This is a genomic window from Microcoleus sp. PH2017_12_PCY_D_A, assembly GCF_020738565.1.
Taxonomy (GTDB): Bacteria; Cyanobacteriota; Cyanobacteriia; order Cyanobacteriales; family Microcoleaceae; genus Microcoleus.
Genome location: NZ_JAEQCI010000036.1, coordinates 1 through 46,946, shown reverse-complemented (window position 1 = coordinate 46,946; position 46,946 = coordinate 1). Strand labels below are relative to the sequence as shown.

Sequence of the window (46,946 nt, the reverse complement as noted above, 5' to 3'; positions counted from 1 at the left end):
CGGTTTCTGGGGCCTGGCCTCCCACCAAAGAAACCGGGTTTTTGCCCGAATCTGTGGGTTGTAGCCAAGTATTTCGGAAAAAACCCGGTTTCTGGGGCCCCGCGGTCGGTTTTTTTTGTGGATGGGCGATCTGGTTTTTGGGTGGATGGGCGATCGAATTTGATTTGTTAGTCCGTTAGTTAGTCCGCGCACTCGGGGTTAGTTGGTTCGTCGCCGAGTCCGCCAGGGGTTTAAACCCCTGTCTCATAGCGAAAGTCCTCTCAAAGAGGACTGAAGAGTTAGGTGATGTACGTTCCTTTGAGGCGAATCTTCAGTCGGTTTCAACCGACTTGCGCTATGAGACGGGGGTTTGAACCCCCGGCGGACTGTGCCACAAAGCAGACAAATTTTCAGTCGGTTTCAGGGCGATCGAATTTGAGAGAAATGTGCGATCGGGTTTTTTGTGGATGGGGGCGATCGGGTTTTTTGTGGATGGGCGATGGATGGAGCCCCGCTACGCTACGGGTTTTTTGTGGATGGGCGATCGACTTTTGGGAAACGGGCGATCGGGTTTTTTGTGGATGGGCGATGGATGGAGCCCCGCTACGCTACGGGTTTTTGGGTGGATGGGCGATCGGGCTATAATACAGAAAACTTGACAACAAAAGTAAGTGTCATGAAAGAGTTAATCCAACAAGACTTAGAAAAGCTCGATCGAGAACAACTCAAACAAGTATTTGAATTTATTGCCTTTCTGAAATTCCGTGCCAGATTAGTTGCCATTCCTGCGATCGATGAAACCAACTTAGCTGCACTCTACAGCGAATTTGCCGAAGAAGACCGACAACTTGCAGAACTGGGAATCAGCGAATATGCAGAACTTCTCAAACATGAGGATTTGGCATGACAACCAGGCGAGGTGAAATCTGGATTGCCGACTTAGATCCGACACAAGGTTCCGAACAGGCTGGTGTACGTCCCACAATCGTTTTTCAGAACGATACTATTTCGAGGTACACGACTACTGTTATCAGTATTCCTCTCACAACTAATCTGCGCCGTGCCTCTCTTCCTTCCTGTGTGTTGATTCCCGGCGGTGAGGGAGAATTACCTCAAGATTCTGTTGCATTGCGCCATCAAATGCGAGTTTTGGATAAAACAAGATTGCGAAATAAAATTGGTGAACTAAATCCAGAGATACTGGTACAATTAGAAAATATCGTATTATTTACCTTGGGTTACTTACCTTAAAAAAGAGCGATGGATGGAGCCCCGCTACGCTACGACTTGGAGGCAAACGGGCGATGGATGGAGCCCCGCTACGCTACGACTCTTCAACCTGCTCCCGTCAGGTTTCGTCTGTGTAGACGCGGTTTCAACCGCCGTCTCAACCACCGACAAACACCACATCAATCAACCCTAGATTCATCCAATCCCAGCGGCACAAAATATTGACTGTAAACCACACTATCCGGTGCCCAAAGCGGCCGCCAATAAACATTCTGGATCACCGCCTTCTCCCCATCACCATCAGCCGGCCACTGAAAACTGACGATCGCCATATTGCCATAACCCACAATCTCATCACCCTCTTGCAGCCACCGATTCCGCCACAACAGCGCTATCAAATTCCACAAACGACGCAACAGTAACAACAGTTTATTTTTAGGTAATATACTTGACGACTCACCACTTTCATGCTGCAAAAACACCCGAGATTTTTGCCGCTTCATCCAATCAACTCGATAACCCCAATCAGGCAAAGATTGCCTATCCCTCACAACAGCAGCCACAGCCTTCTTCCTGCCACGTCTCGGAATCTTCACCAACGACCGCGGCTCATTCCATCCCAAACATTCGTGCGATCGCTCGGGAAACAGCGACTTAATCTTAGTATGAATTACATGAGTTGTCCACTCCTCATTAATAAAAGCACTAGCCGTTAACTGTGCCAAAACAGACAATCTTTGACTAGCAATTTTCAACTCTCCATTCACCTGAGATACAGACGACAAATGCTCAATCTCAGGGCGAGAATCGCCAAAATGACAATCAGACCAATAACTCAGCCGCACAGCAGCAGCATAGTGAATATCCCCCGTCAAAACAATCACCCGATCGCGCTGCTTAAAAAACTCCGACAACAGCTTCACAAAAGCCAACTCATGAAAATTCCAAGCATCCCCCGCATCAGTATTAAAAACCTTCCCCTGTTCCACATCCCGCCTTTGCACCGCATCAATAATCCACAAACCCACCAAATTAGTCGGCACCACAACCAGCGTCGCCTCGATCGCAAATTCCCCAGATTTATTCAGCAACTCAGTCTCCCGCAAAGGCTGCTGAATTTGCTCCTCAAAACCCTTGTGAGTCAAAAGCATTGGCGGATCGATCGCGCTTTCTGTCGGATAGCCCCGCCAAGTCCGCGTATCCAGCACAATCACCTCATGCTTAAAACTTCTCACCGTAAAATGCCAACTCAAAACCTCACTCACACCCCCGCCATCCCGATCCAAAATCAAAACATCATCATCCAACTTAAATTTCGGCAAACCTGTGTCAATATCAACCGCCGGAATCCCCAAATACGAAGCCGCCTCCTCCCAAACAGCAACATCAGTCCCCGCAGAATTCGACCACTTTTCAGTAGCCCTTAATAACTTATCTCCTACTCTTCCATCCTCGAACTGTGCGGGCGTATTTCCCCAAGCCTGAAACACAGCATAAGCCAGCAAAGCATTTTGCACCACGCGGCGGCCCAGCGGCTTACCCAGCACCCGGTAACACCACTCTCGATTCAAAAAGCAATCATCGCTAACATCATGGTCATCGCAAATCATATAAGTCGGAATATTTGCCAGCGCCCGCCTCACCCTCCACAAATTGCGACAAAAACCGTCAAGTTCAACAACTTCTCTATCCCAAACTTTTGCCTCCTTAGAATCTGGACAAATATCCTTACCCTTGGGAAAACTATCGCACCAAAGCACAGGAGACCAAACTAACAAATACATCGCGCAATATTCGCCCAAACCAAACAAGTGACTTTTAGCCTTATCCGGTTTATTCACCAACATCGCCGTAAAGCCGCCAAAATCTCTAGCAATATCGCTGCGAGTCCCCGGCTGCAACTCAATTGGTTTTTTGTATTCAGACTCAGCATCAGACGCTTTCTGAATTGGCGTCTCTCTAAAAATTTCCCTTTCAGCGCGAATTACATTTTTATTTGGCGACTTCTTAGGTATACTGGTACACAAATTCTTTTTTATTTGGGCATCATCCATCAGGGGCAGATTCTCTTCCCAGCCCAACAGTGTATCGCCAGCATCAGTCAAGGCCCACAGCATCGCATCGGCAACGTCGTCGCCGTAAATTTGGTCGCCCGTTAAAAACAGTTGGTGGGGGCGGAAATTTGCCATTCCTGCAAACTGTTCGATCGAATTATCCAAGATTGGCAGCGCATCTCTGCCGTCTCCGTGGGGCTTGCGACAAGAGCCGTGCGCTATACGCAAATAGTTTAAATCCTGCGGTGGCAGGGCAAAAGTAGGCAACCCGTGAGCGAAATAACCGATCGTCTGCGGCCCCAAAACTGACAAATCAGCAGCAGTCGGCCACAGACAAGAAAGGAGATTTTCTTTCTCATTTTCTGGGACTCCCACCGACGGCGACTCGCCACCCCCCGCAAACTCAATGTCATAAGCATAAATTTGCCCGGATGTCAAGAGATTGCTGTCGATCGGTTTAGCAGTCACCGCAACTACGTGCAGGTATTTGCCGAGCTGCACGGTAAAGTTCGCACCTTCCAGCAAGGGCATACCGACAATTTCTCCGGTGCCGCCCTGGGTCGAAAAAACCTTGAGTTCGACTTGGCGGGGTGCTTTCAGAGCCAGCCAAACTGTCACGGCCCCACTTTGGGTGCGGCGCAAAATCGGGCCCGCAAGGATGAGCGGCAAGTGATGAATTCGATGATTTAAGGGCGTCCACGACATAGGAATTAAGAATTAAAAATAAAATAAGGGGTTTTTTAGCAGTGAGATTTCAGGCGATCGAGCATCTGTGAGTCGATTTTAGATTTTAGATTTTAGATTTACTTGCAGCATTCAATCTGGGAGTTTGAACAAGAGTCTAAAATTTGGGACTCTCCACAAGGCGAGTCTCAGGGGCTTGTATCCGTTTCTCGGGGGACACCCCTTAACTAATGCTAAGTCTGCCAACCCATGTCTGCAAAATTGTAACAATTCATTAAGTAAAATTAATAATCAACCATGCTACAAGAAGAACAATTACAGCATTTCCTAGATTCAGCCCCGCAGCTAGCAATTAAACCGTCAGAACCCCCTGTAGAAGCCAACAGCCTGCCGATTTACTCGTCACCTTTAGATCGATCGATCGACCGCCATCCCCTCACAGTGGCTCCAGAAACGCCGATCGCCGAAGTATTGGCTCTCATGAACCCGATGCGCGTCTCCTGTCAGCTTTGTAGCGAAAAACAAAAGAGTCTTAAGAACACGGCCAAGCGCAGTTGTGTCATAGTCGTGGAGGACGATCGCCCGATCGGCATTTTCACAGAACGGGATATCGTCAAGCTAACTACCATCGAAGCTTGTGCGATCGGACTGACAATTGCTGACGTAATGACTCGATCGCCCATTACCCTCAAACAATCCGAGTCTCAAGATATCTTCACAGCAATGTTCACCTTGCGCCAGCACTCGATCCGGCACTTACCCGTAATCGATGAGGAATCGCGACTTCTCGGAATCATCACCCGCGAAGCCATTCACGAAGCCCTACAACCAGTGAACTTGCTAGCAAATTTGCGCTGTGCGGGAGATGTCATGACAAAAGAAGTCATTTGTGCCCCAAAGACTGCCTCAGCCCTCGAATTAGCCCAGCTCATGGTCAAAAATCGATCCCGTTGCGTCGTCATTGTCGAAGACCAAATTCAGCATCCACAGCGGATCGTACCAATAGAAAAGTATCAAATCCCGATCGGCATTGTCACCGAGCGCGACATCGTGCAGTTTCACGCCCTCGAATTAAACCTCTCGGAAATCTCAGCGGCTGATGCCATGAGTTGGCCTTTATTTTGCATATCTCCCGGCGATTCCCTCTTTTGCGCCCACCAGGAAATGCAGCGGCACTCCGTGCGCCGTTTGGTAGTAACTGGCAGTCAGGGAGAGCTTTTGGGCGTTATCTCCATGACAAGTTTGCCGCAAGTTTTTAACCAATCTGAAATGTACGGGACGATCGAGCTTTTGCAGCAAGCCGTAGACGACAGAGCCGCCCAATTGCACAAAACCAACGAACTTTTACAGCAAGAAATTTTAGAGCGGCAGCGGGCCCAAGAAGCCCTGCACCAAGCTCACGACGACTTAAAAAAACAAGTAGAAGAACGCACCGCCCAACTTTTAGAATCAAATGAATTATTGAGACGGGATATTATCAAGCGCCAGCGAGTAGAAGAAGTGCTGCGGAAAAAGCAAACCTGCTTAAAAAATCAAGCGGAGCAATTGGAGGAAACAGTGCGGAAGTTGCAGCAAACTCAAACTCAATTAGTCCACACCGAAAAAATGTCTTCTTTGGGACAAATGATTGCCGGCATTGCACACGAAATTAACAATCCGGTTAATTTTATCTACGGCAATCTTTCCCACACCAGTCATTACATTAAAGAATTGACTCAACTGTTGGAACTTTACCAGCAGCACTATCCCGAACCAGTCTCGGAAATTCGGGAAGCAGCAGCAGATATGGAAATCGATTTTTTGGTGGAAGACTTATCTAAGATCGTGTCTTCGATGCAAGTTGGCACCGATCGCATCCGCCAAATAGTCCTGTCAATGCGAAATTTTTCGCGATCGGATCAATCCAATATCAAACTCGTTGACATTCACGAAGGACTCGAAAGCACTTTGTTGATTTTGCAGCATCGGCTCAAAGCTCAAGGCGGACATCCAGGTATTCAAATTATTAAGGAATACGGCGATTTGCCACGCATCGAGTGCTGTCCCGGTCAGCTCAATCAAGTGTTTATGAATATTCTCGGCAATGGTATTGATGCTTTGGATGAAGCAATCCAGAAGGGCCAATGGGGAAAGGGAAATGGGAAAAATTCACTGCCGTCAATTGCTAGTTTTCCGACTCTTCCCGCTATTACAATTCGCACTGAAGTTGTTGCTGGCGGTTTTGTGGCGATCCGCATTTCCGACAACGGCGGGGGAATACCGGATGACATTCGCCGCCAATTATTTGACCCGTTTTTTACAACGAAACCAGTCGGGAAGGGGACGGGCTTGGGACTGTCGATTTCTTACCATTTAGTTGTGGAAAAGCACGGGGGACGACTAAACTGCGTTTCGGAAGTTGGGCTGGGTACTGAATTTGCGATCGAAATTCCGATCGTCAGAAGTCATTAGTCATCAGTCATCAGTCATCAGTCATTAGTCATCAGTCATTAGTCATTAGTCATCAGTCATCAGTCATCAGTCATTAGTCATCAGTCATCAGTCATCAGTCATTAGTCATCAGTCATTAGTCATCAGTCATCAGTCATCAGTCATTAGTCATTAGTCATTAAGCTGTTTTATATTTAAATTGTGCGTCAAAAATCAATAAAAATATTGTGGAATGGTATGCGCTCAATAAATCGGGGGAAATCACTCACTGACGAGCCTCAAACATCGTAAAATCGTTCCTAACACGGTAGTCTACCCCGATTTATTGAACGGATACGTGGGACGTTGCTCTGAGCATCGTTCCGAACATTCAATTTAAATGCAAAACAGTTTATTCATTAATCATTAAAAAATAATAAATATTCTCCAAATCTGCCCCGCGATCCCCATCGGACACTCGGAGATTCTCGCTCTCGCCGATCGCGGTTCAATTCCAAAAAATTCACAATTTTTTACATAACACCAGAAACCCGGGCAAAATCAATATCTCCCAATCTAAAATCCCAAATCCAAAACCTAAAATCGTCTAAGTTTGCCACCCCCAGGCCGAATTAATCGAACTCACTCTCCGGTTTTGCCGATCCAACAGCGCCTTAGTGCCCGTTCCAGTTACCCGCACAAGCCATCCACTGCCTGCATCCTAGCCTCAGAGCCAAAAGCCGAGATTGTTTGAGAAGTTAAATTTTGTTTTGTTTTTGTACCTCTTTATATTAAGAAAGTATTCTAAAATTTAGTAAAAATGTAAAATAATTCTAAAAATAGATTTGTAAATCCCAAAAACAGCTAAGATGCCCAAAGATGCAAAATAAACCAATTTACTAGCATTTTTATTTAGATGCCCCCTTTCTTTTCCTCGCAAGTTAGCTAATAATGCTTTCAACGAGGTAACGCACCGCCGACTCCCAAATTGACAAAAATGGCATTGCAGTAAGGGCATTGGAGTAAAGGCTATTGCATTTGGGCGATCGCAACATCAAAGCGTGAAACCCCAGCCCGATGTTTTGATAGAAACCTATAGGAGAACAAAGAGTGAAACTCGCAGTTTACGGAAAAGGTGGAATTGGCAAATCGACAACAAGCTGCAACATCTCCGTTGCCCTAGCCAAACGCGGCAAAAAAGTTTTGCAAATCGGTTGCGATCCAAAGCACGACAGCACATTTACCCTGACAGGCTTTTTAATCCCCACAATTATTGACACCCTTCAAGAAAAGGACTATCACTACGAAGACGTTTGGCCCGAAGATGTCATCTACAAAGGCTACGGCGGCGTTGACTGCGTAGAAGCAGGCGGCCCGCCCGCAGGAGCTGGTTGCGGTGGCTACGTAGTCGGAGAGACCGTTAAACTGCTCAAAGAACTAAATGCCTTCGAGGAATACGATGTCATCCTGTTCGACGTACTCGGCGACGTAGTGTGCGGCGGTTTTGCAGCCCCATTGAACTACGCCGACTACTGCATGATTGTCACCGACAACGGATTCGACGCATTATTCGCAGCCAACCGCATCGCCGCCTCAGTCCGCGAAAAAGCCCGCACTCACCCGTTGCGCCTCGCCGGTTTAATTGGCAACCGCACCTCCAAGCGCGATTTGATCGACAAGTACATCGACACCGTACCGATGCCAGTGCTGGAAGTGCTGCCGCTAATTGAAGACATCCGCGTTTCTCGCGTCAAAGGCAAAACATTGTTTGAGATGGCCGAGTCTGACCCATCCCTGAACTACGTCTGCGATTACTACCTCAACATCGCCGACCAGATTTTGGCAATGCCAGAAGGAGTAGTGCCCAACGACACGCCCGATCGCGAATTATTCTCCTTGTTGTCAGATTTTTATCTAAATCCTGTGCAACCAGTGGTCAAGAAGGAGGAAGATGAGCTAGACCTGATGATGGTTTAATAGGTCTAGCGATCAGGATGAGGATAAAGAGGTTATGGCTTTTTTTGATACTTTTTCAGTTGCTCTCAAACAGAAGTGGTTGGACTACTACCAGGCAAATCGGACTTGGCTGCTCCTGCACATGACGGCTGACAACACGGTCGCCACACCCGACGGCGGGAAAAGGCCTGTTTCTTACCTCATCCTGGGAATTGCGGCTGCCCTGGAGCCGGAACTCCAGCAATTAATGCTGCCCTTCTCAAAACTCAAGCCGGATGCAGACAGCCTGATCGAAGTCTTGGGTCTAAATTTTGACCCGGACATAGCACTGGGTATGCCTTCAAGTACCGTGCCACAAATGGCCGGTCAACCTCCAACTGCAACTGCTGCACCCGCAGCCGCTCCAACTGCAACTGCTGCACCCGCAGCCGCTCCAACTGCAACTGCTGCACCCGCAGCCGCTCCAACTGCAACTGCTGCACCCGCAGCCGCACCCGAAACGGCAACTGCTGCACCCGCAGCCGCACCCGAAACGGCAACTGCTGCAACTGCTGCACCCGAAACGGCCAAATCTAATAAATTAGGCGGTGCGGCCTTAACAGCAGCCGGAGTAGTCGCCGGAGTCGCCGGAGTCGCAGGTCTGGCTGCTGCTGCTAACGCACTGAGACCGGATGAGGAAGAAGCAGTCTCCGACTTCGACATGGACGAGGACGAGGCAGAAGCAGTCTCCGACTTCGACATGGACGAGGACGAGGCAGAATCTATCTCCGACTTCGGCATGGACGAGGATGAGGAAGAATCTGTCTCCGACTTCGACATGGACGAGGATGAGGAAGAAGAAGCCTCGGCTTTGGACGGTCTCGCTCTCGGGGACGATGAGGAAGACTCCATATCAGACTTTGATATGAGCGAGGATGAGGAAGACGGCATATCTGGCTTCGATATGGGCGAGGATGAGGAAGACGCCATATCAGACTTCGATATGGGCGACGACGAGGAAGATGAAGCGTCAGCTTTGGGCGGTCTCGACCTTGATGATGAGGAAGATGAAGCCTCGGCTTTGGGCGGTCTCGACCTTGATGACGAGGAAGATGAAGCCTCGGCTTTGGGCGGTCTCGACCTTGATGACGAGGAAGATGAAGCCTCGGCTTTGGGCGGTCTCGACCTCGATGACGAGGAAGATGAAGCCTCGGCTTTGGGCGGTCTCGACCTCGACGATGAGGAAGAAGAAGCCTCAGAATTTGGGACTTTGACCTCTGGGGATCTCGAAGCGGGAATATCCGATCCGTTTGGGGAAGAAGATGCAGAGTTTGTCGCTGAAGCAATACCCGATCCGTTTGGGGAAACGACCTCAGATGACCTAGATATGGATCTGGGCGACTTGGACGAAGACGGTCTTGACGATTTCTCTGTATCTGATGACGATGACCTCGACGATCTCGGACTTGACGATTTGGGGGAAGCAACTACCGGAGATCCTGATGAAGATGATTTAGATGCTCTAGGTCTCGGCGATTTGGATTCTGATGATGAGGATGAAGAGATTTCGGGCTTTTTGTCGGATTTTAAGTAAGGTTGTTGCGATCGCCAGCGTCTATCCCAGTCTGGAATTTTCCCGCCTATTTGTGAGTTGTGAGTTGCGAGTTGTTAAATTTTAATTAACTCAAACTCACAACCACCAAAATGGTTTTTAGCTTAGCGAGTTAAAAAACACTAAATCCCTGTTGTGAGGGATTATAAGCCCTCGCGTAGAATTTTAGAGCTTGAATTTTAGATGCTGCTGCTGCGAAAATATTCAGTTTGCTGCATCTATTTTTCAAAGGAATTACGCCAAAACCAGGTATTTCTATTATTGTTCTGCGATCGCGCGATCGCCAAATACAGCTATTTCCTCGCTAGCCTAGCCTGGGAAAGTTCAAGACGAAAAACAATTTAAATGGAGAACATTTGAAATATGACTGCAATTACGACTACCGAACCAGAAGCTTTAAACTTTGAATGCGAAACTGGTAATTATCACACATTTTGTCCGATTAGCTGCGTAGCTTGGCTTTATCAAAAAATTGAAGATAGCTTTTTCCTAGTCATCGGTACCAAAACTTGCGGCTACTTCTTGCAAAACGCCATGGGCGTGATGATTTTTGCCGAACCGCGCTATGCAATGGCTGAGTTGGAAGAAGGCGATATTTCCGCTCAATTAAACGATTTTGATGAGTTGAAGCGGCTGTGCTTGCAGATTAAGCGCGATCGCAATCCCAGCGTAATCGTCTGGATCGGCACCTGCACCACCGAAATCATCAAAATGGACTTGGAAGGCCTAGCACCCAAGCTCGAAGCCGAAATCGGCATCCCCATCGTCACAGCCCGCGCTAACGGCCTAGACTACGCTTTCACCCAAGGCGAAGATACCGTTTTAGCAGCAATGGCCGCCAAATGTCCTGACAAAGCTCCTGTTGTAGAAGCTCAGAAACAGGAAAGAAACGCCATCTCTCAACTGCTGAACTTCGGCAAGAAAAAAGAAGAAGTAGCAGCAGAAGAATCCGAATATGTCAAGCACACACCCCTGGTACTTTTCGGTTCCTTGCCCGACCCAGTTGTCACACAGCTAACCTTAGAATTGAAGAAGCAAGGAATCAAAGTTTCCGGCTGGCTGCCTTCCAAACGCTACACAGAATTGCCTGTCTTGGAAGAAGGCTATTATGTATCTGGCATGAATCCGTTCTTGTCACGCACGGCTTCTACGTTGATGCGCCGCCGTAAGTGTAAGCTAATTGGTGCTCCATTCCCGATCGGGCCAGACGGCACTCGCGCTTGGATTGAGAAGATTTGCTCAGTTTTGGGCATCGAACCCAAAGGTTTAGACGAAAGAGAAGCCCAAATCTGGGCTGGTTTAGAAGATTACCTGCAAATAATTCGCGGCAAATCAGTCTTCTTTATGGGAGACAACTTGTTAGAAATTTCTTTAGCGCGTTTCTTGATCCGCTGTGGCATGACTTGCCCGGAAATCGGCATTCCTTACATGGACAAGCGCTATCAAGCAGCCGAGTTAGCGCTGTTAGAAAAAACTTGTCACGAGATGGGAGTTCCTACACCTCGGATTGTCGAAAAACCAGACAATTACAATCAGTTGCAGCGGATTTACGAGCAGAATATTGACTTGGTAATTACTGGTATGGCTCACGCTAATCCATTGGAAGCGCGCGGGATTAATACTAAATGGTCAGTTGAGTTTACTTTCGCTCAGATTCACGGCTTTGGAAACGCGCGGGATATTTTGGAATTGGTGACTCGTCCCCTGCGCCGGAATAATTCCTTGAAGGATTTAGGCTGGGGTGATTTGGTAAAGAAAGAAGCTAAGGTTTAATTACTTTTAGCCTTGAATTAAAAACCCGGTTTCTTGGAGAAACCGGGTTTTTATTAAAAAATTACTGAAATTTTCAGATTAAATGAGTGGTATTAACCGCGAACTAACTATAGACAATAGACACATTGCCAAGCATCTCCCAGATACACTACAAATGCAAAGGTTATTGCAGCGAGGGGGAGCTGCTCATGTATTTAACAATGAAGCTACAATGATTAGGGTGGCACAAGCCATAATAGAAAATGGGGAATTCACAGGCATTATTCGCAATCACGAACGATATGGACTCTACTTTGCCAGCCCAATCGGTTATAGAATTGAGAGTGATGGCAGCAAAATTCCTTTACATTACGGTGAAATTAAAGTGATAGGAGATAAATATCATGTCATCCCCCGTACCCAACCTAGCAAATAACTGGCAGTTTACAGAAATATGGGTTGATCCTACCTCTGTTCCTCCTTATGTTTTGATGTTGCTCGGTGATGATAAAAATAATTTTTGCATTTTCGACCCGACTGAAGACTATAAGATTGTTTTTGCTTGTTCTAGCTATGAGGAAGCAAGACTTTGGCTGCTTGAAGATGAATATGAGCGGGTTGAAGGGCGACTAAATATTGAGCAAGTGGCTTAAGTTATTGATGATGAAAGTCAATTTTAAATCTCTAGATTATTACTTGGGTCTGAAATATCCTATCAGTTTTTACCCAGAATCTGAAGGTTATACAGCGATAATAAAAGACCTTCCGGGCTGTATGTCTCAGGGTGAAACTTTGTCGGAAGCGATGGAGAACATTGAGGAAGCTAGGGAATTGTGGATAGAGACTGCTTATGAGTGTGGCGATGAGATTCCTTTACCTGCTAAAAGTTAAAGTAGGGTGCGTCGCTTCGACAATTCTCGGCAATAGTAGCTATCCGATTGCTCGGATTGAGACTTAAATCATGAGTAACCGCCGATAAAAACTCTTCTATTCCATCAAGCAATGGCTGTTTGTTGATACTTTTCTCCGCCAAATATCTTAACAATATCAAATTTCTGGTGGCATCCAATGTATTTGGGTCGATGTAACTCAAATCAGGAATCACTGAGTGGCCACCCATAATACCAGGTATATGCTCTATCCAGCTCTCTGTTTTTTCGTTGTTACCTTCTCTAAAAGCACAGGCACAAGCAGCCGCAGCAACATCAGCTATTTGTATGCCAGGAAATTTATGAGATTCCACAAATTGAACTTCTTGGGATAGATTAAATGTAATGGGTTCTTCTACTCCTTGAAAAAAGTCAATATAAATCTTATCCTCTCTCCCAATCCAACCATCGAACACTTCTTTGTCTCCTTTGAGTGGTTTACTAACATCACAAAAAACTTTAAGTTGGTTAAACTCTTTTCCCCAGTCACACAGAATAGAAAACAAAGCCGAGCTCGAAAGCTCTAAAATCCACTTACCTGTATGAGTTCCTCGTAAAGAGTTTAATTCTTGATTAATAGTATCTCTATGATGAATACAGAAAGTCTTTATGTCGTCGAATGGTAAAATATCAGGTGTTTTTAAAGAATCAAAAAGATAGTTAAGTTCTGTGTCCTCCAAATCTCTCATAAGCTTCTGAAAATCGCTAAATATTTTTTCAGCATCCGCGCTCTGAGATACAAAGTATACATATAAAAGGTTGCTGATAAATCTGTGAAATTTTATCTGATAAAATAGAGAATTTTTTTGTGCTAAAGCTGGCTCAAATATATATTCATAAAATTTGCAAGATAAGTTAAATTTTTTATGATAAACAGCTACTTTTATGCGATTATTAAAATCTTTTAATACCTCAGCTATTACCTTTTTACCATTTGGAGATTTAAGAAGGTTTCGACCTTTTAATTCACCACCTTGTATCTTATATTTTTTGATTATATTATCTACATATTCGGTAGCTTCTTCATGGTCAATTGCTACACTTGCATAAGCGAAGAAACTTGACTCTTGGTCAAGAAGATTGTTACCACTAAAACCAGATTCATCGCAGTAAATTTCTTGAACAGTTGGTTTCATAGGAATTCTCTGTTTAATTTTGAGGATTATATTGCACGTCAATTTTGTAGTATAACATGAAATTACAGAACCAGACACTTCAAAAAAGAGACTTAACAACCTGTTTTGACAAAATAAAATTAACAATAAGACAGGACTTGGTATTTGATTCCGCTTAGAAAAACTGCTTGCTATAATAAGAGAGTGGGGCGATCGCCCTTTCCCCCAACCTTTGCAGAATCCCAGCCCACACCGACGTAACACAATTCAGGAAGCGCCGTCTATAATCAAAACTAGCCTCTCATCAATTGAGCAACCGCCATGAATCAGGACAAGGAAAAAATTACCTATTCACAGAAAACACAGCGCCTCAAAGTCATCACCCAGTTTATCAAAACCGTCACACCGATGATTTGGACAGTTGTAATTCTAGTAGTCATCATTCCCCTACTAGGCAACTTTCTCATATCCCAGTCGCTAACAAATACCGCAACCACAACCGTTGTAGTCTCCCCGCCCCACGACTTCAGCAAAGTCAACCAAGACATTAAAAACGCCATTCAAAAAGCCAATACAACAGCCGAGACTTTCGCATCAAAAGAATTGGACAAATGGGAAACCGAAGTAATAGCACGAGTAGACAACAGCTTCCTCGATTGGTACTTCGATTACTTCAACCAAAAAAAGATGGAGTTTACAGTACCTTTCAACTTCGTCAAATCCGCCGTACTCAACCGATTTGACATGACAGCAGCATCTCGCGCTGTTTCCGAAAAATTAACAGAAGACTTCCAAAGAGAATTTGCTAACCGCGTGCTGGTTCCCAAAAATGCTCAATTGAAATTTCAATTAATCACTCAAGATACTGCTAACTTGTACATAGCCGAAGTCAGCAAAAATGTCAAAGTAGTTCAAAACAACTATAACATCCCACAAGTACAGTGGGACAAATATCTGAACGACATTGCCACCACAATTAGCGACAAAGGAAACGTCTCAAATTTATCATTAAAAGTATTAGTTGGCGGCAGCGGTTACTTAATTGCTAAACCATTAATATTGGGAGTAGCAACCAAAGTCGGCAGCAAAGTTACAGCAAAAGTTGCCAGCAAAGCCGCCGCCAAAATAGCAACAAAAACAGGCGGTACAGTTGCAAGTCAGCTAGGAGTAGGTTTAATCGACCCGATTGTCGGTGTCGGGATTATCATGTGGGATTTGTGGGATTACAATCATACAGTCACAATAGAAAGACCAATTTTGCGCGAACACCTTGTAAGTTACTTGAAAGATGTCAAAAAATCCCTGTTAACCAATCCTGAAACTGGAATTATGGCAGCGATTTATCAATTAGAAAGTGGCATTTTAAAGTCACTTTCCTAGAAGTTACGCATGGGAGACCAAAAACCAGGTTTATGAACCCCGTGCGTAAGTCACGATCCATTCTCTCCCTCTGCGTCCTCTGTGTTCTCTGCGGTTAAATCATTCCGCTACAATAGCTGAAGATAAACTCGCCCTTTAATTAACTCACGTCCTCAAAAATAGTTTCAACCTCGTAAACACCACCACAATTAACGCCAAAATTGCCGTATATCCAAAACCCCTCAAAAAACCCATAAACGGATCGGTGGAAGTCATCTCAATAATCACCGGTTCCCATTCATTTAACACCAGAATTGGCCAGATAATATTGGCAAATCCCGCATAGCCAATCATCGGATTCACCCCGTTATCAATAAACAACTGCAAAAACCATCTCTTCTGAAAAACATCGATAATTATCGTCAATCCTATTAACAAAAAAATTGCCATTCCAGTAGTTACAAAAAAGTAACTCATCGTCGCCGAATCTTTCTTAATTCCACCCTCATAAGGCTCAAACAGCAAACCCAGAACCAGCCAATAAAACCCCCATTTGTAAAGGCGGTTCAAGACATTTTCTGTGACATTCCGAGGGTTTTTTAACAAAAGAAAACCGCACAAACACAGTACCACCGTCACTAAAGTCGCCTGCCACACCAATCTAGCTTGCAGTCCAACTAACAAAACTAAATTGATAGCAAACATCAAAATCATAATGCTAAAATAGCGCCAACTCTTCCAGCTAGCATAACTCGCCTCTTCCGGCGAACGATACTCTATCCACCTTGCAAGTAAATCTCCAACAATTGTACCGGGAATCACTACAAACAAATACTTTAAATAATCAAATTGAAACAGCCAAGGTGCAGGAGAGTACAGCCAAACAGACTTAATCCAACCAGCATCATGAGAAGACAGGCGCGCCGCCAATAGCAAGCCCAAAAATCCGACTCGCAACCACACATTTGAACGAGTAAACAGCCAAATTATCGATCCGAAAACCGCCACATTTGCCAGTACCATCAAGATAATATCATTGCGTTCAAAAGAAATCCCCCTACCATCGGGATATTTGATATGAGAGATGAAGGTAATCCCGGCACTCCAACCAGCAATTGTCATCCCTCGCCACAGCCGAGTTGACCATTTTTGGGGCCAGCGAACGTACATTAAAAATAATAGAAAAAAACCGCCCAAAGCCAACCACCACTTTTGAAGACTGGGTTCGTTAGGATTAATTGTGCCGGGGCGAATATGCTGGAGAAATATGGCAAATGATGCTAATAAAAAGCCTCTTTGCAAAATAGAGAATATTACTTTTTTTAAATCCCCTCCTTTGGCGATGCGACGCGACAAAGCTAGGGGTATGGCGGCGCCCATTGCAAACAAAAAGAAGGGGAAAACTAAGTCAACCCAGGTTAATCCTGGCAGTTGGTTATTGAAAATATGGTCTGGTGGTGGTAATTGGGCGTGATACATCCACGCTGGTAAGGTTTTGCGGGCTATTGTACCTGATAAAACCATTGCTAATACTGCTATTCCGCGCAGGGCATCCAGGGCGTCGGCGCGTTGGGAAAGGGCAGCAATTGCTAAGGGTTTTTGGTTTTTGATGCTATTTTGTGACTCTGATGTTGTGTGTTCCAATGCACTTACCAATTCTTCATTGAATAACTATAAAAGCTGTATATAGCCTTTCTCAAAGAGATGAGGTATAACTGACAGCTTCTATAACTTTTAAATTAAGAGGGCTTCAGCCCAACTACGTACCTCATCTTTCTGAGAAAGGCTATAGCTTATTTTTTGCCAATTAGTTTGTGTAGCCAGCTTCCTGATGCTAGGCTGCTGAGTCTTTCTGCGGAGTGTTTTTTGTTGACTGTTAATCTCGAAATCCGGTATTTATTGGGTGGAAAAAACCGCAATTTTAATTTGAGACTGTCGTACAAGTATCCTGATGAGAAGTATTTGACGAGGTATTTGTCAACTTCTTTGTTGACGGCGCCAAAGGGGTAGGCTATGTGAGAAGCCACGATTTGATTTGGATCTATGTCTTTGGTGCATTTTCTGAGTATAATTTGGTCTTGAGATAGTTCTCTGTCTAATGCTGTCATAGAAATTTTGGTGAGATTTTCGTGGTTCAGTCCGTGGGATTGAATATCATAAAAACCTTTTTGCATTCCGTCTCTTAAGTCTTGACAAGTTACCTTTTTTATGAGTGAGTCTTGACGACCTAAGAAGCCGGAGTTGACAAATACAACTACTTTGGTTTTTTTGCCGTATTTATTTTCGAGTCTTTCTAAAATCGGCAGTAAGTGCGTATAAATGCTTTTGTTTCCATCGTCAAAGGAAATCATAACTTTTTTGCGATCGCGATATTCACTCGGTAGGGGCTTTTTGGGATTGGCGATGAAATACTCGTAAAGTTCTTGGGTTGACAAAAACCAATAGTTCTGCCTAACTAAGTCATCTAAAAAAGGTTCCAAGTTTTGCTGGCTGTAGTCGCCGGGAAAGTCTCGCCGCTGCGGCGGTATTTCCTGGGGATTCTGAAGGTCAACTATATCGTGAAAGCCGAAAATCGGAATTTCTACTGTGATAATTTCTAGGATTGTTTGATAGGTGATGAAAGTTAGGAGGAATGCTAGTAAAAATCTAATAATACGTTTTTTTCGGGGCGTCATACCGGGTTTAAAATACTCCGGCCATTTGTTGACTAAATAATTTAGCATTGACAATTACGACTTGATGAGGTATGTGGTTCAGGTAGCAGTATGACGGTTTTTCGAGTTCAGGTGTTGGGAGTGTCTGGATTGTCGATCGCCCGTATCTTCCGCAAAGATGAGCTAGGTCAAGTCTAACATGATACAATTTATGGCGATCGCACTTTTCCCGCAGCCCCCCTTCAAACTTGACAATGTTTATTTGTTGCCACAATATTTTCCCGGTGATTTTCTTGGCTTGTGATTTCCCGCCCGAGGTGGTAGCATATTTCTGCGAAAGCGCGATCGAACAACCATGATGAAAATCGCAGTAATTCTGCCTGTTTACAACGAAACAAATTGCATAGAGCAAACCTTTGACAGAATTTTAGAATTTTCTCAAAAAAATCACGCTTACAATTTTATCATTGTTAATGACGGCTCGACCGACAATACACTGCAAATTACAGAAAATAAACTCCAAACTTTCCCCACACATCACATCAAACTAATTTCTTACAGCAACCGTCAAGGCAAAGGGTATGCCGTCAAAAAAGGATGCGAAGATGCAGACGCTGACTGCATTTGCTTCATGGATGGCGACTTAGCATACTCCCTCGAACATCTCGAACCCTTAGTAGAAAAATTAGAAAAATTTGATGTCGTAATTGGTTGCCGAAATCTCGATCGAGAAAACTTCCGAAATCTTACCTTACTCAGAAAAATAGCAGGCAAAATATTTAACTTTATTTCCAGAGTCATCCTCAATTTAAAATATAAAGATATGCAAGCAGGACTCAAAGGCTTCAAGAAAATACCAGCCCAAGAAATATTTAAAAGACAAACACTTACTGGGTTTTCGTTTGATGCAGAACTGCTTTTCTTAGCCAAAAAGAAAGGATATACAATTGGTGAGATACCCGCCAGAGTTTCACAAGAACACCTCTACAAACTTTCTCAAGTCAATATACTGAAAGATTCCCTAAAAATGCTGAGCTGCTTATTTAAGATTAGATGCAACGACCGCGCAGGCTACTATGAATAAATCAATATTGTTGAGTTTTGATATAGAAGAATTTGACATCCCCGAAGAATACGGTCAACACCTGGAAGAGGAAATTAAATTTGAAATATCTAGCCGAGGATTGTCAAATATTATAGCACTTCTCGACAGATTAGAGATTAAAGCCACATTTTTTGTGACAGCCAACTTTGCACTTCACCACCGAGACACAATTAAAGAACTCTCAAAAAAACACGAAATCGCCTCCCACGGCTTTTACCACTCTCGATTTTGCGTCGAAGATTTGCAAAAATCTAAGCTAACCCTAGAACAAATAACCAATACTCAAGTCACCGGATTCAGAATGGCAAGACTTCAGCCAGTGGACGATATAGAAATAGAGAAAGCAGGGTACGAATACAACTCGTCAATGAATCCAACCTACATCCCAGGCAGATACAATAATCTATCTAAACCCAGAACAGCATATTATACGAATAAACTGCTCAACCTTCCCATTTCAGTGACTCCTCTGATCAGATTTCCCTTATTTTGGTTGAGCTTTAAAAACTTTCCTCTGTCAATGATACAATTGGCCACCAAGCTAACGCTAGAAACAGACTCGTATCTCAACATCTATTTTCACCCGTGGGAATTCACAGATATTTCCCAGTTTAAATTACCCGGTTACGTCAAAAAAGACTCAGGTAACAAAATGGTTGACAAACTCGAAAAATACCTGACAATTCTGCAAACTCAAGGTAAATTTATTTCTATTGCCGAATTCAAACACAACTTCAGTCAACGTGAGAAAAAATATCGGGTTCAGTAAAAACCATGAAATTCAAACCTATTGATTCCTGGAACAGTCAAACAGGATTGCGTCAAGCTACAATCCTAGCAACTATATTTTTTATAATAGTTTTAACTTTTAGCATCATCCGCTACGAAAGCTTTTTATCTACCTACGATCACGGTCTATTTAACCAAGTATTTTGGAACAGCGTACACGGCAATCTTTTTCAAAGTTCAATGTCCTCCGCTGCATCTAGCGCCTCGTTGATAGACCGACAACTGTCATACCCATCTTACATCCATTTAGGGCAACACTTTGTCATCGATTTTCTGATTTGGCTGCCGATTTATGCTTTGTTTCCATCTCCTGTCACCCTGATTGTTCTACAAGTAGCTTTAATTGCTGCCGCCGGAATAGTGCTGTATTTCTTAGCAAGACACTATCTATCTGTTCCGATGTCAGTAATGATAGTTGCTAGCTATTACGGAGCAAATGGTGTCATCGGCCCGACGCTGGGAAATTTTTACGAGCACTGCCAGATTCCTCTATTTATGTTTAGTTTGCTCCTAGCTTTAGAAAAGCAGCGCTGGCCGCTGTTTTGGCTGTTCGCAGTTTTAACATTAGGAACTCGTGAAGATGCTGGAATTAGCTTGTTTGGCATCGGAGCGTATTTAATTGTTAGCCGTCGCTATCCCCGGGCGGGTATAGCTTTGTGCGCGCTCAGTTTTAGCTATGTGGTGTTTATAACTAATACAATTATGCCGAGGTTTTCGGTTGACAATTCCCGCTTGTACATAGCAAGTTACTTTAGTAAATTTGTCAAAACAGAGAATCCGTCAACACTAGAACTGTTGTGGGCAATTATCACTCAACCTCAGATAATTATTGAAGTATTTTTTAAGGATGCAAGCAGGCGGATTTTATATGTTTTAGGTCATTGGTTGCCGCTAGGATTTGTGCCTGCGATTACTCCTAGTGCCTGGTTAATGACTATTTTTCCTTTACTGGTTCTGTTGCTGCAAGTTGTTAATAAGTCGGCTACTTCTATCAACACCCGCTACACATTTGCGATAATTCCGGGGTTGTTTTACGGTACAATCCTGTGGTGGTCGCAAAATCAAGATAAATTTAAACCAAGGTTCCATCGCTTCTGGATTGGGTGCATTGCTTTGTCGATCGTACTTACCTACACTTCTAATCCGAGTAAAGCTTTGTATTCTATTTCTCCTTATTCTTTCCAACCTTGGGTTTATCAATCTTTGTCGGCTCAACTGGGCCATGCAGCTAATGTCAAAAAAGTCTTGAGTTTGATTCCCCAAGATGCTAGTGTTTCTACTAGCGGTTATATAGTTTCTCACCTTTCGGGCCGCCGGAACCTGATTCGTTTAGAGGTGATGCAGATGAAAGATGAAGGGGGAGAAGTTGTTGATATTGATTATGCGCTGTTAGATTTGTGGCAGTTGAAGCAAAATAATTTGAAAGCTGAGGTTGACCGAGGTAGGGTTCGGGGGGCAGTGCGTTTTACAGACGAAGCTCTGCGGAACGGTTCTTACGGAATTGCTGAAGTATTGGACGGGGTGGTTTTGGTGCAAAAAGGGATTACTTCTAAGCCGGATGTTTTGGCGGCTTGGTCGAAATTGCGGCAGGAAATTCAACCGTTGATGAAATAGTCGGAAGAAATCGATCGCCCACAACGACTAAAATCTAGTAAAATTGCCAAAAGGTCGATCGACCCCCGCCACGAGGCTATATTTGGATTCAAGGTTTGCTATAACGCTTCGCGTGAGAACCCCGGTCTTTTCCGCAGGGTATGAAACGCAGCAGCCGTTTGAAGGCTGCCAATAAGATATAATTAATCTGTGGGAAGTAGGCGTATCAACTACGTGTAGAACCAATCCTAGAACGGTGAGATACCGGGCAGTAAGACACCCTCAGCATTTATGCCTGAGAAAGACTATGGCACAGCCAAGCAATGCAGGATGGGGAGCGTACCGAACTGGCGAAAGTGTTGATGCATTGCGAAACCACGATCGACTCGAACGTAGACCCAATGGCAGCACTGCAAAGTAGCTGTTCTGAGGTGAGTAGGGGCGCTTTGACTCGCCCCCAGAAACAGAGACACTGGTCAGCTAACCGGAAAATATTGAAGCGTGTGAAGTGTGGCTTCAGCCCACGTAGCAGTATCCGTTTAGAATCCCCTCGCGTTTAGGCAGGGGAGAAGTCAAACTCCAGAAATAGACACATATTAACCTTTGGAAAATCAATAGGCCGGAGCTATGACATCCTATGCAACCTCTACAGCAAGAGCCGAGATGAGTGAGATCCGGCGCTTGAAAAATATACTGCCCCCAGAACTCCAAAGTTGGGTAACAGTAGAAAAAACAATAGAAGTTAATCCCACCCTAATCCGTAGCGAAGAGATAGGCAAAGACCAGGTAGAAATACAGATAGACCTGATCCGCTGGGAACAGCTAGCAATGGATCAGCGCAACCTCCTATTTTGGCATGAAGTCGCCCGCATCCAAAACGACACCATCCCCAGAGACGGTTGGGAAATGGCGGCTCTGGCGATCGGTTTAGGCGGCGCCGTCGGCGAACTTTGGGTGCAAGACGGCTTGCTGCTGGTACTGGCCCTATCTTTGTGCGGCGTCTCCGGCTGGAGACTTTACCAAAAAAACAACGGAGACAAAAGTTTAAAAGAAGCAGTAGACGCTGACGAAAAAGCTCTCACCCTCGCCACTCGCTTCGGCTACACTCTGCCAAACGCTTATAAAAGCCTCGGTAGTGCCTTAAAAACCTTAATCGAGCAAACCTCCAAAAAAACTCAACGGGCTAAATACGAAGCTCGTCTCCAGGCCCTGAAACGCAACGCAGCCAAAGCCAAAGCCAAAGTCCAACCCATCAGCCGCGAAACCTCCCAGTCAGAAAACGTCTACAATTCTTGACCTACTCCTCTGACTTCTGGTGCGGAGTTTTCAAGTTAACGGTTAACTGTTGACATTCCTGTTACACAGTTAACCGTTAACTTTTAGCTGTTCGCTGCGGTAACTTTCCCCCTGCAAGACAGGCTCGAAAATTCTTAACGACAAAATTAATCGCTCTGAATCCACAAAAATCTTGATTCAGATTTGACAGATACTTCCAGCCCGGACAGTTGGGTAGCTGATGGGTTCAAAATTTTTCCGCCAAAACTTGGACGGGTTGATGACCGGTAGACTTGAGTCTACCCTGACCTGTGATATGGCGAGGCTCGGCGGCCACATTTTTACGGGTTTTTGTAAAGTTTGTATAAAGCTGGGCTTTAGATCGGAACAATATTTGGTAAACGTGGAGCGGCTAGGACACAATAGGCTAAAGACATCAGCTTGAAATTTGAAACTAGGACTTCATGGTCAGCCAAACCCCAGAGACAGATTTTCGGGTTACATACTTGGACGAGATTCCCTCGGTTCACATACCCGTGCGCTTGAGCGTACTTGAAGCCGTAAACTTCAAGACAACCTGCCAGCAACTTTTCTCTGAAAACACCGTTCCCAGCAAAATTGTCCTAGACTTCAGTCAGACGACATTCATTGACAGTAGCGGGATCGGTGCTTTAGTCAGCAATCTGAAATTTGCCAAACAGCGCGGCAGCGACTTGGTGCTCCGAAGCCTCAAGCCACAGGTGATGGCAGTATTTGCTCTCACCAGCCTAGATCAAGTGCTGACAATCGAGCAGCCTTCTGCAACGTCAACTCCCATAGAGACACACCCCTCCGACAATCAGCTACCGATGACGCATCCCTCGGTGCAGTCGTTGGTGAAACGGGTGATAGATGTCGTTGGGGCGATCGTCGGTTTGATAATTACAGGAATTTTGTTTGTACCCATAGCGGCAGCCATCACGATTAACGATCCGGGCCCGATATTGTTTGCACAAACCCGCTGCGGCTGGATGGGCAGAAGATTTCGGATTTGGAAATTTCGATCGATGTGTACTAATGCCGAAGCCATGAAAGCCGAAATTAAAAACCAAGCTTCTGGCGCATTTTTCAAAAATGACAACGACCCGCGGATTACCAAAGTCGGACGCATCTTGCGGAAAACGAGTCTCGACGAACTGCCACAGTTTTGGAACGTGCTCAAAGGCGAAATGAGTCTAGTCGGCACTAGACCGCCTACTCCAGACGAAGTTGAGCGCTACGAAGTCCCTCAGTGGCAGCGTTTTGATGTCAAACCTGGAATGACAGGCGAATGGCAAGTCAACGGTCGCTCTAAAGTCCGCGATTTTGAAGATGTCATCCGTTTAGATTTAAAATACCAACAAGACTGGAGCCTGATGTATGACCTGAAACTAATTGTTAAAACCATAACTGTGCTGTTTAACAAAAATAGTGGCGCTATGTAGAGCGGTCAACAACCGATTGCTGAAATTTTAGTTGCTGTTGATTTCTCGACAGCCGGAACTCGAACTTGATACTTAGTCAAGTAGGCGATCGATCGCGATACTTACGTTAGTATTAAGTGTTAAAATTCACACAGAAAATGTGCATCTATTTACCAGCTCTGCGATCGGAGCATTAATTAGCAATTGGCGAGTTCGAGGTCGTACTCGAATGACTCCAGCAGGGTTTTCGAGGACGACAAGAACTCAGGTGTGTTGAGAAAAGTACCGACTGCTAACACGGTCGAAGCTGAAATAACTCATCGCAAGCTGCTGAGTCGGGAAATTTTCCGATTTAAACGTCCTACCGAAGCGGGTTACAGTATCGGAAGTCTCTCATTTTCGCGATCGAGTAAATGGTGCGAAAGGAATGCTCACCTTGAGGCAAAACGGGCTTCTTCAATTCAAGCTTGACTAAACTAATATGTTGCCAAGACCTTGCCCTCCTTTTCCTCTCCAACCTGCGCTGGCTACAGCGGTGGTGGGGGGCGACCAGGGAGAAGAAAAATGAAAGACGAGCAACCAATTGCCGAGTTTGACCTTCAGGTTACAACAGACCTGAACGCTCTGACACAAGTTTCGGAATGGTTGGAGAATATTGTTCTGCCGCTGATACCACAGGACTTGTGGTGGCAGTGCAGCCTGATTGTTAATGAAGGGTTTACAAATGCTGTCCGCCATGCTCACCAGAACTTGCCCCCCGAGACGCCGATCGACATTGACGTAAAAGTGTTTGCAGACTACTTAGAAATTAGGATTTGGGACAGAGGTCAACCCTTCAACCTGGAATCAAAGCTGCGCTCGATCCTGCAAGAGCAGCGCGATCCGTTGGATAGAGAAGGAGAAAGGGGACTGGTGTTTATGTACAAGCTCACCGACGAGCTGCACTATATCCGTACCGACGATCGCTCCAACTGCCTGGTAATGCGTAAAAACCTTATCTAAGGGCGCGATGCGGGCCCTCCCCTGGGCGGCTTCTGGCGATCGTCGGCAGGGCCGGGCGCCGCCCCTGCGATGCTCCCTGACACCCAACCACATCCTCTGCAAATCACCGGGTGGACGATGGAGTAGAGGAGCGGCAGGACTATTTGCTTCAAAATAAATATATTATGCGTATTCTAATTTATTCCTATAACTACTATCCAGAGCCGATCGGCATTGCCCCCTTGATGACAGAACTAGCCCAAGGCCTAGTCAAGCGAGGGCACCAAGTTCGAGTCGTCACCGGAATGCCCAACTATCCCCAGCGGCGAATTTATCCGCAATATCGGGGCAAATTTTACCTCACCGAAGAACACAACGGCGTCACTATTCAGCGCAGCTACCTGCGCGTCAACGGCCCTCACCCCAGCCTGCTAGACCGACTTTTGCTAGACGGTAGTTTTGTCGTATCCAGCGCCGTCCAAGCATTCAGAGGCTGGCGTCCCGACGTGATTTTCTCCACAATGCCACCTTTACCGATTTGCGTCCCAGTGGCCTTTTACGGCTGGATTCGCAATATCCCGATCGTCCTCAATGTTCAGGATATCGTCTCAGAAGCAGCCGTGCGCGTCGGCTTGGTGAAAAAAAACGGAATGCTAATTAAGATTGCTGACGCCCTAGAAAAATTAGCCTACAGCACAGCCAGCCAAGTCAGCGTCATCGACAGCGGTTTTGTCAGCAAATTGCACTCTCAGGGAGTACCCCCGGAAAAAATAGTTTGCGTTCCGAATTGGGTTGATGTGAATTTCATCCGCCCTTTACCAAAAGAAAATAACCCTTTTCGCGAAGCCCACAAACTAAATGGCAAGTTTGTGGTTCTTTATGCTGGAAATATTGCCCTTACCCAAGGCTTACAAACAGTTGTCAAAGCAGCAGCCCGTTTGAAACACATACCCGAAATTGCTTTTTTAATTGTGGGGGAATCAACAGCACTGACGCGCTTGCAAAAAGATTGCGAAACTTACAAAGCTACTAATGTAATGTTACTGTCGTTTGAACCGCGAGAAAAATTGCCCGAAATGTTAGCTGCTGCGGATGTTAGTTTAGTCGTACAAAAGCGCCGGGTAACTAACTTTAATATGCCTTCAAAAATTCAAGTGCTGCTGGCGAGCGGCCGGGCAATTTTGGCGTCGGTTCCCGAAACTGGTACGGCGCATAAAGCAGTGCAGCAAAGCGGCGGCGGGGTTGTGGTAGCGCCGGAAGATCCGCAGGCTTTGGCTGATGCTGTTGAGGATTTGTTCTTAAATTGCGATCGGGTGGATGCGTTGGGGGAGCAAGGTAGAAAGTATGCTGTGGAGAATTACGGATTTGAGGAAGCTTTGAATCATTATGAGGCTTTATTTGCGGCGGTGGCGGCGAGTCATGCTGAGAAAATCTTGCAACCTCTGCCAAAGTAGGCGGTTGAAACCGGGTCTCTAGTCGAAATAAGTAGGCGGTTGAAACCGCGTCTCTAGTCAAACTTTCGTCCGCCGACGCGGACTCAAAAATTAAGAGCGGACTAAAGAATCAAGGGGGTATTTAAGTTAGATTAGAGCTTACCAATTACCCATTACCAATTCCCAATTCCCAAAATACTATGAAATTCACCCTAGATGTAGAAAACAACCCTACAGGCTGGCCAGACCACACTCAGCTACCAGAATCCGACGGTACTTTTGTGAAAAATTTTCAAGAACATCCCCAAAGCATTCTGTTAACCGATTCCATTACTCCCGTCCTCGAAAGAATTCATCCAGATGCAAACTATTGTATCGGTCAAGATAGCGGCATTTATTGGCGGTTAACTGAGCCGCTAGAACGGGGCGCGGAAGCACCCGACTGGTTTTATGTGCCGAATGTGCCGCCAACGCTTGATGGTCAATCGCGCCGTTCTTATGTGATGTGGCAAGAATTTGTATCACCGTTAATTGTGTTGGAGTTTGTATCGGGGAATGGGGCGGAGGAACGGGACAGAACGCCTTTATTGCGAACTGGTCAACAGGAAACTAAGCCTGGTAAATTCTGGATTTATGAAAATGTGATTCATGCGGGATTTTATGCCATTTATGAAGTGAGTAAGGCGAGTGTTGAAGTTTATGCTCTGATGAACAATAGCTATCGATTGGTTGCTGCAAATGAACGCGGTCATTATCCGATTGAACCGTTGGGTGTTGAATTGGGAATTTGGCAGGGAAGGTATCAAAATATGGAGTTACCTTGGTTGCGCTGGTGGGATAGTAAAGGGAATTTGTTGTTGGCGGGGGCTGAAAGGGCTGATGTACAAGAACAAAGGGCCAATCGCGCTGAACAAGAATTAGAGCAGTTGCGGGCTCAATTGCGATCGATCCTAATTCAACCGGACTTGTGAGGGAAACCTTGACTGGGAGGGGATTGGGGGACAAAGGGCGATCGCCCGAATTTGATGATTGAGGGAATCAAGGGCGATCGGGATCAATCCAACCTACAAGAAAATGGCTAAGCTTTGTGCTTGACAAAAAAAATACCTTCAGGTAGGCGCACACCTGTCAAAGTCGTGAACAGAGTATGAGCAAATTGGGGGTTAGAACCTTCCAAATCAGCATAACTTAAATTTGCCATTGTCAGGTCAGCTTCACCCACATTCGTATTGCTAAGGTCAGCCCAAGTCAAGTTTGCTCGACTCAAATTAGCACGGCTAAGATTTGCTCCTTTTAAATCAGCCTTGCTCAAGTCAGCAGCGTATAATTGAGCATCGGGCAATTCTGCTCCTACTAAGAAAGCATGGTATAAATTGGCATAGCTCAAATTAGCTTTGCCGAAGTTTACTCCATTTAGATTTGCGCCTCTCAAGTCAGTTCCTACAAGTACAGCTTCGTATAAATTAGCGTTACTCATATCTATCCCCTGTAAATTCATTCCACTGAGTGTTACCCCACTTAAGTCAGCACCTTTTAGTTGTACTGCATTATGTAACTCGACCATCCGAAAATCAGACCCCCGGAAATCAATTCCTCGCAGATTAATTTGTTGCAAATTAACCTTCTCAAAAATTAAGTTGCGAAAATCTCTCCGACCGTAGTTGTAGTCTCGATAAAATTCTGTCTCGATAATTTTACGCAATTTAGGAGGTTGAGGAGGAAGCGTGGCACTATCATTACCTACAATTGTGCGAAAGCTTTTTAACCATTTGAGTAGCATAATTTTTCTCCGATTCTGTCTGTCAAGTTAATTCAACGTCAAACTCTTTCCAAGTTTAGAAACCCAGTTTATGTAAGAAACAGGGTTTCTCTATCTTCGTTTTTTTTAGTGAAGCTATTACGCTTCTAAATCATCAGATTGGGTTCCCGGAACCTTATCAAAAATGTTTCGGCGGGTACGAGCAGCTAATTCTCCACAATATCTTGGCAAAAAGTCGAGATAATTTAAGCTGCGACGCAGGTAAGCTTTAGGATGAGGACTTTGCTCAAAAAAGACAACTGATATGTGGGCTTGTTCGACCAAAAACCTCCGAATATAATCGATGTCATTCACTAGCTTTTGGTAACGTAGGTTATCAGCGTTTTGTTCGGGAGTTAGTTTACCTGTTGTGGGTTGAGGATGTTTTTTTGCAATGTTAAAGAGGCGATAAATTCCCTGAGCGAGGTCTTTTTGCTCTAACTCCAGCCTTTGTTCGATCGCTTTGATATAGTCATCTTGGATCGGCTCTGGCTGCTCTTGCAGGTAAAGCCCTACAAGCTGGAGATTGTACCCTAAAGAATAGGCTGCTTTTTCAACAATTTCTACATTCTGAGTAAGAGCCTGAGTTAACCTTTTAGCTCTTGACGGGGATATCACTTCCTTGCCTGAACGGAGAAGTTTAACAACCTGTTTTAATTTGGGATCGTCACATTTACCAGTGCTCCGGTATTGATCGGCTTTGCTGGTATCAATGTACTTGTTTTGAGGATCGGTTCTGGAATGACCTCGAAAGTCAATCACATTTTCAGGTTGAGTGTCATTGGGATTTTTTGCTGTCATAACAATTACTTGTGAGTGTTGAGTGACTGTTTTTTCGGTATTTGGTTGTTGCGTACCCCAGGGTGAATAGGGTACACTTTGCATTTAGCTATCTTCCAAAAATTCATCAAGTTCCATTTGGAGAGACTCGTCAAACGACATTTTAATGTCTTCACGGTACGAATGAGCGATCGCCAACGCGCAAGCCCCCGCAGATGTAATAACTGATGTCGCGAAAAAGAAAAGTGAAAAGCCGAGACTATTCCAATTTCCTGTCATCAGTTTTGAAGTCGTACTTTGTATCGCTAAGCGAGTCGCTTCTGTCCCAGAAATTAACTGACCGTTAGCGTCGAAGTGCTGTTGGTAAAGAGCGGGCATGATTTGCTTGACTCCTGCTGTATAGCTAGCCGATTTTACGACCTGAGCTTTTTGCTTTTCCCAGTCAGCTTTAGCGACTTGAGAGACTTTGAAAGCATCTTCTGTTAAAAGCTTAGCTAAGGGGCAGAAGGGTACTTTAGCTTGACCTTCTTGAGCCAACACCGATTTCCAGTCGCGGTTTTGTTCTTGATACAAACCGTTAGCTTTGATAAAGTAGTCATTCCGTGCGGTGCTGCCTTCAGGATAAGTCGCAGCCTTTTCTTGAAACTCTTTACATTTGGCTTCTGCATCTTTAACCGCTCTTAAATCCGGCTGAACGTCGTTAACCTTAATTTCTTGTTCGGCGACCAATTCTTTTGCTCTTAACTCGGCTAAATGACTTTGGTTGAGCGATAATTCAGGTGCGACTAAAGAGGTTCCCGACATCAATACATTCATTGCCAACATCGGCACGGTGGCACAGGCAGACCAAATTCGGTTTCCCGGTTTGCGGGTAGCAACTGCTTTGCCCATACCGTTGGTAAATTTGGTCATAGCAAGAGCAAGGGCAAGGGCGAAAATGAATCCTAAAAGTCCCATGTCTTTGCAGGAGTACAACAGCAAGGGGAATATACTCACGCCGTCAATCGTGTTGCTGACGTTCATCGCTGTTGCTGTAACTGTCGAAGCTTGTGTGACTTCTTCAGTAACGTAATTAGAGCCGTGGAGTTCTTTGGGGCTAGTCAAGATCAAATCTTTCGACTTTTTGAACCATGTTTTGCTCTTTTTCAACCAAATATTAGGGTTGGCAGAAGTTTCATAAGGGTGATTTAGTTCGTGCATTTCTCTTTTCTCGCTGGGACATCTGTACTCTGACACGGGTGACAAAAATATGACAGAGGGCAAAAGGGGGGTCTTTTTTCTGCCCCTTTTGCCCCCTTTTGCCCCCTTGCCACGATTTGAGCGATCGCCCTACACTACTGCTATCAGTCACAAATACGCAGTTGCGTCGATCGGTAGCAGACATGAATAACAGAGAAAGCCTTGGAAACCCCGAAACAGGAGTAGTAGAGAAAAATTTGCTATCTTTAAGAGAATTTAGTATGAACTGGAGTACAGTCTGTGAGTCCAACATCCAGCAACATTAACGTGCCGTTAACCCTAGAAGGCGTGGAACTGCTGAAGAACAGGATGAAAGATATAGCAAGAGAAGTGGATAAAATGTCCGATCCACACCTGGCAAGACTGGCAGGTGTAAAAACTGAAGTTATTGGTCAGCACCGTAAAAATCGGAATTCCGTTACTCTAGACGATGCTGAGAAAATTGAACAGGCTAAGGACAAAGCGTCAAAAAAATGGACTCAACCAGTCCTTATAACTGTCGCAGGGGTTAGTAAAGATACGATTGAGCGAATGTTCAAGTGTAACCGAGTGCGTGTTGATTCTATCAAGAGCGTTGCCAGTGCCTTGCGTGTAGATGAGCGCGACCTTGTTGATCGAATTTATTGGCCGAGATTTGCTACAACAGTTGATTTGTCTGAAGACGCTGAACCTAAGCTAGATGATGATCGGCAAGCGCGAGCTCCTTTTGCTCATCCTTTTCAAACGATAATCGAGCAGAAAACCAAAGATTTCGTCGGGCGTGAATATGTATTCACCGAAATAGCAAAATTTATTAATAGCAAAACAAGCGGCTATTTCACTATCATCGGCGATCCGGGAATTGGGAAAAGTACGATTCTGGCGAAATATGTGCAGGATACTGGGTGCGTGGCTCATTTTAATGTAGAAAATGACGGCGAGAATCGCGCCGACCAATTCTTAGAAAGTGTCTGCAAACAACTAATCAAACAGTATCAACTATCCTATTCTTTGCCTTTACCTGCCGATGCCAAGAGCGACGGTGTTTTTCTCAAAAAGTTGTTAGATGAAGTTGCCATAAAGAGAAACGGTAAACCCGTGGTGATTGCGGTTGATGCCTTAGATGAAGTTGACCAGTCCAGTCAAACAAACAAAAATGCCAATATTCTTTACTTTCCGCGCTATTTACCAAGCGGGATTTATTTTGTCACAACAGTTAGACGTGGTGTTGATGTACAATTAGTGACTGATGCAGCACAACAAATATTTAACTTTATGGACTATCAATCTCAAAGTCATGAAGATGTCTGCACCTATATTAGAAATCGAGTTGACGGTAGTGATAAGCTACGTCAATGGATTCAAAGCCAGAACCTGACAGAACAAAATTTCATTGACGAAATTGCAGCTAGAAGTGAAAACAATTTCATGTATTTGTACTATGTTTTGTATGGAATTGAGGAGGATATATATCCAGACTTGAACCTCGATAGTTTACCTCTAGGCTTGCAGCAATACTATCAATTCCACTGGCAGAAAATGGGGATGAATGATATACCGCGTTCAAACGTCAAAATTAATGTTATGTATCATTTGGCAGAAAGCCGTCAGCCAATTTCATGCCAGCTAATCTCTGGGTATATTGGCGAAACTCCTTTGAAAGTACAGGAGGTCTTAAAAGCATGGCTACAATTTTTACACAAGCGTACTATTGAAGGTGAAGTTTGCTACAGCATCTATCACCCTGATTTTTGGAGATTTTTACATAAGCATGAAACTATAGAGGCTGCACGGGTTTCGATTCCAAAAATTAATAAACAAAAGTCAGATTATTTATGGAAGGGATTGCTTGGAGATGAGTAATTTAAAAGCACGGTTAGCCAATATGCCACCTGCCCAGCGACGAGATACTTTGGAAATACCAATTTATCTAGCGAATGCAAGAGAGGCAAAGCGATTGCAGAGTTTGTTAACCAATTTTGATTTCATTGATGCTAAGATTTCTCACAAAGAGTTTGGAGTACAGGCACTAATTACAGATTACGACTTAGCTTTGCAACCTGATATTGAGATTGTTGAAGAGATCAAGGAAAATCTGAAATTAATTCAAGATGCGATTAGGATGTCGGCCAATGTTTTAACTGATGATCCCAGTCAACTCCCTAGTCAACTGCTTGGGCATTTGATGCCTTACAAGAGTGTAGACGAGTCTGAATTTAAGTCGAAGTCTTGGACACAAATTCTGTTAATAAAAGTGATTAGTTATTGGAAACAGCCACCTGAATTTGTTGAAACATTAATGTTATTTGCTTGGTCGCTAACATTCAATATCCTCACTCGTCCGTTACAATTTATTAACGATAAATTGCCTTCAAGATTCTCCCTTTATCCATTTTTGTATTGGTGGTATAAGTTTGTTGAAGTAGCTACTAACTGGATAGTCAAGCTGATTTTTATATATCCATGTGTTTCCTATCAAGTTAGTGATTTGATGAAAAAACGTTATTTCAAACAAAAACCTCCATACTTTTTTACAATAGATGTACTTCTCGAACAAGTAGAAAAGTCTAAAGATAGACCTTGGCTGCGTCCATTAACACCCAGCTTAACCCCAGCAGGCGAAATTTTAATACGCACTCTTTCTCTTGAAGATGATGATTTTTTGTTCCAGGGAATAATTGCTATCACTCCTGACGGAACAAAAATGGTTTCAGGTTCAAAGAGTCTTATCGTTTGGGATATGAAGACAGGAACTATTTTAAAGACTATTACAGGCCATAAGTCAGTTAATGCAGTCGTTATTACATCAGATGGAAAGCAAATTGTTTCAGGTTCAACTGATAGCACCATCAAGATTTGGGATATTGAAACTGGCAAAAATATAAATACTTTGATAGGTCATAATTCATCTATAAGAGCTATTGCGATTACACCTGATGGTAAAAATATTGTTTCAGCATCACAGGATACTACTCTTAAAGTTTGGGACTTACAAACAGGTGAGTGCTTATGTACTTGTATCGAACACCAAAAATCTGTCAGTGTTTTAGCTATTCATCCAGATGGAGATAAAGTGATTTCCGGTGACGACGACAAAAGACTCATCATTTGGAATTTGAAAAATGGGCAGTTACTAAGAGAAATAAGAACTTTTGAGGGATATCTTTATGCTATAGCTATTAGTAATTATGGTTTTAGTTTTACAGGAGATGAGAAAAAAATCCTGGTATCAACACGAGTAAGAGAACGAGATAATCCATTTGAAGTTTGCGATATATCGACAGGTGAAGTTTTGAAAAACCTTACAGATGAAACTTGGCTTGGCACTTATATTACTCATGTTGCTATTACTCCAGATAAAACTAAAGTTGTTGCAGCTTCTAAAGATCGAAATCAAATAAAAATCTTGGATTTAAGAACAGGTATCCCAAGGGGATCTTTTGAGGCTCATTACGGTCAATATGTAACAGCATTGGCTATTACTCCCGATAGTAAACAGGTAGTTACCGGAGCGCACAAAACTATTAAAATTTGGGACTTAACATTAATACAAAAAAAATCCAAAATCAAATCCATCACAAAGCACAATAGTTCTGTTCAGGCAGTAGCTATTACCCCAGATGGAAAACAAGCTATTTCAGGTGACGGAAACGGTACTATAATCATTTGGGATATTGATTCTCAAAAACCCCTCAAAACTCTCGGAGGGGGCTACAACGGAATAAAATCAATCGCTGTTACCCCAGATGGTCAAAAATTTGTATCAACTTTTGTGTCAGGTGAAGGAAGCTATAAAGGGGTTCAAATTTGGAACTTGCATAATACAAAAAAACTATTTGGAAATTGCAGGGCAGAAAGAGAAGTTGAAACAGTAGCTATTACTCCTGATTCCAAGTACATTGTCTCAGGAGTATACAATAGCATAATTATTTGGAATTTAGAGTCTCAAAATATTTTTAGAGAGTTATACGATCCAGATTTAAGGCCGATTACTTCAGTTGCGATTACCCCTGACGGCAAGTATATTATTGCTGGAACAGTGGGAAATTTATTAGTTGTTTGGGATTTTAAGTCTGGTCATAAAATTAAGGTTATAGAGTTATTAAACGAATGGAATGGACACGATAGTGGCAAGTCAATTATGAGTATAGCCGTTACTCCCAACAGCCAACAACTAATTTCAGCATCAAGCGATAATTCTCTAAGACTTTGGGACATCGCCCAAGGGATAGAATTAAAAAAGTTTTTTATTCATAATAATTCTGCTGATGCAGTGGTTGTTACTCCATCTGGAGAATTTGCCATCTCAGCAGATGACACTATTAAAGTTTGGCATATACAAACTGGCAAAATAGTTGCAAGTTTTTCTGTAGAGTCTAGTGTACTTTCTGTTGCTGTTGCTCCAGATGGTTTAACAATTGTGGCTGGTGAGCTTTCAGGACGAGTACATTTCCTGCGATTGGAAGGTATAGATATATCCTAAAATTAGTGTTTCACTATTGATGGGTTTTCATATATTCTCTGAGTAAGGCGTTGATCTGGGTTTGATAACCACGACCTTGAGATTTAAACCACTCCTAAACATCACTGTCAATGCGTAAGGTAACTTGAGCTTTAGTCTTAGGGTTGGCCAAGCCTCGCCGAACTACTGCTTTAGCGAACATTTCAGGCGTAATTTCAGGGCAATCAGAGAAATCAATATCTTCATCAGTCATGGCATCTAGGCGTTCCCAATCAGTTTGAGATTTGCTCGAAGTAAATTCGTTGTTCATATTTAGTTGCTTTTCTAACAGATTTTTGAATGGTTTAGGTAGAACCGATCGCCCCCTTCACCCCAATCATCCCAGATATCACCACACCCCTGCGTGCCCGACACCGCACTCTATTAAAACAAAACGCTAAAATAATAGATCCTACAATTTGGGAGTTAATATTTGACACTTGCACTCGATCGCGAAAAAGTCCTAGCTTGGCTCACACAGCGCGTTCCTGCCGCCCGCATCACACACATCCTCGGAGTCGAACAGACAGCAGGAGACTTGGCCCGCCGTTACGGCCTCGACGAAGCAAAAGCCCGATCCGCAGGACTTCTGCACGACGCAGCAAAATACTTCAAACCCCAAATGCTGCTACAAATGGCTCAGAACGAAGGTTTAGAGTTAGACTCAGTGTTGGAAGCACACCCGCATTTGCTGCACGCAGACGCGAGCGCGATCGTCGCTAGAGACGAATTCGGGGTGGTCGATCGAGAAATTTTGGACGCAATCGCCAATCACACCCTCGGCCGACCAAACATGAGCCAGCTCAGTTGTACCGTATTTGTAGCAGATACTATAGAACCGAGCCGCGGCAACACAGCCGAACTAGCAGCACTGCGCGAAACAAGCTGCCAAAATCTTTATGCAGCCGTGTGGCAAACTAGCGATGATTCTCTCAAATATTTGGTAGAAACTCGCTGCTACATCCACCCCCGCACCGTACTTACCCGCAATTGGGCGCTGCAAATGGCCCGCGCCCAATCGCGCGAAATAGGAAATTCGACATCCAAGTCGATCGAACAAATCAAAAGTTAAAAGTAAAATTTACCAGCAATCCTGTACTTACTTTTGGCTTGAATTTAACTCCTATTTCCCCGATCGAAGTGCCAACAACCGCAAGCCAATAGCGCACCAATTCCCCTTACCGTATCAATTAGGAACTTAAACACTTAATGTCAGATCTAACCCAACTCGAATACTCCAAGGCCCAGTCCACAGTAACGGACGCCACCACCCCAGACGAAGCCCGCAGCCTGATAATGACCGCTGCACAAGCAGCCGATGACCGCAAAGCAGTTGATATTGTATTGCTGAGCGTGGCAGAAGTATCCTATCTTGCTGACTACTTTGCAATCTTCACCGGATTTTCTAACGTCCAGGTACGAGCCATCTCCCAAGCGATCGCAGACGAAGTAGAAGAAGAATGGGGACGCTTGCCTGTGCGTACACAAGGCCTATCAGACGCCAGTTGGGTTGTCATGGACTACGGCGACGCGATTATCCACATCATGAAACCTCAAGAGCGCGAATTTTACAATTTAGAAGCCTTCTGGGGACACGCCGAACGAATTGAATTTTCCACCGCGCCGAGAGGAATGCTGATGTGAAAAACGCTTCTATTTCTATTTGTCCTGTTCCAGAAGAACAGCGCCCGGTTAATGAATATCAAGAACTTACAGAATCCTGGTTTTTTAGCTGGGTAACTCTCGATTGGCCCGCATATCTGACAAAACTCGCTTGGGTATGGGGTTGGAGTTGCTTGGTATCCGGGCCCTTAGCAGCAGCCAGCTTTGCTCCCCTCAAGTATCCAGTTCAGTTTGCCCTGTGCGCTGCCGCTGGTGCCGGTTTTATTCTAGGATTAGCTTTGCTGCGGCTTTACTTGGGTTGGTTCTACGTGCGATCGCGCCTTGCAAATCCCACAGTCGTCTACGAAGAGTCTGGCTGGTACGATTGTCAATCTTGGCCTAAAACTCCCGAAGTTTTAGCTCAAGACCAACTGATAGTAAACTACGAACTAGAACCAATTCTCAGGCGTCTGCGGCAGACATTTTATGGTTTGACAGTATTGCTGGTTGCCGGGGGAGTAATTTGGAGTTTTGTGTAATCGTTCGTGGTAACAGGGAAGTTTTGAGTAGGGGCGGTGCCCCGTGTCCGCCCCGTTGCGACATAGGGTCTCAAAACTTCCTTCACCCCAATCTAAAATCTAAAATCTAAAATCTAAAATTGATATGACAAGGGGAAAACGAACCCAAGCTCCAGAACTCGAAGTCACACTGCTGCGCGAAGGTATTCCCGAATCGAAGCACCGCGCCCAGGCCGCTGTCTGCGACAAACGCGGCCGCGTTCTTTCCGTTGCCGGTAACTCGGAAACCGCGACATTTGTCCGTTCTTCACTCAAACCTTTTCAAGCTTTGGCTGTGACGGCGACGGGATCTTTAGAACGCTACGAATTGACCGATCGAGATTTAGCGATTATTTGCAGTTCCCATCAAGGTACGATCGAGCAATCGCGACAGGTGTTTAACGTTCTGTGGCGCTGCGACATAGATCCATCTAAACTTCAATGCCCCATTCCCGAAGGCAAAAAGAGCGCCCTGCAATACAACTGTTCCGGGAAACACGCCGGAATGCTGGCTGTTTGTCAGCAACTCCACTGGCCGCTGGAAACTTATTTGCGGCGCAAACATCCCGTCCAGCAGCTTATTTTGGGCAAAGTGGCTGACTTGCTAGCAATGCCTGCCGAAGAGTTTATCAGCGCTCGCGACGACTGCGGCGCTCCTACCTATCTGTTGCAGTTGGGACAAATGGCGTCTTTGTACGCTCGGTTAGCCTCTGGGGACAATGTGGATATGGAGCGGATTGTGCGCGCTATGACTCACCACCCGATGATGGTTGCGGGTGAGGGAAGATTTGACACGGAACTGATGCGCTTGACTCAAGGGGAATTGGTGAGCAAGTCCGGCGCCGAAGGGGTGCAGTGCATCGGCCGCGTTGGTGAAGGCATGGGCTTGGCAATTAAGGTGACTGATGGCGGCAAGCGCGCTCAGTTTGCAGTGGCGATTCACTTGCTCAAGCAGTTGGGTTGGATTACTGCGACGATCGCGGAAACTCTCTCGGACACTTACCTGACTCTCAGCGAGTTTAAGCGTTTGGAGGTGGTCGGCGAAGTCTGTATGCTTTAGTGCGATCGATACTTCTTCACCAATTTCAGCAACCCCTACCACAACCTCAAAAGTTTTTTTGATTGAGGGGTTGCAATTTCCAGAAAGATATGTTTATATTAGAGAGCAGACAAAGCGACGCGGGATAGAGCAGCCTGGTAGCTCGTCGGGCTCATAACCCGAAGGTCAGTGGTTCAAATCCACTTCCCGCCACCAACTTGAAACAAACCCTGCAATCTTTGAGGTTGCAGGGCTTAGTTTTTAAGACTAAACAAAGACAAAGCGACGCGGGATAGAGCAGCCTGGTAGCTCGTCGGGCTCATAACCCGAAGGTCAGTGGTTCAAATCCACTTCCCGCCACCAAATTCAATCAGACAAGCCCCGGCACACCTAAAAGTTGCTGGGGCTTGTTTTAGGGCGTCTGAAGCCCGAACAATAGGGACACAGCAGTGCTGTGTCCCTACCGTATATTGGATCTTACCCATAAGGTAAAAAATCAAACAGAACCTCAACCTCAACCTCAACACTCAACCCTATACTTTTCGACGACCGTTTGTGCAAGCTTTATTTCTCAAAAATCTGGAATCAGATATCCATATTTTTAAACTCGGAATTTTAAATTCTTAAGCCGACTGAGTTTCCAGCCAATCAAAAATCAGGTCTAACTCTTCGAGGGTAACTAACCCGTACTGCCACAGCACCATCGGCAGTTGGCCGGCATCTTGTTCGTCGTGTCTCAGAGCAACGGCGATCGCAGAATTCGATATCGCCAACTCTCCCCGCAAATAATCGATTAGTTGAGCCTTTCCCATGACCTTCACCGCCAGTTTTATGCGATATTGTAAAGATACGTATCTAATTGGGATGCGTCTGATGTTTAATAGCCCCAATTGTAGATTGAGAATCAAGACTCTCCTGTGATGGAAGCCGCACAAAACTTGTGATAAAATTCATCGAAACGAGCGATCGCAGTCACAACAGCTTAGAGCCTCAAAAATCGGGCTGTGCGATCGCTCGTTTGTTTCAAATTAATTAATTCAAAATTGCTAAAGTCCTAGCTGAAGCTGAACTCCAGCTCCTGTGCCACTGTCGTTGGGTTTGAGAGGAACGGGATTTCCCAGGCGCCCGGCATCGGAAGGAGTAGTGATAAATTCCAATTCGCGATTGATTTTGAGGCGAAATGTATCCCCCAAGCTGCGCTGCCTTCTAGCAGCCGTTTCTGATTTACCAATCAAGTCTTGGTAGTCCGAGTCTACACTTCTGTCCTCAACAGTCCTGAGGGAATCCCCTGATAAAGTCGTTTCTGAATTTTGGGGCGCTGGTTGTAGCCTTTGTTGGGCTATAACCGCCGGGGTAAAACCGATAAAAATTGAACTCAGTCCCAGAGCAGTGCCAAGAGTAGCAATAACTGCGTTCATCATCCATGCCTCCGCTAGTTGCATCCTACTATACTTATTGTACCCAGCCGGAATTAACTTGCGCTCTATCAAAAGTAGCTGCTTGTGGAGATATCAATTAAATTTATTGTAAATATTTATAACTTGCGATCGCGCTGGGAGTCTCAGAAACCTGGTTTTTTAGTGCATCTGCAGGATGCAGCGAAGTGTTGCTGTGAAAAAAACCCGGTTTCTGGGCCCTGCGACTGCGCTCGCAAACTACCCAATCTAAAATCTCAAATCTCAAATAGTATCAGCGCTTACATTCAGTCCACGAGCGATCAGTAAATCCACCTAATTAAACATAAAATACAGATCGCGCTCAAGCAAGCTTGAGTATGTCTTCTCCCGACTTCCTTCTTCCTTCTTCCGACTTCCATCGGACTTCTTCCTTCTTCTTACTGCATTAATCTCGATCGCCCTGACAAAGCGCGCGATCGCGCTAAGATGGCGGTGGCAGCCGTTAAAAATTCAGTTACCAGCGGCAGATTATGAGTTCTTAACAGCACATTGCCACAGAAAACGAGCTCAACTTCAAAATCTGCGCTCATCAGGTTGTACTCTACTGAAATGCTGTGGGTTCGTTATAGTTCTGCTTCATCATGCCAATTAGACATCTGAGAGACCAGATTTTCAAAACGTCGCGCAAAGTGCCAATTCGCATCGTCCTTGTAGTGCCTTTTGCTATCCAGACTTTCGCTGCGGTAGGGCTGACGGGGTGGCTGTCGCTGCGGAACGGGCGCATAGCTGTCAACGATGTTGCCGCGCAACTGCGGGGCGAAGTCACATCGCGCATCCAGCAACACATTCATAGTTATATCGAAACGCCGCACCAAATCAATCAGCTCAATCTCGACGCCATCCGTCTCGGCATTTTGAACGTGCAGGATGAAGTTAGTTTACGCAACTACTTCTCCAAACAACTCCAAACGTTTGATAAAATTAGCTACATTCAATTCGGCTCCGAACAAAAAACTTTTACGGGAGTTGAACGCCTCGATGATGGCAAGTTGCAAGTTAGGATTTCTAATAAATCTACTGGCTATAACTTTCACAGCTACACGCCGTCCTTGGACGGCGAATCAACCAAGTTAGTAAAAACTACTCCTAACTACGACCCCCGCACCCGGCCTTGGTACATAGCTCCAGTGCGGGTTCGCAAGCCGACATGGACTAAAATTTATACTTATTTTGACACTCCCAAACTAGCGATTACGGCGGCTCAACCTGTTTATGGCAAGGATAACAAACTGATTGGCATCCTGGGTTCTGACTTGACACTTTCCCAGCTCAATCAATTCTTGGAAAGTCTCAAAATTGGTAAATCAGGACAGACTTTTATTGTAGAAAGGTCGGGAGAATTGGTGGCAAATTCTACTCCCGAAGCGCCATTTATTATTAGCAACGGCGTTCCGAAACGGATTGCCGCAGTCAGCAGCCAGAATGTTCTAATTCGATCGACTGGCCGCTATTTGAAAGAACGCTTTGGGAAGTTGAGCAAGATTGACAGCGCTTACCAGCTAGATTTTACGATCGACGGAAAACGACAATTTTTACAGGTGACGCCCTTCTCAGACAGCAGGGGCCTCGACTGGTTGATTGTGGTGGTGGTTCCCGAAGCCGATTTTATGGAAGCGATTAACGCCAACACTCGCTACACAATTTTGCTGTGTTTTGGTGCTTTGGTGCTGGCGACGGCTCTAGGATGTGTGACTTCGAGGTGGATTGTAATGCCGATTCAGCGTCTGAGCAAGGCTGCGGAGGCTTTGTCGCGGGGAGAATGGGATTCAGTGGCGGTAGATCCCCGCTTGATGGCGTCTGTAGAGCGGGAGGATGAGGTGGGTGTCCTGGCTCGCTCTTTTAATACGATGGCAGATCAATTGGAAGAGTCGTTTACTACTCTCGAAGAGCGGGTGGAAGCTGCGATTGCTGATAAAACTAAATTAATTGGCTCTCTGAAACTATCTCAGGAAAAACTCGCTTTTCACCTCTATCAAACTCCTTTGGGGGCGATCGAATGGGATCTCAACTTTGCAGTGGCAGATTGGAATTTGTCAGCAGAAAGAATTTTTGGATACAACCGCTTGGAAGCAATTGGACGCCACGGAGTCGATCTCATAGTTCCTGAAAGTGCCAAGGAGTATGTCAGGCAACTATCTATAACTTTGCTCACTAATCAAGGAGGCATTAGTAGCATTAATGAGAACCTTAGAAAGGACGGCAAAATTATTCTTTGCGAGTGGTACAATACGACTTTGGTTGATGCTGACGGCTGTATAATTGGGGTGGCATCGCTAGTTCAAGACGTGACAGAGTTTCACCGTGCTGTGGATCAGTTGCGCGCCAGCGAGGAACGGTTTCGCCAGTTGGCAGAAAATATTCATGAGGTATTTTGGATTAGAGAACCGAATCAACAGCAGATAATTTATGTCAGCCCTGCTTGCGAGAAAATATGGAATTTAAGCTATCGGAGTTTGCTGTCAAATCCGGAGGCTTTTTGGGATGCTATTCACCGGGACGATCGCGATCGCGTTAGGGCTGCCTTTGAAAAACAGGTGCAGGGGGATTATGATGAGGAGTATCGGGTAGTGCGATCCGACGGTTCAGTTTGCTGGGTGCGCGATCGGGCTTTTCCAGTCCGCAACGAAACAGGAGAAATTTACCGCATCGTCGGCATTGCTGAAGACATTACCCAGCGCAAATTAGCAGAAGAATTCCAAAAAGTCGCTCAAACCGCTCAAGCCGCCAACCAAGCCAAAAGCTCATTCTTAGCCAATATGAGCCACGAATTGCGGACTCCCCTCAACGCCATTATCGGTTACAGCGAGATGCTCAAAGAAGACGCGGAGGATTTGGGCTGCGAAGATTTTATCCCCGACTTGCACAAAATTCAAACAGCAGGCAAACACTTGCTATCTTTAATTAGCGACATTCTCGATATTTCTAAGATTGAAGCGGGGCGGATGGAACTTTATTTAGAAACTTTCAACCCGGTTAATTTAATTGACGAGGTAGTTTCGACTGTCGAACCATTGGTAGAGAAAAATTCTAATAAGTTTGAAGTTAATTGTGCTAAGGACTTGGGAACGATGTATGCTGACATTACCAAAACTCGTCAAATATTGCTCAACCTGCTGAGCAATGCAGCAAAATTTACGGAAGGCGGGACTATTACCCTGTCCATTGAAAGAGTCAAACATGACAGCTTAACAACTCAAGAAATAGCAGAACCTTCCGATTTAATAATTTTCCGCGTAGCTGATACGGGCATTGGAATTCCTCCCGAACAAATGCAGCATTTATTTCAAGCCTTTATGCAGGGTGACGCCTCAACTACGCGCAAGTACGGCGGCACGGGTTTGGGATTGACTATTAGCCGTCACTTTTGTTTGATGATGGGCGGTGATATGCAAGTTCAAAGCCAGTTAGGTGGCGGTTCGGTTTTTACTGTGTGCTTGCCGGCGCAAGTTGAATTATTATTAGATAAAACGGCGGTTGAAACCGCTTCTTGTCAGACAAAACCCGCCGACGCGGGTTGAAGAATGAGCGGTTAAAATGCGGACAAGTCTTCCTTCTATCCTTTACATCCGTTACATCCCGTACATTGCGAGTAAGCCAGAACTTCCGAATGCTATACTTCCCGTTTCTGCCGCCCCAAAAGTTGAGCTGCTAATACGCCGCCGACAAAGCCAAAGAAATGCGCTTGCCAGGAAACTCCGCGCTGTGATGGCAAAACTCCCCAAATTAAGCTGCCGTAGAAGAAACCGACAATTAAAGATATCATAATAGATGTAAAGCTGCGTTCAAAATAGCCCCGCAACAGCAAAAATCCGAAGTAACCAAAGATTAATCCGCTGGCACCAATGTGTACGGAATTGGGCGCGCCTGTCAGCCAAACTCCCAATCCGCTGACTAGCACAGTGATAGCACTGACAACAAAAAAGTCGCTAACTTCTCGCAGCATTATCAGCCAACCAAATGTCAGAAACGGGAGGGTATTGGCGGCTAAGTGAGCAAAACTGCCGTGCAGAAAAGGCATGAAGAGGATGCCTTCAAGTCCGTCGATGCTGCGGGGGCGGACTCCGTAGGAATTCAGCGCGCCTCCAAATACGAAGACATCGAGAATCTCAATAATCCAGAGGAGGGAGACGAAGCCGCCGAGAATGGCGGCGTGGCTTTGCAATTCGCGGGCGATAGATTTGGTTTCTGGGTTGCTCATGGGTTGTGAGGGCGGTAATGCCGGTTATTTGTAATTGTATGAGTTTTTTGCCGATTCACGCTCGGGATAGCTGCGCTCGCGCGCGCGCAGCGACTCTTGGCACTGGGTTTCAGACTTTTTTGCAGCCGAGCTTATTTGAAACTATTATAACTTTGATTGAAAATTCCGCATTTTCACGTATGGAATAATTCAGCTCGATGCGCCATTATCGTAGAGGAACTACAAAAGGAGAGTTAACTGAAGGTTAAAGCTTGAATGTAAAAGGTAGAGTTTTTACCCCATAGATAAATCCTTGGGCTGGCAATGAGGACACTTTTGCGATCGCACACCGTCTCTCGAAAAAAATCAGGAACTACTTTTCTCGGATTAAGTCATTAATTCAAGAAGTTTCATCCGGTAAAGCAAAACGAGCTGCTGTAGGTACTTATTGTAGACAAAATCTCGCACAAGCTCTACAAAGAGTTCTTGGCACCTCGTTGTAAAAGAGGAACAGAGAAATATGAAGGTATTTGAGCATACAGTGCCCCATGGAATTCTGCCAATTTGGGTATGGCACGGCAAAGAAGAAACCCCAGTTAGTGTCGCTACAAATCCTCAACCTTACGGCCACAAGCCGCGCTTTGACTTGTTGCATCCGCTGAAACAGTGGCTTGATAACACTGCAATTAAAAGTCAAAAGTTAGCTCGGTTTCTGTGCATGTTTATTCCCAGCCAGTGTCCGTTTGAGCGGGAAGTCAAAATTTGCGATCGCACTTTATTTCACATTCCGCCGCTGTGCAAGTTAAATCCGCTTTACGAGCAAGTGGTTGGGCTGCGCTTTCGTGCTTTGTGTTATTTGGCCGATGAGTGCGGCGTGGATGTGACTCCCTATTGTTAATTTTGCAAAAGCCTGAATTTCTAACTCTATTTTATGTGCGCCCTCCCTCTTCCTTGTTGGGGAGGGTTTTTTGGGTTTTGGGGATTAGTTGAAATATGGGCGAGTTGCGATAGACATGGGATGTATACCGCAATACGCCTGGGTTAAAACTGTTTACTCCGAGGAGTTCCCCCTAAATCCCCCTTAAGAAGGGGGACTTTGAGAAGATTCCGGTTCCCCCCTTAAGAAGCTCTGCGTTATAAGGATTTTTCTTAACATTTGAGAGCGAGCGCGAGCGAGGCTATCAAACCCTTATTCCTCGATTGCCAATTCTCAATAAACGCAAGCTGCTTTCAATAAATAAAGTTGTTAAATTGTCAAGGCTTGTGTCACAACTTCTCCTGAAATTTTTGCTGTACAAAGCTTTCAAGATTGTCAAGAAAGATGTTTATAAAGCATAGCTTCTTAAGGCGAGCTAGGGGGGGATCTAAGTTTAATACTTAAACAGCAGTCTGTCGATGGGTTTGAACTTAAGTTGCCACCAATGTAACCCACGAGGGAACTCTTTACTTGTCACTTTTGGGATCTTCCGGCCCAGGGGGTACTTCTCCCTTTTGTTGGGCTTCCAATAAAGCCGTTTCCACGAGAAAGGCTATCAGGTTAGCCGTGGATCGGCCTTGTTTGTCAGCCCATCGATCCAAAGCTTCATATACGTAATCAGGAAACGTAACGTGAACGCGCTTGCTCAATGTAAATATTTGTTGGTTTACTAACGCTTTTAATGGTACAAGCTTACGCTCCCGATCGTGTTGTTGCCCTCTTATTCAAAATAATTGACACATATTTGGGCTTATTATGTTATAATTCCTCTAATCCCATCAATACACAGTCAAAAGCCAGTCCCCCGCCATGGAAAGCAAGGACTGGCTATGGCTCCAATTAACAAAGGAGATACACCTATTATGCCGTATAAGAAACGTCTCAGACCGTGGATCCTGGTTCGTTTGCTTCCGAACCTGCAAAGGGTCGTTGTTGGTCGCTTTCGCAGTTGGTCTGATGCAGAGGGTCATTTGCGTGCGATCAAATAACTGCTTCCGGCTGCGAGATTGACTTTAGTTTTCGATCCGATCGACTAATTTTGGTTGCGAGTTATTGAAGTGCGATCGCCCGCTTGTTATTGAAGGGCGATCGCAGATGTTGGAATCTTATCGAGAACAGGCAAGATGCCTCTTCCACAAAAAATGGTTTTTGTTGTGGGGTGGGCATCCTGCCCGCCCGCAATTTAGGGCAATGTTAAACTAGATGCAAGATATCAATTGAGTTGGGGAAAAAACCGTGACGGCTATTCTACAAGTAACAGAACAGCAAACAGCACAAGACTACTTCACTCCCGAAGAATATCTCGCCCTGGAAGAAGCAGCAGAGTACAAAAGTGAGTATCGCGATGGAGTAATTATTCCCATGACAGGCGGAACTACAAATCACAATCAAATCGCTGGCAATATTTATATTGCATTAAGTCTTGGGCTCAAAAAACAGGACTATCGAGTTTTCTTCGGTGACGTGCGTTTGTGGCTGCCGAAAAAGCGATTTTATACTTATCCCGATGTGATGGTAATTCCGGGTAAACCTGAGTATTACAATAATCGCCAGGATACGGTGATGAATCCGCAAGTAATTGTGGAAGTTTTATCGAAATCTACGAAAGCTTACGATCGCAGTGATAAATTTAAGTTTTATCAAACGCTGCCGGCATTTCAAGAGTATATTCTGATTGACCAATCTCAGGTTTATGTAGAACAGTATTGTAAGTTGGCTAACAAGCGGTGGTCGTACCATCAGTACGATGAGGAAGATGCGGCGCTAGTTTTTAATTTCTTTCAAGTTGAAGTGCCACTGGCTGATGTCTATGAGAAGGTGGATTTTGCGGCGGAAGATGAGCCCGAAAATGAGCCAGAAGAAAGTGAGGTGGAATAAGGGCGATCGCTTTTTTGGAAATGCGGGTTATCATTTAAGAGAGCGATCGCACTCAAAAGAAATATTTGTTCAACATCCTTGTGGGAGAACATCAAGATGACAGGCACTTTGCAAACAACCGAGCAACGTTACTGCACAGAAGAGCAATATTTAGCACGGGAAGAAACAGCAGAGTACAAAAGCGAATATCTCGACGGGGAAATTATTCCTATGACAGGCGGATCTACGAATCACAATCAAATCGCTGGCAATTTGTACATTGCTTTGAGTCTTGCTCTCAAAAAACAGAATTACCGCATCTTCATCGGTGACGTGCGTCTGTGGGTACCAAAAGTCCGACTTTACACTTATCCCGACGTAATGGTAATTTTTGGGATACCTGAGTATCACAACAATCACACAGATATGATTACCAACCCTGAAGTGATTGTGGAAGTTTTATCAAAATCTACTAAAAATTACGATCGAGGTGACAAGTTTACATTTTACAAGACTCTTCCTAGTTTTCGAGAATACATTCTGATTGACCAAAAATGGCTCTTCTGGGTTTGCGGTGAAAACTGTATAATATAGGAACTTTACGCTAGAGGCTAAGCTTATGGATTTTCATCTTGACGGATTACTCAATTTGCC

At 44.8% G+C, this 46,946-nt stretch carries 43 protein-coding genes, 2 tRNA genes and 2 pseudogenes; 32 read left to right on the top strand and 15 right to left on the bottom strand.

Going from position 1 to position 46,946, the window contains the following annotated elements; genetic code table 11:
• The first annotated feature begins 336 nt into the window (after positions 1-336).
• From JGK39_RS11210 to JGK39_RS11200, 3 genes are read left to right on the top strand one after another with little or no spacing between them, the layout of a single operon-like run.
• Positions 337-624: a hypothetical protein gene (locus tag JGK39_RS11210; protein ID WP_293249809.1), complete on the top strand. Its 288-nt coding sequence runs from the start codon at positions 337-339 to the stop codon at positions 622-624.
• Positions 572-886 carry a hypothetical protein gene (locus JGK39_RS11205; RefSeq protein WP_293249812.1) on the top strand — a complete coding sequence of 105 codons (315 nt, stop codon included), beginning with the start codon at positions 572-574 and terminating at the stop codon, positions 884-886. Before JGK39_RS11210 ends, JGK39_RS11205 begins: the two co-directional genes overlap by 53 nt.
• A complete protein-coding gene (locus JGK39_RS11200; protein WP_293249815.1) occupies positions 883-1,230 on the top strand; it encodes a type II toxin-antitoxin system PemK/MazF family toxin in 348 nt (115 codons plus the stop codon). Before JGK39_RS11205 ends, JGK39_RS11200 begins: the two co-directional genes overlap by 4 nt.
• A gap of 158 nt (positions 1,231-1,388) precedes the next feature.
• Here the strand turns inward: JGK39_RS11200 and JGK39_RS11195 are convergent, their stop codons facing one another.
• Positions 1,389-3,932 carry a PhoD-like phosphatase gene (locus tag JGK39_RS11195; RefSeq protein ID WP_366048852.1) on the bottom strand — a complete coding sequence of 848 codons (2,544 nt, stop codon included), beginning with the start codon at positions 3,930-3,932 and terminating at the stop codon, positions 1,389-1,391.
• Positions 3,933-4,244: 312 nt separating this feature from the next.
• Between JGK39_RS11195 and JGK39_RS11190 the strand changes: the two genes are divergently transcribed.
• The 7 genes from JGK39_RS11190 (at position 4,245) to JGK39_RS11160 (ending at position 12,546) form a co-directional block, all read left to right on the top strand.
• Positions 4,245-6,398: a CBS domain-containing protein gene (locus tag JGK39_RS11190; protein WP_293249821.1), complete on the top strand. Its 2,154-nt coding sequence runs from the start codon at positions 4,245-4,247 to the stop codon at positions 6,396-6,398.
• 1,068 nt (positions 6,399-7,466) lie between these two features.
• The gene (gene bchL / locus JGK39_RS11185; RefSeq protein WP_293249824.1) at positions 7,467-8,333 is read left to right on the top strand and encodes a ferredoxin:protochlorophyllide reductase (ATP-dependent) iron-sulfur ATP-binding protein; all 867 of its coding nucleotides are present in this window, start codon (positions 7,467-7,469) and stop codon (positions 8,331-8,333) included.
• A gap of 34 nt (positions 8,334-8,367) precedes the next feature.
• A complete protein-coding gene (locus JGK39_RS11180) occupies positions 8,368-9,885 on the top strand; it encodes a DUF5331 domain-containing protein (RefSeq protein WP_293296315.1) in 1,518 nt (505 codons plus the stop codon).
• A 381-nt stretch (positions 9,886-10,266) separates the two neighbouring features.
• Entirely contained in the window at positions 10,267-11,676 is a 1,410-nt protein-coding gene (locus tag JGK39_RS11175; protein ID WP_293296316.1) for a ferredoxin:protochlorophyllide reductase (ATP-dependent) subunit N, read from the top strand.
• An 82-nt stretch (positions 11,677-11,758) separates the two neighbouring features.
• The gene (locus JGK39_RS11170) at positions 11,759-12,091 is read left to right on the top strand and encodes a hypothetical protein (RefSeq protein ID WP_293296317.1); all 333 of its coding nucleotides are present in this window, start codon (positions 11,759-11,761) and stop codon (positions 12,089-12,091) included.
• Entirely contained in the window at positions 12,060-12,308 is a 249-nt protein-coding gene (locus JGK39_RS11165; protein ID WP_293296319.1) for a hypothetical protein, read from the top strand. Before JGK39_RS11170 ends, JGK39_RS11165 begins: the two co-directional genes overlap by 32 nt.
• Before the next feature lie 7 nt (positions 12,309-12,315).
• A complete protein-coding gene (locus JGK39_RS11160) occupies positions 12,316-12,546 on the top strand; it encodes a type II toxin-antitoxin system HicB family antitoxin (RefSeq protein ID WP_293302439.1) in 231 nt (76 codons plus the stop codon).
• On the opposite strand, the gene JGK39_RS11155 is transcribed toward JGK39_RS11160, so the two are convergent.
• Complete coding sequence (locus JGK39_RS11155; protein WP_293296320.1) at positions 12,536-13,720, bottom strand: DUF3800 domain-containing protein; 1,185 nt, start codon at positions 13,718-13,720, stop codon at positions 12,536-12,538. The two genes, JGK39_RS11160 and JGK39_RS11155, sit on opposite strands and share 11 nt — an antisense overlap.
• Before the next feature lie 300 nt (positions 13,721-14,020).
• Between JGK39_RS11155 and JGK39_RS11150 the strand changes: the two genes are divergently transcribed.
• Positions 14,021-15,079, top strand: coding sequence for a hypothetical protein (locus JGK39_RS11150; RefSeq protein WP_293296322.1), 1,059 nt, complete (start codon positions 14,021-14,023; stop codon positions 15,077-15,079).
• Positions 15,080-15,223: 144 nt separating this feature from the next.
• Here JGK39_RS11150 and JGK39_RS11145 read toward each other — a convergent pair whose 3' ends face one another.
• From JGK39_RS11145 to JGK39_RS11135, 3 genes are all read right to left on the bottom strand, one after another.
• Positions 15,224-16,702, bottom strand: coding sequence for a DUF5009 domain-containing protein (locus tag JGK39_RS11145; protein ID WP_293249853.1), 1,479 nt, complete (start codon positions 16,700-16,702; stop codon positions 15,224-15,226).
• A gap of 149 nt (positions 16,703-16,851) precedes the next feature.
• Entirely contained in the window at positions 16,852-17,733 is an 882-nt protein-coding gene (locus JGK39_RS11140) for a polysaccharide deacetylase family protein (protein WP_293296324.1), read from the bottom strand.
• 7 nt (positions 17,734-17,740) lie between these two features.
• Positions 17,741-17,986 carry a hypothetical protein gene (locus tag JGK39_RS11135; RefSeq protein ID WP_293249859.1) on the bottom strand — a complete coding sequence of 82 codons (246 nt, stop codon included), beginning with the start codon at positions 17,984-17,986 and terminating at the stop codon, positions 17,741-17,743.
• Between the two features lie 81 nt (positions 17,987-18,067).
• Here JGK39_RS11135 and JGK39_RS11130 point away from each other — a divergent pair, with 81 nt between their 5' ends.
• From JGK39_RS11130 to JGK39_RS11090, 9 genes are all read left to right on the top strand, one after another.
• The gene (locus JGK39_RS11130; protein WP_293296326.1) at positions 18,068-18,796 is read left to right on the top strand and encodes a glycosyltransferase; all 729 of its coding nucleotides are present in this window, start codon (positions 18,068-18,070) and stop codon (positions 18,794-18,796) included.
• Positions 18,789-19,586, top strand: a complete 798-nt coding sequence (locus tag JGK39_RS11125) for a polysaccharide deacetylase family protein (RefSeq protein ID WP_293296328.1) — start codon at positions 18,789-18,791, stop codon at positions 19,584-19,586. Before JGK39_RS11130 ends, JGK39_RS11125 begins: the two co-directional genes overlap by 8 nt.
• A gap of 5 nt (positions 19,587-19,591) precedes the next feature.
• Entirely contained in the window at positions 19,592-21,220 is a 1,629-nt protein-coding gene (locus JGK39_RS11120) for a DUF2079 domain-containing protein (RefSeq protein ID WP_293296329.1), read from the top strand.
• Positions 21,221-21,826: 606 nt separating this feature from the next.
• On the top strand, positions 21,827-22,495 hold the full coding sequence (locus JGK39_RS11115; RefSeq protein WP_293183247.1) for a DUF3318 domain-containing protein: 669 nt from the start codon (positions 21,827-21,829) through the stop codon (positions 22,493-22,495).
• 443 nt (positions 22,496-22,938) lie between these two features.
• A complete protein-coding gene (locus JGK39_RS11110) occupies positions 22,939-23,937 on the top strand; it encodes a sugar transferase (RefSeq protein WP_293296331.1) in 999 nt (332 codons plus the stop codon).
• Positions 23,938-24,186: 249 nt separating this feature from the next.
• The gene (locus JGK39_RS11105; protein WP_293183251.1) at positions 24,187-24,387 is read left to right on the top strand and encodes a hypothetical protein; all 201 of its coding nucleotides are present in this window, start codon (positions 24,187-24,189) and stop codon (positions 24,385-24,387) included.
• A gap of 93 nt (positions 24,388-24,480) precedes the next feature.
• A complete protein-coding gene (locus JGK39_RS11100) occupies positions 24,481-24,918 on the top strand; it encodes an ATP-binding protein (protein ID WP_293183253.1) in 438 nt (145 codons plus the stop codon).
• Positions 24,919-25,082: 164 nt separating this feature from the next.
• Positions 25,083-26,351 (top strand): glycosyltransferase family 4 protein, encoded by a 1,269-nt coding sequence (locus tag JGK39_RS11095; RefSeq protein ID WP_293296332.1) that lies wholly within the window; start codon positions 25,083-25,085, stop codon positions 26,349-26,351.
• Between the two features lie 179 nt (positions 26,352-26,530).
• Positions 26,531-27,301 (top strand): Uma2 family endonuclease, encoded by a 771-nt coding sequence (locus JGK39_RS11090; RefSeq protein ID WP_293296333.1) that lies wholly within the window; start codon positions 26,531-26,533, stop codon positions 27,299-27,301.
• Between the two features lie 107 nt (positions 27,302-27,408).
• Here the strand turns inward: JGK39_RS11090 and JGK39_RS11085 are convergent, their stop codons facing one another.
• The 3 genes from JGK39_RS11085 to JGK39_RS11075 all read right to left on the bottom strand — a co-directional run bounded on the left by JGK39_RS11085 (position 27,409) and on the right by JGK39_RS11075 (position 30,108).
• The gene (locus JGK39_RS11085) at positions 27,409-28,110 is read right to left on the bottom strand and encodes a pentapeptide repeat-containing protein (RefSeq protein ID WP_293296335.1); all 702 of its coding nucleotides are present in this window, start codon (positions 28,108-28,110) and stop codon (positions 27,409-27,411) included.
• Between the two features lie 117 nt (positions 28,111-28,227).
• Positions 28,228-29,013, bottom strand: a complete 786-nt coding sequence (locus JGK39_RS11080; protein WP_293296337.1) for a hypothetical protein — start codon at positions 29,011-29,013, stop codon at positions 28,228-28,230.
• Positions 29,014-30,108 carry a hypothetical protein gene (locus tag JGK39_RS11075; RefSeq protein ID WP_293296338.1) on the bottom strand — a complete coding sequence of 365 codons (1,095 nt, stop codon included), beginning with the start codon at positions 30,106-30,108 and terminating at the stop codon, positions 29,014-29,016.
• Positions 30,109-30,387: 279 nt separating this feature from the next.
• Between JGK39_RS11075 and JGK39_RS11070 the strand changes: the two genes are divergently transcribed.
• Both JGK39_RS11070 and JGK39_RS11065 read left to right on the top strand, forming a co-directional pair.
• The gene (locus tag JGK39_RS11070) at positions 30,388-31,989 is read left to right on the top strand and encodes an ATP-binding protein (protein ID WP_293296340.1); all 1,602 of its coding nucleotides are present in this window, start codon (positions 30,388-30,390) and stop codon (positions 31,987-31,989) included.
• Complete coding sequence (locus JGK39_RS11065) at positions 31,982-34,609, top strand: WD40 repeat domain-containing protein (RefSeq protein WP_293296342.1); 2,628 nt, start codon at positions 31,982-31,984, stop codon at positions 34,607-34,609. Before JGK39_RS11070 ends, JGK39_RS11065 begins: the two co-directional genes overlap by 8 nt.
• 13 nt (positions 34,610-34,622) lie before the next feature.
• On the opposite strand, the pseudogene JGK39_RS11060 reads toward JGK39_RS11065, so the two are convergent.
• Together JGK39_RS11060 and JGK39_RS11055 are read right to left on the bottom strand one after the other, a co-directional pair.
• Positions 34,623-34,697: pseudogene (locus tag JGK39_RS11060) on the bottom strand (BrnA antitoxin family protein); the annotation flags it as partial.
• Between the two features lie 6 nt (positions 34,698-34,703).
• Entirely contained in the window at positions 34,704-34,898 is a 195-nt protein-coding gene (locus JGK39_RS11055) for a hypothetical protein (RefSeq protein ID WP_293296344.1), read from the bottom strand.
• A gap of 162 nt (positions 34,899-35,060) precedes the next feature.
• Here JGK39_RS11055 and yqeK point away from each other — a divergent pair, with 162 nt between their 5' ends.
• The 6 genes from yqeK to JGK39_RS11025 all read left to right on the top strand — a co-directional run bounded on the left by yqeK (position 35,061) and on the right by JGK39_RS11025 (position 38,188).
• Complete coding sequence (yqeK, locus tag JGK39_RS11050; protein ID WP_293296346.1) at positions 35,061-35,699, top strand: bis(5'-nucleosyl)-tetraphosphatase (symmetrical) YqeK; 639 nt, start codon at positions 35,061-35,063, stop codon at positions 35,697-35,699.
• 137 nt (positions 35,700-35,836) lie between these two features.
• Entirely contained in the window at positions 35,837-36,271 is a 435-nt protein-coding gene (gene rsfS, locus JGK39_RS11045) for a ribosome silencing factor (RefSeq protein WP_293249906.1), read from the top strand.
• Entirely contained in the window at positions 36,268-36,768 is a 501-nt protein-coding gene (locus JGK39_RS11040) for a CGLD27 family protein (protein ID WP_293249909.1), read from the top strand. The genes rsfS and JGK39_RS11040 overlap by 4 nt, the downstream gene beginning before the upstream one ends.
• A 124-nt stretch (positions 36,769-36,892) precedes the next feature.
• Positions 36,893-37,846, top strand: coding sequence for an asparaginase (locus JGK39_RS11035; protein ID WP_293249912.1), 954 nt, complete (start codon positions 36,893-36,895; stop codon positions 37,844-37,846).
• A gap of 118 nt (positions 37,847-37,964) precedes the next feature.
• Positions 37,965-38,041, top strand: a tRNA-Met gene (locus tag JGK39_RS11030).
• Between the two features lie 70 nt (positions 38,042-38,111).
• Positions 38,112-38,188 (top strand) — tRNA-Met (locus JGK39_RS11025).
• Between the two features lie 260 nt (positions 38,189-38,448).
• Here JGK39_RS11025 and JGK39_RS11020 read toward each other — a convergent pair.
• From JGK39_RS11020 to JGK39_RS11010, 3 genes are all read right to left on the bottom strand, one after another.
• Entirely contained in the window at positions 38,449-38,733 is a 285-nt protein-coding gene (locus tag JGK39_RS11020) for a DUF2949 domain-containing protein (RefSeq protein WP_366048853.1), read from the bottom strand.
• 138 nt (positions 38,734-38,871) lie between these two features.
• Entirely contained in the window at positions 38,872-39,246 is a 375-nt protein-coding gene (locus tag JGK39_RS11015) for a hypothetical protein (RefSeq protein WP_293249915.1), read from the bottom strand.
• A 413-nt stretch (positions 39,247-39,659) separates the two neighbouring features.
• Positions 39,660-39,812 (bottom strand): hypothetical protein, encoded by a 153-nt coding sequence (locus JGK39_RS11010; RefSeq protein WP_293249918.1) that lies wholly within the window; start codon positions 39,810-39,812, stop codon positions 39,660-39,662.
• A 51-nt stretch (positions 39,813-39,863) separates the two neighbouring features.
• Here JGK39_RS11010 and JGK39_RS11005 point away from each other — a divergent pair, with 51 nt between their 5' ends.
• Positions 39,864-42,800, top strand: coding sequence for a PAS domain S-box protein (locus JGK39_RS11005; RefSeq protein ID WP_293302445.1), 2,937 nt, complete (start codon positions 39,864-39,866; stop codon positions 42,798-42,800).
• A 92-nt stretch (positions 42,801-42,892) separates the two neighbouring features.
• Here the strand turns inward: JGK39_RS11005 and JGK39_RS11000 are convergent, their stop codons facing one another.
• Complete coding sequence (locus JGK39_RS11000; protein WP_293249924.1) at positions 42,893-43,480, bottom strand: rhomboid family intramembrane serine protease; 588 nt, start codon at positions 43,478-43,480, stop codon at positions 42,893-42,895.
• A gap of 499 nt (positions 43,481-43,979) precedes the next feature.
• Here JGK39_RS11000 and JGK39_RS10995 point away from each other — a divergent pair, with 499 nt between their 5' ends.
• Entirely contained in the window at positions 43,980-44,357 is a 378-nt protein-coding gene (locus JGK39_RS10995; protein WP_293249927.1) for a Mo-dependent nitrogenase C-terminal domain-containing protein, read from the top strand.
• 545 nt (positions 44,358-44,902) lie between these two features.
• On the opposite strand, the gene JGK39_RS10990 is transcribed toward JGK39_RS10995, so the two are convergent.
• Positions 44,903-45,085, bottom strand: coding sequence for a hypothetical protein (locus JGK39_RS10990; RefSeq protein WP_293156875.1), 183 nt, complete (start codon positions 45,083-45,085; stop codon positions 44,903-44,905).
• A 586-nt stretch (positions 45,086-45,671) separates the two neighbouring features.
• Between JGK39_RS10990 and JGK39_RS10985 the strand changes: the two genes are divergently transcribed.
• Positions 45,672-46,313, top strand: a complete 642-nt coding sequence (locus tag JGK39_RS10985; protein ID WP_293156878.1) for a Uma2 family endonuclease — start codon at positions 45,672-45,674, stop codon at positions 46,311-46,313.
• Positions 46,314-46,409: 96 nt separating this feature from the next.
• Positions 46,410-46,844, top strand: a pseudogene (locus JGK39_RS10980) (Uma2 family endonuclease); the annotation flags it as partial.
• Between the last annotated feature and the right edge of the window lie 102 nt (positions 46,845-46,946).

Coding starts and splice junctions, on each gene's coding strand:
- JGK39_RS11210 (WP_293249809.1), top strand. CDS start 337: ATGAGACGGGGGTTTGAACCCCCGGCGGACTGTGCCACAAAGCAGACA.
- JGK39_RS11205 (WP_293249812.1), top strand. CDS start 572: ATGGAGCCCCGCTACGCTACGGGTTTTTGGGTGGATGGGCGATCGGGC.
- JGK39_RS11200 (WP_293249815.1), top strand. CDS start 883: ATGACAACCAGGCGAGGTGAAATCTGGATTGCCGACTTAGATCCGACA.
- JGK39_RS11190 (WP_293249821.1), top strand. CDS start 4,245: ATGCTACAAGAAGAACAATTACAGCATTTCCTAGATTCAGCCCCGCAG.
- JGK39_RS11180 (WP_293296315.1), top strand. CDS start 8,368: ATGGCTTTTTTTGATACTTTTTCAGTTGCTCTCAAACAGAAGTGGTTG.
- JGK39_RS11175 (WP_293296316.1), top strand. CDS start 10,267: ATGACTGCAATTACGACTACCGAACCAGAAGCTTTAAACTTTGAATGC.
- JGK39_RS11170 (WP_293296317.1), top strand. CDS start 11,759: ATGAGTGGTATTAACCGCGAACTAACTATAGACAATAGACACATTGCC.
- JGK39_RS11165 (WP_293296319.1), top strand. CDS start 12,060: ATGTCATCCCCCGTACCCAACCTAGCAAATAACTGGCAGTTTACAGAA.
- JGK39_RS11160 (WP_293302439.1), top strand. CDS start 12,316: ATGATGAAAGTCAATTTTAAATCTCTAGATTATTACTTGGGTCTGAAA.
- JGK39_RS11155 (WP_293296320.1), bottom strand. CDS start 13,720: ATGAAACCAACTGTTCAAGAAATTTACTGCGATGAATCTGGTTTTAGT.
- JGK39_RS11150 (WP_293296322.1), top strand. CDS start 14,021: ATGAATCAGGACAAGGAAAAAATTACCTATTCACAGAAAACACAGCGC.
- JGK39_RS11140 (WP_293296324.1), bottom strand. CDS start 17,733: ATGACGCCCCGAAAAAAACGTATTATTAGATTTTTACTAGCATTCCTC.
- JGK39_RS11130 (WP_293296326.1), top strand. CDS start 18,068: ATGATGAAAATCGCAGTAATTCTGCCTGTTTACAACGAAACAAATTGC.
- JGK39_RS11125 (WP_293296328.1), top strand. CDS start 18,789: ATGAATAAATCAATATTGTTGAGTTTTGATATAGAAGAATTTGACATC.
- JGK39_RS11120 (WP_293296329.1), top strand. CDS start 19,592: ATGAAATTCAAACCTATTGATTCCTGGAACAGTCAAACAGGATTGCGT.
- JGK39_RS11115 (WP_293183247.1), top strand. CDS start 21,827: ATGACATCCTATGCAACCTCTACAGCAAGAGCCGAGATGAGTGAGATC.
- JGK39_RS11110 (WP_293296331.1), top strand. CDS start 22,939: ATGGTCAGCCAAACCCCAGAGACAGATTTTCGGGTTACATACTTGGAC.
- JGK39_RS11100 (WP_293183253.1), top strand. CDS start 24,481: ATGAAAGACGAGCAACCAATTGCCGAGTTTGACCTTCAGGTTACAACA.
- JGK39_RS11095 (WP_293296332.1), top strand. CDS start 25,083: ATGCGTATTCTAATTTATTCCTATAACTACTATCCAGAGCCGATCGGC.
- JGK39_RS11090 (WP_293296333.1), top strand. CDS start 26,531: ATGAAATTCACCCTAGATGTAGAAAACAACCCTACAGGCTGGCCAGAC.
- JGK39_RS11085 (WP_293296335.1), bottom strand. CDS start 28,110: ATGCTACTCAAATGGTTAAAAAGCTTTCGCACAATTGTAGGTAATGAT.
- JGK39_RS11080 (WP_293296337.1), bottom strand. CDS start 29,013: ATGCAAAGTGTACCCTATTCACCCTGGGGTACGCAACAACCAAATACC.
- JGK39_RS11075 (WP_293296338.1), bottom strand. CDS start 30,108: ATGCACGAACTAAATCACCCTTATGAAACTTCTGCCAACCCTAATATT.
- JGK39_RS11065 (WP_293296342.1), top strand. CDS start 31,982: ATGAGTAATTTAAAAGCACGGTTAGCCAATATGCCACCTGCCCAGCGA.
- JGK39_RS11055 (WP_293296344.1), bottom strand. CDS start 34,898: ATGAACAACGAATTTACTTCGAGCAAATCTCAAACTGATTGGGAACGC.
- rsfS (WP_293249906.1), top strand. CDS start 35,837: ATGTCAGATCTAACCCAACTCGAATACTCCAAGGCCCAGTCCACAGTA.
- JGK39_RS11035 (WP_293249912.1), top strand. CDS start 36,893: ATGACAAGGGGAAAACGAACCCAAGCTCCAGAACTCGAAGTCACACTG.
- JGK39_RS11015 (WP_293249915.1), bottom strand. CDS start 39,246: ATGATGAACGCAGTTATTGCTACTCTTGGCACTGCTCTGGGACTGAGT.
- JGK39_RS11010 (WP_293249918.1), bottom strand. CDS start 39,812: ATGAGCGCAGATTTTGAAGTTGAGCTCGTTTTCTGTGGCAATGTGCTG.
- JGK39_RS11005 (WP_293302445.1), top strand. CDS start 39,864: ATGCCAATTAGACATCTGAGAGACCAGATTTTCAAAACGTCGCGCAAA.
- JGK39_RS11000 (WP_293249924.1), bottom strand. CDS start 43,480: ATGAGCAACCCAGAAACCAAATCTATCGCCCGCGAATTGCAAAGCCAC.
- JGK39_RS10995 (WP_293249927.1), top strand. CDS start 43,980: ATGAAGGTATTTGAGCATACAGTGCCCCATGGAATTCTGCCAATTTGG.